Origin of the sequence: Nostoc sp. FACHB-280 (genome assembly GCF_014697615.1) — a bacterium.
In the GTDB taxonomy this organism is placed as follows: domain Bacteria; phylum Cyanobacteriota; class Cyanobacteriia; order Cyanobacteriales; family Nostocaceae; genus Nostoc_B.
In genome coordinates this window covers 1-57671 of the sequence record NZ_JACJSD010000035.1, presented here as the reverse complement: position 1 = coordinate 57671, position 57671 = coordinate 1, and the positions used below count along the sequence as shown (strand labels likewise).

47 protein-coding genes and 1 tRNA gene are annotated in these 57671 nt (G+C 40.7%); 21 read left to right on the top strand and 27 right to left on the bottom strand.

The window, feature by feature from the left end; all coding sequences use genetic code 11:
• Positions 1 to 117: 117 nt before the first annotated feature.
• Entirely contained in the window at positions 118 to 1944 is a 1827-nt protein-coding gene (locus H6G75_RS22685) for a DUF1565 domain-containing protein (RefSeq protein WP_190982235.1), read from the bottom strand.
• Positions 1945 to 2226: 282 nt separating this feature from the next.
• On the opposite strand from H6G75_RS22685, the gene H6G75_RS22680 reads away from it, so the two are divergent.
• Both H6G75_RS22680 and thiS read left to right on the top strand, forming a co-directional pair.
• A complete protein-coding gene (locus H6G75_RS22680) occupies positions 2227 to 3342 on the top strand; it encodes a thiamine phosphate synthase (RefSeq protein WP_190982234.1) in 1116 nt (371 codons plus the stop codon).
• A 70-nt stretch (positions 3343 to 3412) separates the two neighbouring features.
• Positions 3413 to 3625 (top strand): sulfur carrier protein ThiS, encoded by a 213-nt coding sequence (thiS, locus tag H6G75_RS22675; RefSeq protein WP_190982233.1) that lies wholly within the window; start codon positions 3413 to 3415, stop codon positions 3623 to 3625.
• Here thiS and H6G75_RS22670 read toward each other — a convergent pair.
• Positions 3622 to 4833 (bottom strand): glycosyltransferase family 4 protein, encoded by a 1212-nt coding sequence (locus tag H6G75_RS22670; RefSeq protein WP_190982232.1) that lies wholly within the window; start codon positions 4831 to 4833, stop codon positions 3622 to 3624. The genes thiS and H6G75_RS22670 overlap by 4 nt on opposite strands.
• A 1430-nt stretch (positions 4834 to 6263) precedes the next feature.
• Here H6G75_RS22670 and H6G75_RS22665 point away from each other — a divergent pair.
• Positions 6264 to 7241, top strand: coding sequence for a DUF1517 domain-containing protein (locus H6G75_RS22665; protein WP_190982231.1), 978 nt, complete (start codon positions 6264 to 6266; stop codon positions 7239 to 7241).
• Positions 7242 to 7326: 85 nt separating this feature from the next.
• On the opposite strand, the gene H6G75_RS22660 is transcribed toward H6G75_RS22665, so the two are convergent.
• Positions 7327 to 8973: a mechanosensitive ion channel gene (locus H6G75_RS22660; RefSeq protein ID WP_190982230.1), complete on the bottom strand. Its 1647-nt coding sequence runs from the start codon at positions 8971 to 8973 to the stop codon at positions 7327 to 7329.
• A 384-nt stretch (positions 8974 to 9357) separates the two neighbouring features.
• Between H6G75_RS22660 and H6G75_RS22655 the strand changes: the two genes are divergently transcribed.
• The 4 genes from H6G75_RS22655 (at position 9358) to H6G75_RS22640 (ending at position 11775) form a co-directional block, all read left to right on the top strand.
• The gene (locus H6G75_RS22655; RefSeq protein WP_190982229.1) at positions 9358 to 9810 is read left to right on the top strand and encodes an SRPBCC family protein; all 453 of its coding nucleotides are present in this window, start codon (positions 9358 to 9360) and stop codon (positions 9808 to 9810) included.
• 219 nt (positions 9811 to 10029) lie between these two features.
• Positions 10030 to 10275, top strand: coding sequence for a hypothetical protein (locus H6G75_RS22650; protein WP_190982228.1), 246 nt, complete (start codon positions 10030 to 10032; stop codon positions 10273 to 10275).
• On the top strand, positions 10256 to 10528 hold the full coding sequence (locus tag H6G75_RS22645; protein WP_190592538.1) for a hypothetical protein: 273 nt from the start codon (positions 10256 to 10258) through the stop codon (positions 10526 to 10528). Before H6G75_RS22650 ends, H6G75_RS22645 begins: the two co-directional genes overlap by 20 nt.
• 176 nt (positions 10529 to 10704) lie before the next feature.
• Positions 10705 to 11775, top strand: coding sequence for an LOG family protein (locus tag H6G75_RS22640; RefSeq protein WP_190982227.1), 1071 nt, complete (start codon positions 10705 to 10707; stop codon positions 11773 to 11775).
• A gap of 244 nt (positions 11776 to 12019) precedes the next feature.
• Here the strand turns inward: H6G75_RS22640 and H6G75_RS33115 are convergent, their stop codons facing one another.
• Positions 12020 to 14362: a diguanylate cyclase domain-containing protein gene (locus tag H6G75_RS33115; protein WP_313934895.1), complete on the bottom strand. Its 2343-nt coding sequence runs from the start codon at positions 14360 to 14362 to the stop codon at positions 12020 to 12022.
• Positions 14363 to 14960: 598 nt separating this feature from the next.
• On the bottom strand, positions 14961 to 16799 hold the full coding sequence (locus tag H6G75_RS22630; protein WP_190982226.1) for a HEAT repeat domain-containing protein: 1839 nt from the start codon (positions 16797 to 16799) through the stop codon (positions 14961 to 14963).
• Positions 16800 to 17320: 521 nt separating this feature from the next.
• Here H6G75_RS22630 and H6G75_RS22625 point away from each other — a divergent pair.
• Entirely contained in the window at positions 17321 to 18640 is a 1320-nt protein-coding gene (locus tag H6G75_RS22625; protein ID WP_190982225.1) for a D-alanyl-D-alanine carboxypeptidase, read from the top strand.
• A 226-nt stretch (positions 18641 to 18866) separates the two neighbouring features.
• On the opposite strand, the gene H6G75_RS22620 is transcribed toward H6G75_RS22625, so the two are convergent.
• From H6G75_RS22620 to H6G75_RS22595, 6 genes are all read right to left on the bottom strand, one after another.
• Complete coding sequence (locus H6G75_RS22620) at positions 18867 to 20480, bottom strand: DUF4157 domain-containing protein (protein WP_190982224.1); 1614 nt, start codon at positions 20478 to 20480, stop codon at positions 18867 to 18869.
• A gap of 130 nt (positions 20481 to 20610) precedes the next feature.
• Positions 20611 to 21117: a hypothetical protein gene (locus tag H6G75_RS22615; RefSeq protein WP_190982223.1), complete on the bottom strand. Its 507-nt coding sequence runs from the start codon at positions 21115 to 21117 to the stop codon at positions 20611 to 20613.
• 126 nt (positions 21118 to 21243) lie between these two features.
• On the bottom strand, positions 21244 to 22761 hold the full coding sequence (locus tag H6G75_RS22610; protein WP_190982222.1) for a hypothetical protein: 1518 nt from the start codon (positions 22759 to 22761) through the stop codon (positions 21244 to 21246).
• 123 nt (positions 22762 to 22884) lie between these two features.
• On the bottom strand, positions 22885 to 23451 hold the full coding sequence (locus H6G75_RS22605) for a Uma2 family endonuclease (protein WP_190982221.1): 567 nt from the start codon (positions 23449 to 23451) through the stop codon (positions 22885 to 22887).
• A 177-nt stretch (positions 23452 to 23628) separates the two neighbouring features.
• Complete coding sequence (locus H6G75_RS22600) at positions 23629 to 24627, bottom strand: SPFH domain-containing protein (RefSeq protein WP_190982220.1); 999 nt, start codon at positions 24625 to 24627, stop codon at positions 23629 to 23631.
• 45 nt (positions 24628 to 24672) lie between these two features.
• A complete protein-coding gene (locus H6G75_RS22595) occupies positions 24673 to 25113 on the bottom strand; it encodes an NfeD family protein (RefSeq protein WP_190982219.1) in 441 nt (146 codons plus the stop codon).
• A gap of 302 nt (positions 25114 to 25415) precedes the next feature.
• Between H6G75_RS22595 and H6G75_RS22590 the strand changes: the two genes are divergently transcribed.
• Complete coding sequence (locus tag H6G75_RS22590; RefSeq protein WP_190982218.1) at positions 25416 to 26447, top strand: zinc-binding dehydrogenase; 1032 nt, start codon at positions 25416 to 25418, stop codon at positions 26445 to 26447.
• 264 nt (positions 26448 to 26711) lie between these two features.
• Here H6G75_RS22590 and H6G75_RS22585 read toward each other — a convergent pair.
• The 3 genes from H6G75_RS22585 to pdhA form a co-directional block, all read right to left on the bottom strand.
• Positions 26712 to 26783 (bottom strand) — tRNA-Lys (locus H6G75_RS22585).
• Between the two features lie 62 nt (positions 26784 to 26845).
• Positions 26846 to 27715, bottom strand: coding sequence for an aldose epimerase (locus H6G75_RS22580; RefSeq protein ID WP_190982217.1), 870 nt, complete (start codon positions 27713 to 27715; stop codon positions 26846 to 26848).
• A 132-nt stretch (positions 27716 to 27847) separates the two neighbouring features.
• Positions 27848 to 28882, bottom strand: coding sequence for a pyruvate dehydrogenase (acetyl-transferring) E1 component subunit alpha (gene pdhA / locus H6G75_RS22575; RefSeq protein ID WP_190966685.1), 1035 nt, complete (start codon positions 28880 to 28882; stop codon positions 27848 to 27850).
• 774 nt (positions 28883 to 29656) lie between these two features.
• On the opposite strand from pdhA, the gene H6G75_RS22570 reads away from it, so the two are divergent.
• Together H6G75_RS22570 and H6G75_RS22565 are read left to right on the top strand one after the other, a co-directional pair.
• Complete coding sequence (locus H6G75_RS22570; protein ID WP_190982216.1) at positions 29657 to 31984, top strand: IMS domain-containing protein; 2328 nt, start codon at positions 29657 to 29659, stop codon at positions 31982 to 31984.
• Positions 31985 to 32363: 379 nt separating this feature from the next.
• Positions 32364 to 32684 (top strand): hypothetical protein, encoded by a 321-nt coding sequence (locus H6G75_RS22565; protein WP_190966683.1) that lies wholly within the window; start codon positions 32364 to 32366, stop codon positions 32682 to 32684.
• A gap of 59 nt (positions 32685 to 32743) precedes the next feature.
• Here H6G75_RS22565 and H6G75_RS22560 read toward each other — a convergent pair whose 3' ends face one another.
• Positions 32744 to 33076, bottom strand: coding sequence for a DUF2103 domain-containing protein (locus tag H6G75_RS22560; protein WP_190982215.1), 333 nt, complete (start codon positions 33074 to 33076; stop codon positions 32744 to 32746).
• A gap of 4 nt (positions 33077 to 33080) precedes the next feature.
• On the bottom strand, positions 33081 to 33407 hold the full coding sequence (gene clpS / locus H6G75_RS22555) for an ATP-dependent Clp protease adapter ClpS (protein ID WP_062289826.1): 327 nt from the start codon (positions 33405 to 33407) through the stop codon (positions 33081 to 33083).
• A 456-nt stretch (positions 33408 to 33863) separates the two neighbouring features.
• Here clpS and H6G75_RS22550 point away from each other — a divergent pair, with 456 nt between their 5' ends.
• The gene (locus H6G75_RS22550; RefSeq protein WP_190982214.1) at positions 33864 to 35372 is read left to right on the top strand and encodes a UbiD family decarboxylase; all 1509 of its coding nucleotides are present in this window, start codon (positions 33864 to 33866) and stop codon (positions 35370 to 35372) included.
• A 174-nt stretch (positions 35373 to 35546) separates the two neighbouring features.
• Here the strand turns inward: H6G75_RS22550 and H6G75_RS22545 are convergent, their stop codons facing one another.
• A complete protein-coding gene (locus tag H6G75_RS22545; protein ID WP_190982213.1) occupies positions 35547 to 36422 on the bottom strand; it encodes a DUF4231 domain-containing protein in 876 nt (291 codons plus the stop codon).
• A gap of 254 nt (positions 36423 to 36676) precedes the next feature.
• Here H6G75_RS22545 and H6G75_RS22540 point away from each other — a divergent pair, with 254 nt between their 5' ends.
• The 4 genes from H6G75_RS22540 (at position 36677) to H6G75_RS22525 (ending at position 39756) form a co-directional block, all read left to right on the top strand.
• Positions 36677 to 37222, top strand: a complete 546-nt coding sequence (locus H6G75_RS22540) for a hypothetical protein (RefSeq protein WP_190982212.1) — start codon at positions 36677 to 36679, stop codon at positions 37220 to 37222.
• A gap of 172 nt (positions 37223 to 37394) precedes the next feature.
• Positions 37395 to 37934 (top strand): SH3 domain-containing protein, encoded by a 540-nt coding sequence (locus H6G75_RS22535; RefSeq protein ID WP_190982211.1) that lies wholly within the window; start codon positions 37395 to 37397, stop codon positions 37932 to 37934.
• Between the two features lie 74 nt (positions 37935 to 38008).
• The gene (locus tag H6G75_RS22530) at positions 38009 to 38830 is read left to right on the top strand and encodes a DUF4058 family protein (RefSeq protein WP_190982210.1); all 822 of its coding nucleotides are present in this window, start codon (positions 38009 to 38011) and stop codon (positions 38828 to 38830) included.
• A 35-nt stretch (positions 38831 to 38865) separates the two neighbouring features.
• Positions 38866 to 39756, top strand: a complete 891-nt coding sequence (locus H6G75_RS22525) for a M23 family metallopeptidase (protein WP_190982209.1) — start codon at positions 38866 to 38868, stop codon at positions 39754 to 39756.
• 9 nt (positions 39757 to 39765) lie between these two features.
• Here the strand turns inward: H6G75_RS22525 and H6G75_RS22520 are convergent, their stop codons facing one another.
• The 4 genes from H6G75_RS22520 to H6G75_RS22505 form a co-directional block, all read right to left on the bottom strand.
• Positions 39766 to 40800 carry an isochorismatase gene (locus tag H6G75_RS22520; protein WP_190982208.1) on the bottom strand — a complete coding sequence of 345 codons (1035 nt, stop codon included), beginning with the start codon at positions 40798 to 40800 and terminating at the stop codon, positions 39766 to 39768.
• A gap of 119 nt (positions 40801 to 40919) precedes the next feature.
• Positions 40920 to 42935 carry a PAS domain S-box protein gene (locus tag H6G75_RS22515; protein ID WP_190982207.1) on the bottom strand — a complete coding sequence of 672 codons (2016 nt, stop codon included), beginning with the start codon at positions 42933 to 42935 and terminating at the stop codon, positions 40920 to 40922.
• A 226-nt stretch (positions 42936 to 43161) separates the two neighbouring features.
• Entirely contained in the window at positions 43162 to 44871 is a 1710-nt protein-coding gene (locus H6G75_RS22510) for a serine/threonine-protein kinase (RefSeq protein ID WP_190982206.1), read from the bottom strand.
• Positions 44872 to 44969: 98 nt separating this feature from the next.
• Positions 44970 to 45809: an alpha/beta fold hydrolase gene (locus tag H6G75_RS22505; RefSeq protein WP_199337983.1), complete on the bottom strand. Its 840-nt coding sequence runs from the start codon at positions 45807 to 45809 to the stop codon at positions 44970 to 44972.
• Between the two features lie 331 nt (positions 45810 to 46140).
• Here H6G75_RS22505 and H6G75_RS22500 point away from each other — a divergent pair, with 331 nt between their 5' ends.
• The 3 genes from H6G75_RS22500 (at position 46141) to H6G75_RS22490 (ending at position 47281) form a co-directional block, all read left to right on the top strand.
• Entirely contained in the window at positions 46141 to 46440 is a 300-nt protein-coding gene (locus H6G75_RS22500; protein ID WP_190982205.1) for an RNA-binding protein, read from the top strand.
• Positions 46441 to 46587: 147 nt separating this feature from the next.
• Positions 46588 to 46893, top strand: coding sequence for a P-II family nitrogen regulator (locus tag H6G75_RS22495; protein WP_190982204.1), 306 nt, complete (start codon positions 46588 to 46590; stop codon positions 46891 to 46893).
• Between the two features lie 124 nt (positions 46894 to 47017).
• Positions 47018 to 47281: a hypothetical protein gene (locus H6G75_RS22490; protein ID WP_190982203.1), complete on the top strand. Its 264-nt coding sequence runs from the start codon at positions 47018 to 47020 to the stop codon at positions 47279 to 47281.
• Positions 47282 to 47535: 254 nt separating this feature from the next.
• Here H6G75_RS22490 and infC read toward each other — a convergent pair whose 3' ends face one another.
• The 3 genes from infC to H6G75_RS22475 all read right to left on the bottom strand — a co-directional run bounded on the left by infC (position 47536) and on the right by H6G75_RS22475 (position 50742).
• Positions 47536 to 48003 carry a translation initiation factor IF-3 gene (infC, locus tag H6G75_RS22485; RefSeq protein WP_313934896.1) on the bottom strand — a complete coding sequence of 156 codons (468 nt, stop codon included), beginning with the start codon at positions 48001 to 48003 and terminating at the stop codon, positions 47536 to 47538.
• 195 nt (positions 48004 to 48198) lie between these two features.
• A complete protein-coding gene (locus H6G75_RS22480; RefSeq protein WP_190982202.1) occupies positions 48199 to 48624 on the bottom strand; it encodes a hypothetical protein in 426 nt (141 codons plus the stop codon).
• A 195-nt stretch (positions 48625 to 48819) separates the two neighbouring features.
• A complete protein-coding gene (locus H6G75_RS22475; protein ID WP_190982201.1) occupies positions 48820 to 50742 on the bottom strand; it encodes a serine/threonine-protein kinase in 1923 nt (640 codons plus the stop codon).
• 121 nt (positions 50743 to 50863) lie between these two features.
• On the opposite strand from H6G75_RS22475, the gene H6G75_RS22470 reads away from it, so the two are divergent.
• A complete protein-coding gene (locus H6G75_RS22470) occupies positions 50864 to 52681 on the top strand; it encodes an ABC transporter ATP-binding protein (protein WP_190982200.1) in 1818 nt (605 codons plus the stop codon).
• A gap of 192 nt (positions 52682 to 52873) precedes the next feature.
• On the opposite strand, the gene H6G75_RS33590 is transcribed toward H6G75_RS22470, so the two are convergent.
• Complete coding sequence (locus H6G75_RS33590; protein WP_277884103.1) at positions 52874 to 52996, bottom strand: hypothetical protein; 123 nt, start codon at positions 52994 to 52996, stop codon at positions 52874 to 52876.
• Between the two features lie 464 nt (positions 52997 to 53460).
• On the opposite strand from H6G75_RS33590, the gene bchH reads away from it, so the two are divergent.
• Positions 53461 to 57237, top strand: a complete 3777-nt coding sequence (gene bchH, locus H6G75_RS22465) for a magnesium chelatase subunit H (protein WP_190982199.1) — start codon at positions 53461 to 53463, stop codon at positions 57235 to 57237.
• Positions 57238 to 57260: 23 nt separating this feature from the next.
• Here the strand turns inward: bchH and H6G75_RS33110 are convergent, their stop codons facing one another.
• Together H6G75_RS33110 and H6G75_RS22455 are read right to left on the bottom strand one after the other, a co-directional pair.
• Positions 57261 to 57461 carry a type II toxin-antitoxin system death-on-curing family toxin gene (locus tag H6G75_RS33110; protein ID WP_397332546.1) on the bottom strand — a complete coding sequence of 67 codons (201 nt, stop codon included), beginning with the start codon at positions 57459 to 57461 and terminating at the stop codon, positions 57261 to 57263.
• Between the two features lie 109 nt (positions 57462 to 57570).
• A partial coding sequence (locus H6G75_RS22455; RefSeq protein WP_190982198.1) for a transposase occupies positions 57571 to 57671 on the bottom strand: 101 nt, incomplete at its 5' end.

The window sequence follows — 57671 nt, the reverse complement described above, 5'->3', positions numbered from 1 at the left end:
CTTCGCGTCTACGTTAAAAAAATACTTTTTCACAACTCAGATAGGATTGCTATAGAGCTTTTAAAACTGATGTTTTTTTACATAATTAGGGGCGAAAAACCATTCACCCCTAATGATTTAATTCAAAGGTTCAATAATAGTTCGTAAGCCGTTATTGGTGAGATTTTTTAACATTTCATCAGCGTTAGAACGATTACTAAATACGCCTGCTTGCATCACCCTACGCCCGTTCCAGATGGTAGAAAATGCACCTGGGGCTACAAATTTTACTAGCTCCTGTTCTTGTTCGTTGGCTACTTCAACGATGACGCGGTAACGTGTGTTACTTGTAGGCGGTAAATAACTTTGAGTGTATGTATTTGTATTAGTTTGGGGAAGTGGGACTTTTCGCAGATTGCTAGTATTCCCCAGGGGAACATTACCATCAGGAACGGGTAACAGGGCTGCGCTACCTGGAGAAATTGTTGTATTGGGGATTGGGGTTGGTTGGATGACAGAATCGGGAGCAGCAAATTCAATGGTGTTCGTGTCAATCTGCACGTAATTGAACTGTGAGGATGTTGGTTGTGGTACTGGTTTGGCTGTAGAAACTGGTGGGATGTTTGTTGCTGGTTGGGTTCCTACCAAGCTGCTGGGAACTGGGAAGCCACCAGGGGGAGGAGTAAGTTTTTGTTGGGGCGATTTGGGTTTGATGGGTTTGGTAGGTAATGTGGCGACTGGATTAGGTGTGGGTGGAGCTTTAGGAGTAGAAACAGTAATTTCTGGATTGCTGGGAATGGCTGAGATAACTGTGTTTGGCGTGGTTGGTTGGGGGTTATCTACAACAGCCGTAGCTGGAGCATTCAGATCAATTTTACCTGTAATTTTGTTGCTAGTTAAAGTATTGCCTGTGGCAGCGATCGCTTCTTTGACTGCACTAGCATTAATATCATAGCGAGTATTATTCCGAAATTCGTTACCACCAGCTTCTGTAGTATTACCTAAGTCTGGCATAGCTTGGGCGATCGCCACTAAACCATCTTCTTGACTATCGGCAATCACATTATTGCGGACAATGGGACGCGCCTTGCCTTGGACTAAAATTCCCGAACGATTGTTTTGTATTTGATTACCCATAACCACAGGCGCGGCATTTTGGGTAATATTTACGCCATAACCAGTTTCTTGAAAAATATTTTCTTGCACTTTTGCCTGAGAACTACCACTCAGGGTAATACCATTAGCTCCATTTCGATAAAAATAATTTTTACTAATTGTCGGTGCGCCATTACCACTCACCGCTACACCATCTTGAGTACTGCCGATAAATGTATTTTCAGACACTACAGGGTTACTTGATTCAATCCACAAACCATAACCACGAGGATTAGAATTAGTTACACTCACCCCTGTTAATTCAGCTTGATTTGCCCCCACAATCGTGACATTTTGTCCGCCATAACTGCGACTGAGATACAAGCCACCACCTTGAATTGTAATTCCACTACCTTTGTTAGCTGCATCACCTTGAATGGAAATCCCCGGTCGTAGTATTAAAGGAAACATTTCCCCAGTTTCTTCACTGTAATTACCTGGAGCCAGCATAATTACTGTCTTACCTTGAGCAACACGCAAAGCTTGAGTAATAGTTTTTAACGGTGTGCGATCGCTACCATTACCTGTCGTGTCATCCCCGATACTTGGGTTGACAAACAGTACATTAACCTGAGAAATTGGTCTTTCACCCAGGGGCATTCTATTTGGTACAGATGGCATCTGAGCAACAGCACTACTGTTGATTGCCAGCAAAGTTAAACTTGCCACTCCCATACCAAACATATACAGCAAAAGCGAGTAACCAAAAGCTATCGGTATAGCTAAATTTAAAGATGGATGCAGTTGATCAAGGGTTATCAGCTTGAGCGCCAGCCTATAATGTTGACCTGATACATTGGGGGAAACCATTTTTACCATACTCCTAAGAAATAACAATAAAGTCTTATACCCTTAGACAGTAATATGTCGATAATGTTACCCACAATATTGACCTATTGGCTATTTTAAAGACAAAGTAATTAATGAAGGAAATGTCAAAGATGAAAGGTCAAGGCTGAAAGATGAAATTATCCTACCCTTGGGGCAGCCACCCAAAGGAGAAAATTTCAGACTTCAGACTTCACACTTCAGACTTTTTGCTTCTTAATACCTTTTGCTTAGTAAATTAATGATGCTAAAAACATTGCATATATGAAAGAGGCTGACTATTATGAAAGCACTAATGGAGTTGTGGTAATGGTCGAGCCGTATAGCCAACAAGAGCAAATACAGCAAATTGTTTACCGCATATTAGATGCTAATTTAGACCGCACTCGTGAAGGTTTACGCATCATCGAGGAGTGGTGTCGTTTTGGGTTGAATAATGCTCAGTTAGCAGGAGAATGTAAATACCTGCGACAAGAGTTAGCAAAGTGGCATACAGCAGAAATACGGGCAGCACGAGATACAGTAGGTGATATCGGCACTGATTTATCTCATCCCCAAGAAGAACAACGCGCTAGTATTAAGTCGCTGTTGCAAGCTAACTTTTGCCGTGTTCAAGAAGCATTGCGGGTGTTGGAAGAATATGGCAAGCTATATAGCCCCAATATGGGCAAAGCTTTTAAGCAAATGCGTTATCGGGTTTATACCCTAGAAAGTAGTTTGATGGGTTATCAACGCCATCAGTTATTGTGGCGATCGCATTTATATTTAGTCACATCGCCATCAGACAATTTATTCGCCACGGTAGAATCTGCACTCAAAGGCGGATTGACTTTAGTCCAGTACCGCGATAAAAATTCCGATGATACTGTGCGGTTGGAACAAGCAACTATACTTAGGCAGCTATGTCATGCTTATGGCGCTTTGTTGATTATGAACGATCGCGTCGATTTAGCCTTAGCTGTAGATGCTGATGGTGTACATCTGGGACAACAAGATATGCCCATTGCTTTGGCGCGTCAATTATTGGGGCCACAGCGCATCATTGGTCGTTCTACTACTAATTCGGAAGAAATGCACAGGGCGATTAACGAAGGCGCAGATTATATCGGTGTCGGCCCCATTTACGAAACTCCCACCAAAGCAGGTAAAGCCGCAGCCGGCTTAGAATATGTCCGCTACGCCGCCCAAAATAGCCCTATCCCTTGGTTTGCCATTGGCGGCATTGATGCCAATAATATCAATGATGTCATTGATGCTGGTGCAGAAAGGGTAGCAGTAGTGCGATCGCTTATGCAAGCCGAACAGCCAACTTTAGTCACTCAATACTTGCTGTCTCAATTAAATCGCGTCCGACCACAACCAGAAATCATTCAGAATTGAGTGCTGAGTGCTAAGTAAATATAAAACTAACCCCTAGCCCCTAACCTCTAGCCCCTTGTTCAAAACAGTTATGTCCGAGCAAATTACCCTTCAGGTAAATGGAGAAACTCGCAGTTGTTCATCTCCATCGTTGTTACCCGATTTACTACAACAATTGGGTTTCAATCCGCGTTTAGTGGCGGTGGAGTATAACGGGGAAATTTTGCATCGCCAATTTTGGCCTCAAACGATTGTACAACCAGGCGATCGCTTGGAAGTTGTAACTATTGTTGGCGGTGGTTAATTTTCTTGATAAAGCATCCGGTGAAGAGTTTTGCGCCTCGCTAATTCTTTACCTTTGCGACCGAGTTGTTCGCGCAATTGCTGGTCTTGACACAAGCGTTTAAAGGCTTGAAAAACTTCATAGCCAGATTTTGGGTTAACTAAAATACCATTTTCTTCGTGACTCACTACCTCAATCACAGAACCTAAACGAGAAGCAATTATAGGCTTACCAAAGTAACTTGCTTCTAGATATGTCACCCCAAAACCATCAATAAATTTTGCTTTGCTATCATTCACTGTCAGCATCGCAAAGATATCACAAGCTCCATAGTAACCTGCTAACTCGCTTTCAGGTACGTGACCAGCAAAGTGTACCCGTTGGTCTACCCGCAAGCGTTGTGCGATCTTTTTCAATTCTGACTCACAAGCACCTTGACCACAAATTACATAGTGAACATCTATCCCAATAGTCAACAGTAAGGGGAGATTTTCAATCACTTGTTCAAAACTTTTCTGTTTTACTAGTCTTCCGACTGAAAGGATGACAATTGCGGTTTCGGGAATGTTGTAGCTTTGGCGTATCTTAAGCCGTAAATTATCAAGATGACTTTGGTTTGTCCCGATACTAAATTTTTCTGGTCTAACTATGGGATGAATGACATGGGTAGGAGTTTGCAACCGGAATGTGTTTCTGAGGTAATCTCTTGTAAAGGCGCTGTTACAAACAATGCCCGTGGCGCGGGATAATGTTAACTTAAAGAGCGATCGCCACAAGGGATTGCCTAATACAGAGCGAATATCATAACCGTGTAGATAAATAAAAAAACGAATAGGTAATAGATAGCTCAATAATAATAGTGAGGGAAACTCGTAACTGTGTCCCCATTCTATATAACGATAGTGATAGCGAAAATAAAGCTTAATTGCTAATACAAATGAACTAACTAAATTCATCCAAGACTGGAAAACATTTCCCCAAAATCCTCCAAGCAAATATTTAGAATTAGGCCAGCGATAGACGGGGAACTGTTGCGTCTCATCAAATTTTTTATCTCCCGCACAACTAGCCGCTAACACAATAATCCGTTCTGGATCTTGCACACAACGGTTATAGATATATTCACTAATTACCGCCTCTTGTGGCAAAAATAGACGCGATATCACTAAAATATCTGGACATGATGTTTTTTCTCTAATGTTTGGCGCTAGTTGAGAAATATGTTCCATGTTAATTTTTGTAATTTTATGTAAATAATAATTTTGTTTGTATGTTTAATATAAGTATAATGCTGCCCGTAAGTTAGCTCTGCTCACTAACAGTTAGCAATTGATAATCATCATCACTTTAGAATTTCGATATTCATCAAAATTCACCTCAGACTTGATATTTCATTAACATCAATTGATTACTTAATAGTAGTTATCATCACCAATAACTTACTGAAGTTACACAAGGTGAGTCCCACTAATTTAAGTTACTTTGGTAACAAATTTGCTTGACTAGTTCTAATTAATCTTGGTGCTATTTATACTATATCTACATATATCTAGAATCGCAATTTATTTTCATCTGACCAGTAGATAAATTAAAAACTATGTGTCTATTTTTTCCTCTAAGTATATTTTAGCCAAGGGAGATTGTAAAAAATGCAGCAGAATTTACTTGTAGCTAGAATGTGAAATTTTTGCATTCTGTAACCGAACTTTGACCGATTTGTCATGTATCCAAAGTGCAAACTTATCTGGCACTTAATGTTAAATAATTATAAAATTTGTCAAAGTTGTTTAAAAAAAGTTACTATTTGCGACAAATACAATACATAACCAATTTTAATTATCATTCTTTTATTCCAAGTGGTGGGAAACAAACATAATTCTCAATTCCTCTTGCTTAAGTGAATTTATTAACATCCTTTAAAAAATATTCTAAATCATTAAATATAGAGATTCACTAGTTATTTATATGAAGTGTTTGTTAAATATAGGAATCCGGTTGGATTTTTGAAATTATCTGTAAAGGCTGTGAGTTAGGTGTTGAGAGAGAGAAAGAGCATTTTTGGATTTACTGTATTTTTTCTCAAAACCAAATGCAAGTCCTATATATATTTTTGTAATAATTGATGCTATTTGGTGAATACATAAGCAATTTATTTTGATAATTGAAATTATTTTTGTCAGTTGGAAGTAGTTAAGAGTACTTTTTGGATGAATTGTATTCTTCAGCAATTAAATTTAGGTATGGTGTAGCCAGTCAGTAGGAAAGAAGCCTAACCAGAGAAGGTGGTCATTGGGCTTGTCGAAGTGCAGGCTTTGTTTGTATGGCATCCGACTTCAGCCTGAAGACTATGTGCTGAAAGTGGATGCACCCATCGTTAGCCTGATTTTAGAGCAATTATTAATTGATCCCAAAGTTACTATGCTCTAGCAGAAGTTCCAAGGTACGGTAATCTACTACAGAAATCCCCCCTGCGCCTGCTGTGTACCTAGGGTAAGTCGCGGTAAATTGAAGATGTAGCAACAGTTAATGATGTTACAGAAAGCTACTGCCAATACAATACTCGCTTACTAGTCGCGGGCTGGCATCAGCTACATACCGCAAAATCCTATCAACAATAGGATGCAATCATCAGCAATCAAATTTTTCAAGCGACTGTGTTATGCGTAAAAAACTACAACAAACCATCAAACCACTGTTAAAAACCTTCTTTGTCCTCAGCTTAGTATTAGCTTTAGCATTAGGTCATGCTGACGGAGCCTTAGCGGCTCGCAGTGGTGGTCGTATCGGGGGCGGTTCATTTCGAGTTCCTTCGAGCCGCACTTATACACCTCGTACCTACGCACCTCCTGGTGGTGGCGGATACTATGCTCCTTATCCTGGTGGTGGTTTTGGCTTTCCGTTCCTCTTACCGTTTTGGGGTATTGGCGGCGGATTTGGCGGTCTATTTACAATTTTAATTTTTATTGCGATCGCTAACTTCCTGGTTCAAAGTTTCCGCCGTTCTAACAGTGATGGAATTGATGAAGTTGGTTATAACAGCAACCCCAATGTTTCTGTAACTCGCTTGCAAGTTGGTTTGTTAGCCCAAGCCCGTGATTTGCAACCCGCACTCAACAAAATTGCTGAACTGGCTGATACTAACTCTCCCGAAGGTAGAGCCGCAGTTGTCCAAGAAACAAGTCTAGCTTTACTCCGCCATCCAGAATATTGGGTCTATGGTGGCGGTGGTACACAACAAGCTAAATTAAACTCTGCGGAAAGCCAATTCAATCGTTTAGCATTGGCAGAACGCAGCAAATTTAGTGAAGAAACTCTTTCTAACGTCAATAACCAACTCAAAGCTGCTTTAGCAAAAGAAGCTTTACCTGCTAGTGATGAACTCGACAACCCAACTCGCCTCATTACTGAAGGCCCTGGGGAATATATTATCGTTACCTTGTTAGCAGCAACTCTCGGTAAATTTGAAATTCCTGCTATCAACTCTGCTGACGACTTACGCCAAGCCTTGCGCCAAATGGGTAGTATTCCTGGTGAACAATTGTTAGCAATTGAAGTTTTATGGACTCCTCAAGCTGAAGGTGATACCTTAACTTCTGATGATTTGTTCGCAGAATATCCTGATTTGAAATTGATGTAAGCAGTAGTCAGAAGTCACAATTAAAAAAACCCGCTCAAGATGGTTAATCCATTCCTGCAAGCGGGTTTTTTCATAGGTTATGGTACTAGCCTTTATCCTTGAAAGAATCTAGCCACTCTTTAACTTGTTCGCGGGCGATATCGCGTCCACCCAAACCAAAAGCTAAAGCAATAGCAACAGCGATCGCACCAAGTAATAAACCAAATGCTAAATTAACAATATCGCTGGCAACCCCAATTTGTTGTAATGCCATTGCCGAAACTAGTGCAATAATAGAAATTCTGGCGACTTGGGCTAGAATTTTCGCTTGGCGATCGCCGGAACTGCTAATTAAATTAAAGGCGAGATTTGCCAGGAATAATCCGATAGCAAACACAATTAACCCGGATAAAATCCGCCCCAAAATAATTAAAATGCCAGTTACCAATGTTGTTAGAGCCGGAATATTTAAAATATTCACTGCTGCTACAGTGGCAAATAGCAGAATGCCGACTAAAGTAATAATGCCAGCAATTTCTGAAGGTGTGCGGAGTGGGGTTAATGGTTGTGTTTCAGCATAGACATCTTGTCTAGCAGGTGAGGGTAAACCCAGTACTGCAAAAATATTATTAAAGCCCAAACTAGTCAAAACACTAGTGACTAAATCGCCGACAAATCGCCCCACAAAAAAGGCGACAATTAAGATAGCTACGGCGGTGAAAATAGCAGGCAAACTATTTAAAATCTGTTGCAGCATAGTAATTGCTGGTACAGATATTGCCTCAATTTTCAAAGCATTCAGGGCGGCGATCGCTACAGGAATCAAAATTAAAACATAAACAATGGTGCCGATAATTGTCGATAAAGACTGTGCGCCCATTGCTGATGAAAGTCCAAACCGACTACCTAAATAATCGATGCCTGTTGTGGCTAATAAATTAGTTACAATTCGGCGGACAATATTCGCTAAAAACCAACCCAACACCGCAATTAAAATTGCTGCCAAAATGTTGGGCAGGATTGAAAGAATTTCGGTAATTAAGGCTTGTACTGGTAAAAGTGCCTGTCGGAGTCCGAGAGTATCAAGAACTGGTGCCAGAAACAGTAAGAAGATAAACCAATATAAAGCATTAGCGATCGTCTCACTTAAAGAAATGCGATCGAGGCTGATAGTATCTTCCGACGTTTCTTGATTTAGCCGCTCATCCAGTTTGAGTGCCTGCAATCCTCGCAACGTCACAAGTTTGATAATACTTGCTAACACCCAAGCAACCCCTAACAGAATGCCTGCACCCAAAACTTTTGGCAAAAAGCCTATTAGTTGGTCGAGGAAATTATTCAGGGGTCGAGAAGCGACTTCCAGTCCCAGCGCCTGTAAAGCAGCTACTACCGTGATGAGAATAATGCTCCATAAGACCAAACCAGAGATGAACTTCTCAACTTGAGGAACATCTCTGCGTCCTGTCACCCCCGCCGCAATGCGATTATCAATGTCTGTGCGATTCAGGATGCTTCTAGTTATTGCCGCTATCACCAAAGCAACCAGTATCCCTACCAACAAGATTGCTACAGCACCTAGCAATCTTGGTGTATATAGAATTACTTGTTGTCCAATTCCTTGCAGATCCGCAATTCCTTGGTTTAAGTTTGGTTGATCTAACGGCAGATTAGGTGATTGTCCTAACAATTCCTGCCCTTTTATCGACAAACCCATGTCTATCAACCGGGTTATCCCTGGCCAATTTGTGTTCATGGTTTCTTTGGTATTAAGTTTATGTGTTTGCCAAAAATACTTGTGAACTCAGTAGAGTAGATTTGAGGATGCCAAATTACACTCTAGTAAGTTTACGTGAATTTTGCGTATCAATTTACCAGTAAATATATCTAGGCAATTGATAGATAGGCTAATTTGTTACAAATAACAAAATATTGACGCACAAAATTCTTGAGACTGGGTGTAGGGTGTAAGGGTGTGGAGCTTCGTCGTGAGCGTCAGCCGAACGGTGTAAAAGTTTTAGATACTTACACCCCTATACCCTTACACCCTTTCTTCTCACTGCGTAAGTCTCGATTGAGCTTGTAGATCACAAGCCATTTTGAGTTAATCTAAGGGCAGCGACAGGATTGGTGAGTTGGCATGACCCAAGTTTTTGAACAATCAATTCAAATTAACGCCACAGCCGCAGTTGTAGAACGCTGTATTACCGATTTAGGGTTGATGCACCGTTGGCTGAATCCTGCATTGCGCTGCGAACCTATAGGTGAGGTTTGGAGTACGGATATAGGCAGTCAAAGTCGCTTTATTATTCAAGTTCCTGTGGTGAAACCAACTCTGAAAAGTGTGGTTGTAGAAAGACAACCAGGTTTAGTGGTTTGGGAATTTCAGGGATTTTTTCAAGGACGCGATCGCTGGGAATGTCAACCAGTAGCAAAGGGAACATGCTTACTCAATCGCTTCGAGTTTGTGATTCCTAATCCCATCGTGAGTTGGGGATTTAATAATTTTGCCGCAGCGTGGACAAAACAAGATATGCAAGCCCAATTACGCCGCCTTAAACGGGTTGCAGAAGAAGTACAAATCAGTCAATAATCAATCTCAGTATTTCAGTAGATACTGTCAGCACTTAAGTATCATTGCGATTGACCGTCTTTGTTTATTCTGAAAAATTTGCGTATTCTCTCAGCCGTCAATTACGCAAATGCGCTGATCCTTCAATTACCCATCTTCATAAATTCAGCAAGATCACGGTTACATTGAATTGGGGTTCTGATCAACACTGCCAATATCCAGTTTATTAGGGTGCAACTTATGACTAGCCCTGCGATGAAATTTATTAGAGTCAATCTGGAAATGGCGAAAGAAGTAGCCCATAAATGGGAGCAAGCTTCCTATAGTCAAACCAGTGCTTACTGTTTGGATATCTTAAGAGAACTAGGATTTCCTAGTACTGAACTACCTGTTAACTTGCAAACTCGTGAAGAACAGTTAAATTTCATCGCAGGCTTTGCTTCTTATGCGTTTGGGGAGGTACAAAATGTCCAAGGCGCTAGTTGAAGACTTGTTTAATGAGCCAGAATGGGCAGAAGAAACCGCTGTACCAGCAACAGATAGAGAATTATTACTGCTCACAGAAAGAATTTCCAGTTTTGAAATTCCTCTGCAAGTATTTTTGCAAGCTGTAGCGATCGCAGCTTACGATTGTGCATCTGCCTTCCGTTATGCTGATAATTATTTAATGACTCATCACAAGAATAAGCGAAAGAATCTGCGTGTTTTCAAGCCTTTGCGTAATTTTGAGAATAACTGAAATTATACATACCCAAATCTTGCCCCTCTAAGCGTCTCTTTAGAGGGGTTTTGTTTTGGACTTCCCGACTCCGACTCACCACTTTCTTTCCTCAGACATTTCAACAAATTCTAAAAAAATTGTAAATATCGCTCCAAAATTAGATAGAATGTATTGCCACTCTGCCATCTGTTCTCATGACCTCATCTGCGTCGTTCGACACATTAGAGTCTCTGCAAGCTGATATTGTTGACTTAATCGATCGCCTACCGACGTTAAAAAATCGGCAATATATCCAACAGACCCTTGCTACTATCATCCGTCTAGCCGATAGTGACATTGAGCGTCTGGATTGGAAAATATTATCGGCTGCTTTAGCGGATATGGAGCGAGGCTTCGAGTTATTTTATAACTACCGACACGTACGTAAAGTAACTATATTTGGTTCTGCCCGCCTATCGCCAGAAACGCCAGAATACAAAATGGCGTTAGAATTTGGTCGCGCTGTGACTCAACTAGGATTTATGGTGATGACAGGCGGCGGCGGTGGGATTATGCAAGCAGGTCATGAAGGCGCTGGGCGAGAAAATTCTTTTGGCTTAAATATTCAGTTACCTTTTGAACAGCAAGCAAATCCTATTATTGAAGGTGATCCTAAGTTAATTAACTTTAAGTATTTTTTCACCCGTAAGCTGTTCCTCCTCAAAGAAAGTGATGCGGTGGCGCTATTTCCTGGCGGATTCGGTACTCAAGATGAAGCTTTTGAGTGTATGACTTTAAGCCAAACGGGTAAATTTGGCCCTGTACCTTTAGTATTAATCGACCATCCTGGCGGTGATTATTGGCGGTCTTGGAGCGATTATATTGATCAACAACTGGTGCAGAAAGGTCTTGTCAGCCCAGAAGACCCTAATTTGTACACGGTGACAGATAACCTGGAAGTAGCCTGCAACGCCATTACGCGTTTTTACAAGGTTTATCATTCCAGCCGCTATGTTAGTAATCAGTTAGTGATTCGTTTAAGTTGTGATTTGTCAGACGCGGAAGTCGAACAATTGAATGCTGAATTCAGTGACATTCTAGTCAAAGGCAAAATTGAAAAAAGTCAAGCATTACCCCAAGAAGCCCAAGATGAAACTGCTGATTTACCTCGGTTAATTCTGCACTTCAATCAACGGGATTTAGGGCGGTTGTATCAGATGATTGCCACAATTAACCAAATGGGTAGTCCTTCTCAAGAGGAAATAGCACATCCTGAGAGAAAGTAGAAAGTGCTGAGTGCTGAGTGGGGGTAGACAAGGTAGAGGGGGTAGACAAGGTAGAGGGGGTAGAAAGATTGCTCCCTTGTCTCCCTTGTCCCCCTTGTCCCCCTTGTCTCCCCTCCCTTGTCTCCCTTCCCTTGTCCCCCTTGTCCCCTGCCCATAGTGCTGAGTGCTGAGTAGTAACCCAATATTTTCAAGAATAGCAGCAGAAGACTTTTACCTCTGTAACCTATAACCTGTAAGCTATAACCTACTGAGCATAAATTTGACTCACACAAAAGCGATCGCGTCCTTGGGCTTTAGCTTGGTAAAGGGCTTTATCTGCGGCATCAATTAAATCTAAAGGCAGCAAATCAGATGTGGGAATTACTGTAGCAATTCCAATACTTAAGGTGACATATTCTTTGACTACCGATGTCAGATGGGGAATATTGAACTGTTTAACAGTTTGATGAATTGCTTGGGCAACCTGAACCGCACCCTGTTCGTTAGTGTTGGGTAAAATAAGGGCAAATTCTTCACCCCCATAACGAGCTACTAAATCTGTATTGCGTTTAAGATTTTGTTGAAAAGCTTGGGCTACAAGGCGTAAACAATCATCTCCCGCCCGATGACCGTAGGTGTCATTATATTGTTTGAAATAGTCAACGTCACATAATAGTAAGGAAATACAACCTTGCTCTCTGATCAGATATTGCCAGACACTTTGCAGTTTACTCTCAAAACAGCGACGATTGGCAATTTGAGTTAATGGATCAACCATTGCGATGTTTTCTAGTTGCTGGTTAGCAAGTCGTAATTTGTGATAGAGTTCCGATTGCTGAATTGCGATCGCTAGTTGTGTTGCTAGTTGTTGCAGCAGTTCACTTTCCCACGGTTGCCACTGGCGAGGGGCGCTACAATGATGAGCAATTAACAAACCCCAAAGGCGATCGCTTTGTAAAATTGGCACAACTAGTTTAGCCTTGACTTGCAATTTTTCGAGTAACTGCACACAACAATCAGTCAATCCGGCTGTGTAAATATCTGAAGTCGCTTTGATTTGGCCTTGTTGGTAAGATTTTCCCTGTGTTTCTCCAAAATATTTGTCTGTAATTTGCATATTTAATATCGGTTGCCAACCTGCGGCTACAGATTCAGTCACTACTACACCACTCCAATCTGCCTGAAAACGGTAAATAATCACACGATCAGTTTGTAGAAATTGTCTAACTTCGGCGACTGTAGTGTTTAAAATTACCTCTAAATCTAAGGATTGGCGGATGTGTTGGGCGATTTTCGCAATCATTCGTTCTCGTTGGGCTTGCTGTTGTAGTGCGAGTTCAGCTTGTTTGTGGGCTGTAATGTTTGTAAATGATGCGACTACTGCGTAAGGCTTTGATTGGTGCGGATAAAACAAGGGCTGAGAATTGATGGAAACCCAGGTCAGACTGCCATCAGCTTTATAAATTCCTACGATCACGTTAAACTGGGGTCGCCCTGTACGTAATGTCACCAAAGCCGGACAATTTTCCCTCGGAAACGGTGAACCATCTTCATAAATCGCTCGCCATCGTGGATCGATAGCAGATATTCCCATCATTTGCTCAGATGTTAACCCCAAAATTCTTTCGGTACTTTCATTACAGGCTGTAATAGTGCCATCAGCTTGCTGTAATATAATGCCTTCTGCCATTGTGGTAATGACAGAGCGATAGTTTTGTTCACTATTTTTGAGTGAATTTTCTGCCTGTAAGCGATCGCTAATATCTTCAAAGATATATAGTCGCCCAAAGTATTGATCCTGGCTATCTCGAATTTGACTAGAAAAGCGACGAATTGTCCGTCCATCAACAAACAAAATTTTATCTTCTACTACCGCACGATTTTCCTCAGACTGTAACGGTTTACAGGATTCTATAAATGCAGGTAAATCGGCTATCAGTGGTATGCACTCAGGGATAATATCATTATTCTTCAACACACCAAGGCGCATTTGCGTTTCTAAATGCTCCAGCCCCCAAATTTTACAGAAGCGTTGATTAAAATACAAAATTTCGTCGGTGCGATTGTCAACTACCAAAAACCCTAGTACAGATGTGTCTGTCAACGAACTTAACAATGCTTCCCGCCAGCGTAACTCTGCGTCGACGCGTTGGCTTTTTTCCCAAGCTGCTTGCTGCTGATTTGCCAAAATAAGGGAATTCTCAATCACTGACTTACGCGTGCGTCTTATGTCGATCTCAATTGGATTGCTGGACTCGACAATTCCTTCAACCAGCATTGCCATTCGCCCTGGCTCGATTTTAATTCCAGAACAAAAACAGCGAACAGCAACAGGTTGCCCATCTGGGTAAAATGTCCAGTTTTCAGTGATGGTTTTTCCTTGCTGAAATTCTTGCAGATAGTTTTTCTGAGGCATCCAACTCAGTTCGGGAACATTACTGAAGTTGCGATTGAGCAATTCTTCCCGACTGGGAAGATTCCAAAGACGAAGTGATGCTTTGTTTGCCCACCACATCTGCATATTTTCTAAATCATAAATCCAAATTGGAGTTTGTAATCTCTCAAATGCCCTCAATTCTGCGACAGAGATATGTTTTGGCAATACCACTTGTCTTGATATATGGTTATTAAATACTTTGTAAGTCTAGTTTTATTATGTTTATCGATGACTAAATTAGGTATGAGAGTCTGTTTGAGGTTAACAGCAAAGCTTGAATAGATGCTGAAATTTATGAATATATTACATGATTTAGCTAATTAAGTAAATTGACTAAGTGTACTTATATGATAATGATTATAAAAACAAGATACATGAAATCAAAATTAATTTCAAGCTCATAATTTGATAGTTAGTCAAAACTTTAAATGCCAATTAACGAAGTTTGTAGACTCAAATTAATGTAATATTGTGTTGCAAAAAAACTAATTATTTGTCCCACAGGCGTACTTTAGCCTTAACTGTAGGGCTTTTGCAGGTGTTCTCATATAGTCTAAATAATGACTGAACAACTTATCTAAGAATTATTTCGCCAACAGAGTAGCACTGTATTAGCATCACAGTTATCCAAAAATGCTAATTAAAAGAATATCCCATTGTCTAGAGATAAGGGATACAAGAGACATAGCAGTCTTGTTGATTAAATAAATTGAATGATTTATTTTTTGTATTACACTATCGGCAATTCTTCATATTTCATGATTTTTAGTTACGAAATTTTATTTAATGCTTGTTGAACAATTTTACGAACCACAGAGTTTTCGTCTGCTAAACATAGATTTAATGCTTCCACAGCGCGGTAATTTCCTAAATTGCCTAATGCCAATGCTGCTGTACCACGCACATGATAATTTTCATCTTTGAGCATTGCAATTAAAGCATCTACAACCCTAGAATCATCCATTTTTTCTAAAGCTTGAACAGCAGCTAAACGTAAATCTGCATTTGCATCTTGCAAAATATTGATCAGAGGCTCAACGGCTTTAGTTTCTCTTCTTGCTCCAAGGAATGAGATACTCATTTGACGTAGCCAGTTATCTTCACTGGCTAGTACTAAAATTAATAAATCGACTATTTGCGGATTGACAATTTTAGCGATCGCTGAAATTATGTTCACTTGGATGCGACTTTCAGAATCTTGCAGCAACTGGGCTAAAATTGGGATTAAGTCAGGATATTGACGGGTAAAGAGAGTTTCGATAACTTCCTTAGTTGCTTGCTCAGAACGTAGCCAATCTCTGTTGATAGCTTGTAATAAACCTTCTCTATCTCTGAGAAATTCCACCAAAATATCTGTAGTTCTAGAATCATCCATGAGCCGTAAAGCATGAACCACAGCTAATTTGACGTGAGGGAAACTAGAAACATCTATGAGAAAACTACCATTGCTGCGAAACACTGCAATCAGAGGTTCTATAGCTCTGACATCGCCAAACTTTCCTAATGCTGAGGCGATCGCACGACAAGCAGTAGAATGATTTTGATAACTCAATACTTCAATTAACGGTTCAATCGCTTGAGTATCGCCAAATTCAGCCAGCGCCCATGCTGCGTCGGCTCGCACAAAAAAATCTGAGTCTTGCAAACACTGAATTAGCGGTTCAACGGCTCGACTATCTCCCAACTTTACCAATGATTTAATTGCATTCGTTCTGACTTTACTAGAGGGATGGCTTAAAGCTTGTAACAGTGGCTCAACTCCTCGAATATCGCCTAATTCACCTAACTTTTTTGCTGCCAGAGCATGGCCAGCATTGTCATAGAGTATATTTTGTAAACCAATTACTAACGGTTCCGCACCAACTAAATTAGCTAAACCCGAATTTACTAAATTATCTAACGTATTAGCTGCCATTGCTTGTAATATACCAGCATCAGGATTCAATGGTGCAGCTTGCAAAGCCTGAATTAACTCTTCTAGGGCATTCGGATGAGACAAATCAACTTCACTCGCAACTGTTGGCGGCTCAGGATTGTATGATTCATTCGTAGTTGATTTTTCTCTGCCCCGATAGTTATACTTACGGTGAATTTCTGCAACTTTTTGTTCGTCTGCCTCTGTGTCTCTTTCATCATCAAGATAATAAGCACCAGTTTCGTAACACTCTGCTGTCGCCAGCATTAAATCTGTTAAACTATCCCAGCGAATTTCTTCAATACCACCCTCTGGATCGATGAACCAAAGGGGAGCAGTTTCCTCTCCCACAACAACAGCGTATCTATAATCACCATTAAAATCTAATATTGGTAGCCACTGCGGATTCCAATCAAAGCCCCAACTTAAAAAGTCTGCGTACCATTTCAAAGCCTCTTGCAAAGAGAAAAAATTGTCAAACTTAGGAACTACATAGCCACAACTTAAACCTCGGCAACTATTATGCCACCCGTAAAGCTCGTATAATTCTTCTGGCAATCGATAAGGAAAATTTTCAACAATTGCGTCTATTTCTTGGCGAGTTAATCCAGGCGCTAAACTCAAGGCAAATTCAGGTTGATGACTCACTAACCAAGTCTCAATTCTATCCAGCGCATCTGTTAAAAGAGACATAAAAATTCCAATGATTGTATCTTTATAATTCCCAAATTCACAAGACTAAAAACTTGCATAAGATAAACTAATTAGGTAAATTTTCTCTAGAAAACTTTGCGACTAAATTGTTTAAGTCTTGCTACTATAAATATTTATTATTTGCTATCTATAGCAATCCTCAATGATTCACAAAGATTTCTCCCTGGTTGTCCTTGTCTACCTTATCTCTCTTGTTCATATATAAAATAGAACCGCGATCGCTTAGAAATTAAAGCACTCTAACTATGGTCAATAAGACTTACGCAATCAATCTCGCAAACTCTTATAACTTTGTGTCCTTTGCGTCCTTTGCGGTTCGTTTTATTATACTTTTGCGTAAGTCATAGTCAAGTCAAATAAATAACAAATAAAAATTTCTTCTACCGACTACCAGATTAGGAAGAGACCAGTTATGATTACCCAATGCTGATGAGCATAAAAAAGCCTGTATATTAGCACAGTAAATCACAAAGCACATCGTAGAATTTGGGGAGTAAGAAATGCTGGAATTATTAAGTTCGGGTTTGGTTTCTCTGTGGCTGGAAATGGCTGGGGTGGAAATTAAGCCTTCTGATGCTTTAGAAGCATTAGCTGGGCAAGCAAACCCTGGCTTGGTTCTGGCTTCTGATCCCAACCCCATCGGGGTAACTACTGTCCAGCAATACTTACAAGGACTAGTTAAATCTAAGTTAGTTGCCCAAAATTTAGCCGAAAGCCAAGGTGTTTGGTTACAGTCTGGGCCAATACTCATGGCTAATCATCAAGGAACAACACCATTACCGGCGGCTTCGTTAACCAAGATTGCCACTTCCTTAGTTTCTTTGAAAACTTGGGGGCCAGACCATCAATTTGAAACTTTGATTGGGACTACCGGGCCTGTAGTCAATGGTGTAGTGCAAGGTGATTTGGTCATTGCTGGTGGTGGCGACCCGATGTTTGTATGGGAAGAAGCGATCGCCCTGGGCAATACACTCAATAAAATGGGCATTAAGCAAGTAAAAGGGAACTTGGTGATTACAGGCAATTTCGCCATGAATTTCCAGCGTCACCCCCTACTGGCTGGTCAGATGGTGAAGCAAGCACTTAACTATAAAACTTGGACTCGTCCAGAAACTTATGTCTACTCCATCATGCCCAAAGGTACACCCAAACCGGAAGTTGTGATTACAGGTGCTGTCAAAGTTGCCCCTCAACCGCCACAACAAACTTTGCTAGTGCGGCACAAATCTTTGCCCTTGCGCCAATTGCTGAAAGAAATGAACGTTTACAGCAATAACGAAATGGCACAGATGCTGGCAGAATCAGTAGGCGGTGCAGGTGTAGTGCAATCAACAGCAGCTTATCTGGCGCGAGTACCTGAGTCAGAAATTCAATTAATCAATGGTTCTGGACTTGGCCCAGAAAATCGCATTTCTCCCAGGGCTGTTTGTGCGATGTTAATGGCGATTCAACAGCAAGCAGCAGCATATAACCTGAATTTAGCAGATTTGTTTCCGATGTCTGGGTTTGATCATCGCGGAACGGTACACAGCAGACATATGCCTGTCGGGACTGTGATGAAAACTGGTACCCTCCGCGATGTCAGTTCTTTAGCTGGAGTTGTGCCAACACGCGATCGCGGTTTAGTTTGGTTTGCTATCCTCAACCGTGGCCCCTTCGTCTCAAATTACCGCATAGAACAAGACAAGTTCTTGCAAAGTCTAGTCAAACAATTAGCAGTAGCTCCCGCAGTTCCTACAGCGATTACTCCCCACTCACCCGCTAACTCTTTACCAGAACTAGGCGCTACTAGTAGGAATGAAATTTTGTATAGAGGTTAGTAAGGTAGGTGACAGGTGACAGAGTTAAATGTCTTTTGTTGTCTGTTGATTTTTTGAAATACACATAGGATCTTTTCAAGACAGCTTAACACATCCATTGCAAGGTTTTTGGTGCGTTACGGCTTATGCCTAACACACCGAAAATAAATATAAATACGGTGCGTTCAATTTCATCAACGCACCCTACAAGATTTCTGGCTAATGTATATTGAATTTCTGGAGATGTCTAATGGGCATAAAGCTCCATAGATGATGCCACACCTTCTCCATGATTTGCTCGCACCCATACATATTCCCTATCTTTCTCTGCCCAATCTTTTGTTTTGTAATGCCATAAGGCTGTTCGTGCATCTTGGCGCGAAAGGATTGAGCGATCTGGCATAGGAACGCCGCCCTCTTTGCAATTATCGAAGCTTACCGTTTCCAAGTACATCTTGTCGATGCCTAACTTTGCGACCAATTCATCAAGATTGCTAGCATCATTGATGTTCTTCAGTTGCGTTATGTACATACATTCACTCTTAAATTCCTGTTTCGCTATTGCTAATCCTCGCTCTGCATCCTCTGGGATCTTAAAGTTTGCACGCATCTCATCTCTCTGAAGTGCATTCATACACTCAAATAATGCTGCATCTAAGGCTTCTAAATCATCCTTTACTCTGAATGGATCAACAACTATTACATTTTTCGCTGAATCATAGTTTGCTTGAGTTAAACAAAATCCAAAAACTATACTAGGCTGGTTTTTGAATTTAAGCTCTTTCATTGTTGTGGCATAAGTGAGTGCTTTTCCGCCAACTTCAGCTAACAGATCGACAAACTCATTAAAACTCAAAAACCCTATTACTTTTTCATATTTTTCATATACTTCAATTATTAGATTAATGTCTTCGTCATCATAGTTCACATTTTTCGTATAAGCTTCATTTTTAGTCAGCCATGTTTCTAAATATGCTCTGCCTCCTTTTTTGAAGAATTGTCCATATCCTTTGGCTACTTTACTCTTCGCCATATTGGTGTAAACTTCCTGTCGCTGCTCATCGGTCATTAAGTATCTTTGAATCGTATTTATTGCCGTTTTTTGTTGCACTTCTGCTTTGGCAGTACTCAATATGCTGTTGATATCACTCGTTTTCTGCAATGTTTTACCATTCTGCTGCACTACATGAGTCAATTCATGAGCCAACAATTCTTGTCCTCCTCTAGTTTCTGGCTGATATTCCCCTTGGCGAAAGAACACATCTTGTCCTGTAGTAAACGCTTTCGCCTGAATTGATTGATTTAATTGATCTGACTGAGCATCGGTGTGAATCTTGACACCACTAAAATCTGCTCCAAAGGCTGTCTCCATTGGTTCCCGGATACTTTCTGTCAGAGGTTGTCCACTACCCCTTGCCTGTTGAATAGATGTTTCTAAATCAGATGTTGCTGCCATACCACCTCCAACAGAAAGACGTTGCATTATGGGTTTAGCTCGCAGTTTGTCTTCTTCTTCTGGTTGTGACTGTGCCTGTACTGGTGGAGTTTCTGAAGAATTGATTCGCTGCACTACATCTTTTGCTAATTTGTCAGCTTCTTGCTCATATTTATCCCCTGGTTCACCAATGCTAAGTTTCATTTGGATTCTTGGTGGTGGCGGCGGTTGATAGCCAGGGGGAAAAATGGGAATATTGGCAAGGTTGTTACCTGGTGTTGTTGGTGATTTTGCTTGTAAATCTGCTGGTGTTTGTTCTGCTTCTTCGGTCTGGGGTTGAATGACAAAGCGACGAGGTGCAAATTGATTTGCTGGTGCATCATGATTTGTCGATGATTTACCTTTACTAGTTTGTCGCTTATACATTTTTCTTCTCCAGATATTTTTTGCCAACACAAAACCTACCGTATTATTGCGGTAGAAAGTTTGTAAAAATTTGGCACTATCTTACTGAAGAAAAATAGCGATCGCCAAAATCGATACTATTGTTCATATATCATTCGCTACTAACATCAGGATGGCAGTTAATCGAACCTGCAACTGTGGCGAAAATTGGTAAATATTCTAATTCTGCGGTTGACTCTATCATTGCAACTAATCCATAAACAAGTTGATGACATTGCCAACAAACTTGATATTGTGTAATGGGCAGTTCAACATCAGGTGGTTGAAACACAAAAATATCTAATCTTGCCGGATATTTATCAATTTTTGTTAGTGTTTGAGAAATTATTTCAAACTGTTCTGGCTGTAATTTTTGTAAGGGTAATTGCAGCAGTTCATCTGCAAGTTCTATAAAGTTTTGTTCGTGTTGTTCTGCTTCAGGAATAACAATTTTCTTGATAAAAATTTGGGGATTATATGTCGATTGTGCAGGATGAAAATATCCTTCTGTATGCTCATCTAAATGATGATTGGCAATTTTTTGCCAAGTTTGAGGAATTTCTAGTGATATCTCAAGTTTGTCACTAAAATGGCGTTCAAATATCAATGAGTTATTCATATAACTACTTATATAGCAATCACAAATGGTTTACAAATATCTATCTCCCTTGTCCCCCTGGTCTTCCTTGTCTCCCTTATCTCCCTTGTCTGTTTTGTTTGGATATCAAATAAGAAGGCTATCGGATTATTCTTGGTTGTTGTTAGAGAAGAAACTAGTGGCAGTTTCATAAAGAGATGATGCACCAGAAGCGATCGCACTTCCAGCTTTAGATGCACCAGAAGCGATCGCATTTCCGGCTATTGATGCACCAGAAGCGATCGCATTTCCGGCTTTAGATGCACCAGAGGCGATCGCACTTCCAGCTATTGATGCACCAGAAGCGATCGCACTTCCGGCTTTTTTCACACCTTGGTAAGCTAATCTGGTGGGAACTTCTACTGCTGTCCCTGCTAATCCCGCCGCACCAACCAACAAGCCACCAGCAACAGCAGTACCTTTATTGAGCGCCATCATTCTGCCTGCTTCGACTAATCGAGATTTTGTATAAGGACGAGTTGCATTTTCCATCATGGTGATATTTTTAGCATGACGACCATGACCTGCTTCGCCGACGATATCTTCAGTATTTAATAGCTGAGATGTGTGTGCTTGTTTAATTCTGGCGAGTGTAGAGAAATTTGCTAATCCTGAAGTTTCTAGATCATGTTCAAAAAATGTGCCTTTGAGATGTTCTCCTCCGGCTAAATCTACAATATCGCCTTTAGCAATGTGGTGAACTACCTCTGGTCTTTCTTCTTCTGGTAGCGATTCAATATTTTTGTGATATTGCTTGGCATTAGGCGCAGCCGATTGAAATGTTACCAGTCGTCTCACCAAAGTTGGATGAGTACCAACAAAATGTTGAGCTAATGCACCGCCTAAACTGTGGCCTGTAACATCTATTTTGCCTGATTTTGAAACGATATTACCGATGTAACCTGTGGGAACTTCCTTAAGTAAATTCTGAATACCACCATGTCCAGGAGAGTTAATATCTAAATCTTGCCATGCCGTTGCTAAATCACTAGTTCCGCGAAACGCCAACACGGGGTGTTTTCCGGCTGTGACTCCTTGTTTGGTCGGTAACAATAATCCATAATTCAATCCCTGACCCGCATTGACGACATTACCATCAGGAAACCATTGTTCTTGAAATCCTTGTTCTCTCAACCATTCTTTATCTTGATCTGTCAAAACGTCGTTATAAATCAAGCCATGACCAATTTTTTCTAAATCGATATCTTCGGGGTTAATTGGTGTTGTTCCATCTTGGACTTGAGTGGGGTCAATGTCTCGGTTGAGAATCTGATTTTGACTGCGCTGAATAGCCGTGACAACAGGCATATCAAGCCGTTGCATAGCTTCCTTAACTACACTTTCACTTTCTTGTTCAGATTTATCCCCTGGTTTACTAATTGCAAGTTTCATCTGAAGGCGTGGCGGTGGTGGAGGTTGATAACCAGGAGGAAAAACGGGGATATTGGCAAAGTTGTTTGGAGAAATTGATGTATTATTTATAAATGCCTGGGGCTGTAAATTGGGCGTTTGGGTGCTATCTTCTGCTTCGGTGGAGACAACAAAAGGACGGGGTGCGAATGGATTAACTATTGCATCGGAGTGATTTGTAGAAGTTTTAGCTGCTTTGGGTTGTCTGTGATACATTGTCATTCTCCAGATATTTCTGTGCAGCAGAACAACCACCGTCGGTTTGCGGTAAAATTGCTGTCAAAATTTGGCACTATCTTACTGAAGATAATTAGCGATCGCTCATATTGATACTCTTGTTTACATAGATTGCATCTTCAGCCAACTAAAAACCTGCTCTACTGACAGATTCAGGTTGATTTCCTGTAAGCTTGATAAGCGATCGCTACCTTGTAATAATTCTGGTTGTTGATTCGGCGAAAAAACAAGAATGGAGCGATCGTTTGGATCAATTAACCAACCTAACTGACAACCATGTTGTAGGCTGTAAAGAATATTACCAATTACTTTGTTAGAACTTTGTTCAGGAGAAATAATTTCTATTGTCCAGTCAGGACACAATAAAAAGTCATTAGGTGCTTCCCCATCCGTATCAAAGGGAATGCGTGACCATTTAAACACCGCCACATCAGGGACAATTGAACGTGTACCAAAACTACAACGCAACTCCGGGAAAGCGTAAGCAATTTTTTGATTTTCTGCAATATCATTAATGCTATTACATAACCTTAGTTGCAATCGACTATGCTTTCCTTTCGGCATTGGTTTTTGAATAATCTCACCGTTGATATATTCACTAGCTGGTTTGGTTTCTGGGAGCTTCAGAAACGCTTCTAGGGTGAGAGTTTGGCTAGTTGTGGCGCTCATAGCTCCTGAAAATTACGAGGTGTGATTTTAGTTTAGCAGGGTGAATTGGGTGGGCGATCGCACAAGGGTTTTGCGGACGTGCGATCACTTTTTTTCGTAAGTGCTTACCACCTTGTTTGGTAACATTATATGGTTAACTAGGTCATTGCGAACTGAATATTGACCAACGACCAATGACTATTGACCATTCACATCAGGTATTTCTCTACCCAACCAAGCGTTAGAATCTACCTTATTGTCAGAAACTATTGAGCGAATACCTTCAAAAGTTGCGGGAATGGTGCGGGGGTCAATAAACATAACTTTGCTGCTATCGCTTTTACCGATAGTCGCGCCCATATCGAGATACCCCAAGGCAAATAGAACTTCTAAAGCTTTACTCGCACTGGGTTGAGAATTGATTTTTTGGGCGATAATTTCGGCTGATTCTGCAATGGCTTGGGCTTTGAGAACTTGCTGCTGACGTTCAGCTTGGGCTTTGAGAACAATTGCTTTTTGTTCCGCTTCAGCTTGCAAAACTAATGATTTTTGCCGCGCTTCTGCATCGAGAATTTGGGCTTCTGCTTTACCTCTCGCACTATTTACTGCGGCTTCCCGTTCACCTTCAGAATTTAAAATTGCAGCCCGTCTGCGGCGTTCAGCAGACATTTGCAATTCCATAGATTCGCGTACTGCTTGGGAAGGAATAATATCGCGCAATTCTACCCGTGTGACTTTCACACCCCAAGGGTCTGTAGCAATATCTAAATCCCTTAATAAAATTTCATTAATTTGGGAACGGGCGGTAAAGGTTTCATCTAATTCTAGTTGTCCCATTTCTGAGCGAATTTGAGTTAGTACTAAGTTGGTCATTGCTGACTGAAGATTTTCAACTTTGTACCAAGCTTTTTCCATATCAACTATTCGCCAGTACACCACCGCATCTACTTCAATACCCACATTGTCACGGGTAATACATTTTTGTGGCGGAATATCTAAAACTTTTTCGCGGATGGTTTGTTGGTAAACGATTTTATCTAAAAAAGGCACAACAAAATTCAGTCCTGGTTCGAGCTTTTTGTTATAGCTCCCCAATCTTTCTACCAAAGCTTCATTACCTTGATTGACCACTTTGACAGAACCAGCCACCGCAGAACCACCAAGGGCTAAAAAAATCAATAACAAAAGCTGTTCCACTGTAAATCTCCTGGTTATTAATTAAATATCTTCAAATCTCAACTTTCACACTTCATCTGAATGCAACAAATTTTCTGGCATAACAATTAACGTAGTACCTTCTCTTCTGACTACGTAAACACGTTCATGGGGAGCAATATCAAGTTTGTCATCATCACATTTAGCCCGCCAAGAATTGCCTTCATATAGAACTCGTCCGGTTTTGCCTGCTGGAATTTCTGTTAAGGTTTCCGCTACAATGGCATCCTGAATTTTTGATTTGCGTCGTCGCGGTTGTAAATACCGCCGAGATAGTACTATCAAAATTGTGGAAAGCAATAGCCAAATTGCTACTTGCAGCCATAAACTCAAACCAAATTGGGAAACTAGCGCCACCACAAAGGCACTAATACCCATCATAAAGGCGACAAAAGCCGACGGTAAAAACAGTTCTAATAAACACAAACCTGAGCCAGCTAGGAGCCAAATTAAAGTAGAACTTGGCATAGCGCCATCCTAGACACTACATTGTTTACGAAAAAGATTTCTAAGATTAGATTCACTGAGAAATCGATGTTTTACAGAAAGCTAAATTTGCCTTGTGAAAATTAATTTTGATTAACTTCTTTGACAAGATGTAGCCAGAGGTACACAAAAACAGTCTATTCTAGCCAGCAAGGCTTTGACATCTAAATGTAATCGAAGTTCACCAAAGAAGTGCTGAGTTGAGTGGTAAGGCGATCGCACCTCTAAATTCTGAATACTTACCTGATAAAATCAGGTGGAGCTTTTAAATTAGGTCACAAGCCTTGTTAGCAGCATTACTTTATGGTCAGGAAGATTTACGGTTAGAGCAAGTAACTGACCCCACACCAGCAGCCGGCGAAGTCGTGATTCAAGTGGGTGCAGCAACAACTTGCGGTACAGATTTGAAAGTTTGGCGACGTGGTGGTCATGCCAAGATGTTGAAACCACCAACGCTATTTGGTCATGAAGCCGCAGGAACAATTGTGGCGGTGGGTGCAGGTGTAACTAATTGGCAAGTGGGCGATCGCGTTGTTGCCAATAACTCTGCACCCTGCATGGAATGTTTCTATTGTCAACGCCAAGAATATTCCTTATGTCCGAATTTGACTTGGAATAATGGCACATTTGCCGAATACTTGAAAATTCCTGCACCCATCGTCCAGCATAATTTATTGCACCTGCCCGATGAATTACCTTTTGAATTGGCGGCGATAACTGAACCTTTAGCTTGTGTATTGCATGGTGTCGCCCGTTCCCATATCAAACCCAAAGATAAAGTCGTGATTTTGGGAGATGGGGCGATCGGCTTAATGTTTGTGGCAGCATTGGCTGATACTGTTGAAGTATTACTCTGGGGAGGAAGTGACCAAAGGCTAGAAATTGGTCACAAGCTAGGTGCAGCACAAACATTTAACTATCATCAAATTCCAGATATTCCTGGTGTGGTGAAAGAACTGACTCAAGGCTGGGGCGCAGATGTGGTGATTGAAGCTACTGGTGTACCTAGTGTATGGGAAACTGCGATCGCTTGCGCTCGTCCTGGAGCAACAGTCAACTTATTCGGTGGCTGTCCACGAGATACGACAATTACCGTCAATACAGAACAATTACATTACAGCGAACTTACGCTCAAAGGCGTATTTCACAACACACCAGAATATGTGCGATCGGCACTTTCAATGATAGCGAGTCGAACACTACCTTTAGAATTACTCATCAGTGAAAAGCGACCTTTAAACGATTTAGAACAAGTCTTTCACGACATGAAAGCGCGTCAAGTCATTAAAGTCGCAATGGTTTGTAGCCAGGATTGATTTCTTCTATGATTGACCAAAAACCTATACCTTGATACCCTTTCACCTTCTCCTAAACCCTTGAGTTTTTATCTGAATATCATATCCAGGTAATGAGTGATGATTCGACCATCTGTGCGGAAACGCTAAAATCCTCTCCTGCACATGGTATTCCGCTCACCGAGTTAAGTAGAGTTACTACCTCTCTATGGTCTTAATGATATGTACTTCGACAACTAGATATAATACGATGTCTGCATTCTTCTGAAGCTGTATTATTATTTATGGGTCGCCCGGGATTCGAACCCGGAACTAATCGGTTAAAAGCCGAGTACTCTACCGTTGAGTTAGCGACCCTTTTGCTTTGTTTGCAACTTTCCAATCATAGCACAAACACCAGTGGATTTGTAAAGGGGTTTCTAGAAAAAACTTGCCGTCAATCTAACAGATGCTTGATAGTTGGCTCCTGGCTCTACCACAGTCAAATTTTCGCCTGTGTTCAGGGAGTTGCGCGGCGCACTCCAAGGTTCCAAACAATAAAAGTCTTTGCCCTTGAGCGTCCAAAATACCACGATGGGATATTCATCGCCGTAATCTAAAGTCAATTTTAATTTACGACTATTGTCGGTGACTGTAGCTGAATTAGCAGTTAGCTGCTTAAAGGCAACATCAATTTCATCCAAATTGAAATCAAAATTTCCACCAAAGAATTTTCTCTCCTTAGTTCTCTGGTCTTGATACTCACCAGCCGGAATCGCAAATTCTAGCTGGCTTTTATCTGGGGCTTGGAAGTAAGGATGAAACCCAGTGGAAAAGGGTATTGGTGTGGCAGAAGAGTTATGCAGATGTTGTTGAATTTCCAGAGTATTCCCATTGATTTTGTAACTGAAACTTAAATGAAAATCAAAGGGATATACCGCTTTTGTTTGCTCGTTGCTGACCAGATGAACTTTGACATAAGTTGTCTTGTCTTCCCAGACTTCCTCAAGTTCCCAAGGCAAATCACGGGCAAACCCATGCTGTTTGAGGGTATATTGCTGCCCATTGTGAGTATAAGTGTTATCAGGTAAGTTACCACAGATGGGAAATAATATGGGATTTCCACCCCTAATACTCAAATCAGGATGAGTAAAGCGTTCTGTATCCAAGTAGAAAATTTCTTGACCTTGGACTTGCCAGCTAGTAATAATCCCGCCACGTTCTGGGACAACTTCTATCTGATTACCAGTGGTTTCGTCAGCCAGAATATAAGTTTTGTATTGTCTTTGTTCAATGGTAATTTTAGGCACAAGATGAGTCCTTAGAGATTACAGGTTACAGGTTACAGGTGAGAGGCTAGAGGGTCTAAAAATAAATGTCTTATCTCTAGCCCTAGTCCCTAGCCTCTAGTCCCTAATTTCCTACTCCCTAGTCTCTGACAACTACTCGTCTTCTGCAAATATAAAGCGATACAATTCGCTAGGATCAGGTTCAGGACTGCTTTCAGCAAACTTCACAGCCTCGTCAATTAGGTCTTGAATCTTCTTGTCAACTGCCTTGAGTTCTTCCTCAGTTGCCAAATTCTGTTCCACCATATAAGCAGCCAGTTTCTTAATTGGGTCACGGGAGAACCAAAACTCTTTCTCAGCTTTGCTGCGTAACTCGTCTGGGTCGGCTAGGGAGTGACCACGGAAGCGATAGGTGAGGGCTTCGATTAATGTTGGCCCTTCTCCAGCACGGGCGCGGGCAACTGCTTCTTGGGCGACAGACCGGACTGCGAGTACGTCCATACCGTCTACTTCTACGCCCACCATGTTAAAGACACTGGCTTTTTTATAAATTTCTGGGTCGGAGGTGGCGCGGTCATGTGCCATCCCAATTGCCCATTTATTATTTTCCACCACAAAAATAATTGGCAGTTTCCATAAAGCTGCCATATTCAAGGTTTCAAAAAATTGACCGTTGTTAGCTGCACCATCACCAAAGAAGCAGGCGGTTACTTGGTCGGCTTTGGGGTCGCCTAAAACTTCACGGCGATATTTGCTTTGAAAAGCTGCACCAGCCGCCACAGGAATGCCTTCAGCCACGAAAGCGTAACCACCTAATAAGTTATGTTCCGCAGAGAACATGTGCATGGAACCGCCACGCCCTTTGCTGCAACCTGTAGCTTTACCGAATAATTCGGCCATGACCTCACGGGCTGGAACTCCCGCACTCAAGGCGTGAACGTGGTCGCGGTAGGTACTGCTAACGTAATCTTCTCCCGGACGCATTGCCTTGATAACGCCAGTCGAAACGGCTTCTTGACCGTTATATAGGTGGACAAAACCAAACATTTTGCCCCTATAGTACATTTCAGCGCATTTGTCTTCAAAAAAGCGTCCTAACACCATATCTTCGTACAGCATTAAGCCTTCGGCTTTGGTGATTTGGGCGCTGGCAGTATCAAATTTAGGTAACGTCCGTTCTTGAACCATTATTTTTTTAGTATCCCTGTTGTCAAACTGAAATTTACCATGTTAAATAGGCCGCTGTTTGGCCTGGTTGTGCTGAAGACAAAAACTAAAAATTTCGGCGCTAAGTAGGATAATTGGGATATAGAGGCAAAAAGTAGGTGAATTTTGGATTTTATCGTCGCTATCTGCGATTTTTACACCCTAACTGCCATAAATGACCTTGAATGTTGCCCTCTGGCGTTTTACAATCCCAACTGCTGTACAGATGCTATCAATCAGGATAGCTTGGTTTCTGCATATCTATTAACAATTTCCCACAAATAAACGCCGCAATTGAATTTAGCTTGCTAGATAGTTGTAACTCAAGGTCTAAGTATGGTAGCATTTTGTTCCTTGTAATTATCACGCATCTACCGTTACAAGTATTGCTACTATCACTCCAGAGCCAGGGCAAACACGTAAGTATAATGTCAAGCAGATAAACTTATTTATTTAGGTATGTCGATTATGATGAACGATCGCCAGAGAGTTTTGCAGTGTCTAATGGCTGATAGCAGTTATACACAAGGAAATACTAAGAATTAAAACAAAGTTTCCCTCTTATCTAGGCGAAGTCAAATTAATAGTACTAAAATGTGTCTCAAAATTTTAGAGGGAACAAAATTAATTGTTGCAATATACACTTATAGTGTAAGTCCGGCGCGGTGTTATTCACCGTAATATTGTGGCACGGTTTTACATACCTGGAATGCTCTAGGTGGATTATTGTTGATCTCGGTGCAGGGGAAGTAGGCTGTGCGAATTCCGCTAGATTACTACCGAATTTTAGGACTACCGTTGGCGGCAAGTGAAGAACAATTGCGGCAAGCATATAGCGATCGCATTGTACAACTGCCACGACGGGAGTATTCTCAAGCAGCAATTTCTTCTCGTAAACAAATTATAGAAACAGCTTACGTGGTTTTATCAAATCCAAAAGAACGTAGCAGTTACGATCAGCTTTATCTGTCCCATGCTTATGATCCTGATGGCACAGCTACTGCCACAGTCACCGCAGGCAACCGCACAGAAACTAGTCATGATCTTGATGGCCAAGGCCTGAGTATTGACGTTCCCCAACAGGAATTAGTAGGGGCGTTATTAATTTTGCAAGAGTTGGGGGAATACGAACAAGTCCTCAAACTTGGTAAAACATACCTGGCTAACCATAATGGTGTCGCCTCGGCCAAAATTGGCAATTATCCCATCGAGGAAGACTTTCTCGAAAGCAGCGAACATCCTGATATTGTCTTGACTGTGGCTTTGGCTTGTCTAGAATTAGGGCGGGAACAGTGGCAACAAGGTTATTACGAAAATGCCGCAGTTTCCTTAGAGTCTGGGTTAGAAATGCTGGTGAGTGAAGGTATATTTACCAGCGTCCAGGCAGAAATTCAAGCTGACCTTTATAAACTACGTCCTTATCGGATTTTAGAATTACTACAGTTATCTTTAGATAAAACAGTAGAACGCCGCCAAGGCTTAGAATTATTGCAAAGTATCCTAGAAGATCGTGGTGGTATTGATGGCACTCTCAACGATCAATCGGGTTTAAGCATAGATGATTTTCTGCGATTTATTCAGCAAATTCGCCACTACTTAACAGTTACAGAACAGCATAAGTTATTTGAAGCTGAAAGTAAGCGCCCATCGGCAGTAGCTACTTACCTCGCCGTTTATGCTTTGATTGCTAGAGGATTTGCCCAACGCCAACCCGCTTTAATTCGTCAAGCTAGGCAAATGCTACTGCATTTGGGTAAGCGTCAAGATGTGCATCTAGAACAGTCACTTTGTGCTTTGCTGCTGGGACAAACTGAAGAAGCCACCCGTGTTTTGGAAATGAGTCAGGAATACGAAGCTTTAGCTTTTATTCGGGAAAAATCCCAGGACTCTCCTGATTTGTTACCGGGTTTGTGTTTGTATGGCGAACAGTGGTTACAAAATGAAGTGTTTCCCCATTTTCGGGATTTATCAAGACAGCCAGCCGCACTTAAAGATTACTTTGCCAACCCCCAAGTGCAAGCGTATTTAGAAGCATTACCCACAGATGCCGAAACTACCAACGAGTGGGGTTTCATTAATCGTCAACCTGTTAACGCACCGCCACCAAATCACCGTCAACCAAACACGCCTGGGGGTTCTCGTCCAAATCAAGCTAAAATGCCAGATTTGGATTTACCAGAAACTCCCAACCATAGACAACCTGAATATTCTCAGGTACCGCTACCGAGAACGAATACCCCACCTGCACCAGCTATGGCTAGTCGCACCCCAACGCCGGAAATTCCCGTTGCGTCTTTTACTTCCCCAGACCGGACAAACAACACAGCAGGTAATCATCTCAATGGTAAAAGTGCTGCGCCCCATCCAACACCAAAGCGCCGACGACGGAAGCCGACAAATCCACCTGTTAACCGAGAACATAGGTTAGATAATAACCGCGATCGCCGCCCTCGCCAACGCCGCCCTGTCAGCAGTTTAGACCGCAAAACCAGGTTAGTCTGGACGGTATTCGCTTCCTTAGCTGGGATCTTAGTTTTCTGGTTAATAATTTCCACAACCTTTGGTTGGTTGAAAGATATTTTTTCCCCCTCTCCAGGTTTACCAGAAAACCCCTTAGCAATAAAACTTAATCAACCACCCATAGAAATTCCTGATCCCTATAGTGAATTAATGCCACCTGACGGCCCCCTCACCGATGCAATAGCCGAAGAAGTAATTCAGACTTGGCTTTCTACCAAAGCTTTAGCATTAGGGCCAAACCATGATGTTAACAGTTTAAATAACATTTTAACTGGTGCATCTTTGTCTCAATGGCGGTTAGTTGCCCAGCAAGATAAACTAGATAACCGCTATCGCAAATACGACCACAGCATCAAAATAGAATTTGTCAGTAAAAATGACCTAGACCCCAATCGCGCCGCCGTTTTAGCAACTGTTAAAGAAGCAACACAGTTTTATGAAAATGGTCTGAAGAAAAAGTCTTCTAACGAAAGTTTGCGGGTTCGTTATGATTTAATTCGGCGCGATGGTATGTGGCGGATTCAAAGTATGTATGTGGTGAATCAAATTACGATGAATTTTTGAAGTGTGAAGTATGAAAGGGAGAAAATTGGATTTGTGATCATTGTGTCTTTTAGATCCCCGACTTCTTAAAGAAGTCGGGGATCTTATTTATCACGAATGATTTTGAACGCTAGTTATAGCAGTAGTCAACTTGCTTAAGACATCGATAAATAATAAGACTTAGACACCACAAAGCTTTTAACCCTGTCACCTGTCACCTATTACCTGTCCCCTACTATAAAGTTAAATAAATCTAAAAATAACTTGATATTACAGCTATGTTATTTGCAGTTTGTAACATTAATGGCATGACTTATTGCAGTTTGTAAATATTTTTTGTAACTGCAAGGAATATTCCTTTAGACTGAAACTCAATTGCAAAATATTGGGATCGAGGCCAATGCAGTCGATGAATTTCTTGTGTCATGATTTTGTAGTTGCGGTCTCCTTTGGTGCTTGTATTCTTGGTTTAGTATTACTTTGGGACGGTAAGCAACCAAAAGATGACATAGAAGAAACAGAAAAGATTTTGTTTAGAATGAGTTTTTCTTACTGGCTGGTATATTGTGTTGCTTTTGCCTTAGAAAAAGTCATTTTACCCGATTGGGAATCTGTCGTGATGTCTTTAAAAATCACTACAGCTTTGTCATATTTCTTAACATTTTCTTGTATTCTGAGTTTACCGCTACATAAATTCGCAGTGCATCGAGTGGAAGAATAACTTAGATGAAGTATGAAGTGTGAAATGAAATCAACTAGACAAGAACGGACTAGTAACTGTTAAGTTGATTTATGTTTCATGGCGATCGCGATCGCTGTTTGTAGTTCATCCTGAACTAAACTAGTTAGGATGAACACCTCTTGCACTGTCTTACCTTGTCTGGCGATAACTTTGTAACCCCCGCGAATTGGGACAGATATGCGTAATTGCATTTTGGGGCTATGACCTTTTACCCGGCCAATTACGCCTGGGGTAACGGTGTAAATGCCTTCTTGCAAGCAGAGATTTTCTAAAATGGGGATAAGACCAGGAAGATGGGTAGAGTGATTCCAAACAAGTCTGCCATCTTTGCGGTTATTTGCTTTTTGCGAGTTTGTGGTAGATTTATCCATGATCTTAAGCCGCTTCTAGAGGAGCCATTGTTAAACCGGCTCGGCGCAGTTGTTGATGATACAATTCTGCTGGTTCTTGCGGCCCTACCCAAACGATCGCTTGTCCTTCATAATGTACCTGATTCGTTAAATCCCAAGCGCGATCGCTAGTCATATTCGGGATATACTTCATCAAGCACTCAGCAACGTGTTGAAAAGTATTGAAGTCATCGTTCAACACAATCACCTTGTAATTGGGATATTGTTTGCGAATAGTTTGACTAGACCGTTCAGGAGCAATAGTTGGTGCTGTACCCATCCCGTAAACAGCTGCTGAAAGTCTTGTAAGCATAAAACAGTCGGCTACCTGGATTTTACAAAACTACATTATAAGTAAATAGTTTAGTCCATAGAAAGTCTGAAGTTTGAAGTCTGAAGTGTGAAACGTTGTTCTTTCGGCTTTTGACCACTGACCAAAAATAGGTAAACCTAGCAGGAAGCACATCACAGACAACCTGCTAGGAGGAAAAAATCTATTCTCGCCATGTTTGAAGGGTAGAGCTTATTTAAAATCAATAATGCCTATCCTTAGTTAGAATAACCACATTGCTTGTCCAACAGGGTTAAGAAAAGTCAATCAATTAGTTAACGCTTTGAAAAAGAGAACAGTCTTCGGCAAGATAATAGAGCGAACAACAAAGACAAGGCAGACAAGGGAGAGAGATGTTTATCAATCATTTAGGATTGCTATAGCTCATAATATTAAACAGACGCTTCATACTTCTTAACTATTTGCTTTATTAAAACAATGGCGAGAGATTTGCGGGGATTCATCAAAATTTTAGAAGAAAGAGGACAATTACGGCGAATTTCTGCCTTGGTTGACCCAGAATTAGAAATTGCAGAGATTTCTAACCGAATGCTGCAAAAAGGCGGGCCGGGGTTGTTGTTTGAGAACGTCAAAGGCGCTTCTTTCCCCGTGGCGGTGAACTTGCTGGGGACTGTAGAAAGAATCTGCTGGGCGATGAATATGCAGCATCCTCAAGAGTTGGAAACCTTGGGTAAAAAGCTGAGTATGCTACAGCAGCCAAAACCGCCCAAGAAGATTTCCCAGGCGATAGATTTTGGGAAAGTGCTGTTTGATGTTCTCAAAGCCAAACCAGGGAGAGACTTTTTTCCCGCTTGTCAGCAAGTAGTTATTCAAGGCAATGATTTAGATTTAAACACTTTACCCTTGATTCGTCCTTATTGTGGAGATGCTGGCAAGATTATCACACTGGGGTTAGTCATTACCAAAGATTGTGAGACGGGTACACCAAATGTGGGTGTATATCGCTTGCAATTGCAATCGAAAAATACTATGACTGTTCACTGGTTATCAGTGCGGGGTGGGGCGAGACACTTGCGAAAAGCGGCAGAACGTGGGAAAAAATTAGAAGTAGCGATCGCCCTTGGTGTAGATCCATTAATTATCATGGCAGCTGCTACACCCATCCCGGTAGATTTATCAGAATGGTTATTTGCGGGTTTGTATGGTGGTTCTGGTGTGCAGTTGGCAAAGTGTAAAACAGTCGATTTAGAAGTTCCGGCTGATTCTGAATTTGTTTTAGAAGGAACAATTACCCCAGGAGAAGTTTTACCAGACGGGCCTTTTGGCGACCACATGGGTTATTACGGCGGCGTGGAAGACTCGCCCTTAATTCGTTTTGGGTGTATGACGCACCGCAAAGACCCGATATATTTAACCACATTTAGCGGTCGTCCACCCAAAGAAGAAGCGATGATGGCGATCGCACTCAATCGTATATATACCCCAATTCTGCGCCAACAAGTCACAGAAATTGTCGATTTCTTCTTACCAATGGAAGCTTTGAGTTACAAAGCTGCGATTATTTCCATTGATAAAGCCTATCCCGGACAAGCACGCCGCGCCGCCTTAGCCTTTTGGAGTGCGTTACCGCAATTTACTTACACCAAATTTGTGATTGTCGTCGATAAAGATATCAATATCCGCGACCCCAGACAAGTAGTTTGGGCTATCAGTTCTAAAGTTGACCCCAGCCGAGACGTGTTTATTCTGCCAAATACACCCTTTGACACCTTAGACTTTGCCAGTGAAAAAATTGGTTTAGGTAGCAGGATGGGAATTGATGCAACCACCAAAATTCCCCCCGAAACCGAACATGAATGGGGCGCACCACTAGAATCTGATCCTGATGTCGCCGCAATGGTAGAACGAAGATGGGCAGAATATGGTTTAGCAGACTTGCAGTTAGGCGAAGTTGACCCCAACTTATTTGGTTATGACATGAAATAAGACAAGTAGGTGGACACAATTATTTATAAGACGCATTTCGACTCTGCTCAATGCTCAATAAGCTGACTGTCCAATAGGCTAATGCAGATTCCAAATATTAAACAAAGGGTGTGTTGTCGCATAGTGCAACACACCCTTTTTTCTATTGAATTATTGTGGACTAGACCTAATGAATTAACTATCTTCCCGTGATTCAGAATTATTTGTATTAGTTTGTTCTGTCTCCTTCTTATCTTGTTGGCTATCACTGGCTTGTTGTACTTGTTGAAGATGAATATTATTCACCTGTACAATAAATTGTTCAATTGCTTGGCTGGCTTTTTGTTGCTGCTGACTGCTATCAGAGGCATCATAACAGCGATAAGCTGGGGTTACACCCAAAATAAATTTTTCTTGTTCAGCCTCTAATAATTCTAAAGTTGTGTTAGCTGCAACCCAATTTTTTTGAAAAGGAAATGAGGTGACAATACTAGCAACTATGGAAGCAACTGCTGGACAAATTACGGGCAGCCATTTTAGCCACGCTTGACCAACTTCGAGTTTATCCACCAATACTAAAATTGGGGTCACACCTGATAAAATAACCGTAGATATTTGCAGAACATAGTAAAGATTTCTCGAAAGATTCCGAGCTTTTTTATAATCATCAATTAAATCCTGGCAATACTGTAAAGCTTTTTCTCTGGCAGGAACAATTGGATTATTTTCCAACAACAAGTTATTGTTGCCTAGCATATAACTATAAATTTCGGCTTTTTTTGTCAAATAATTGCGGTTGGCAACATTTTGTGAATCTTGAAATAACTGCCTGTTAAATAAAAATAAGAAAGTCAAAATTGTTAAAGCGATCGCTCCAACAATAACCAAATTTTCGTTATTGGCGTAAACAGTTAGTACAATACCACAACAGACAAAAGCAGCAGCCAACAAATATTCTAAGAGTTTTAAGATAAATAAACTTTTCCTGTTGGCTGTGAGAGATAAATCTAAATTGCGGGAACTTTCTCTTGATGGTTGCTGTTCAAAGCTAGAAATGTCGGAAGTAATCATGATTGTGTATGCGCTGGATTAGTCTGTAAAATCAAATACTGTTATATCAGCTAGAGAAATCCTCGTACAGCCGAAAATACTTGTAAATTTTGACTTTCAGAGAAAACCTTTCTCTAGACTGGATACAAACAAAGTGCTTAAAAACACTTTCTGCATCAGAATTTAGTATGTTATAACACAGCAATTATCCCTGCTGACAAACAGTACAATTGCACTTGTCAAATCTTGCTGAGAGATGTAGTTGAAATATTCAAATGAAAAAAATTATCTTAATTACCGCATTAACTAGCTTATTTTCGCTGGCGTTAACAGCTAACCAAGGCTTGATTTCGGCACAGTCGCCACAAATAGCACAAACGCAAGGCGCAATTATCCCTGTGGAGAAAGTTGGACTGGGAAAAATTCGTCCGGGAATTTCGGAACAACAAGTACGCCGCATTCTAGGAAAACCCATCCGCACTAAAACCGAATTTAGCCCAGGCGTTGGCGACAATATTCGCACCCTGGAATATCCTAATATTTCTTTATATTTAGTTCCCTATGTAAACAAGCCGAAAAACTTATTCTTTGTTTATTACTTTGTTACCCGTAGTTCTAAATTTCTCACGCCCACGGGTGTAAAAGTTGGTGATACCCAATCTCAAGTAATCAAAGCCTATGGAAAGCCCTATATATCTAAGGAAGGCAACGTCACTTTTTTAGTATATGGGGTTGGTAGTCCAGATAGCGCCGCCGCATTGACATTCCGTATAGAAGCTGGCAAAGTCACAGAAATTCAGTATAGTGAACAGCTACTCTAACTTTTACCTGTGGAGATGTAGCTATTTTATTTGAGATATGAATAAGAAACTTCAGAGAGACAAGGTAGACAAGGGAGACAAGGGAGATAGATGTTTGTGAAACATTTAGGATTGCGATAGGGGTTTAATTGCTATAAATAAGGCAGATTTTTGAGCAAGTATTCAAGTCAGTATGAATAAAAATATCAATCACTCTCTGACAAAGCTAGTAATTACATTAGGACTCACCAGTATAAGTATATTTGTCAACACTGGTATATCCGAGCAAATTGTTTTCGCAAAATCACTTAATGTTAAAAAATGTGATATTTATGCTTATGTGACTGATCCAGATCCGCAAGGCTTAAATGTGCGGAGTGGTATAAGTCTGCGTCACAAAATTTTAGGACAAGTACCAATTAACGAAACAGTCCAGATTGTTGCAGCTACTAAAAATTGGGTACAAATTACAAATGCTAGTGCTGGTTTTACAGGTAAAGGTTGGGTATCTGTAGGAAAATTGGGTTTATCTACCCGTGGTTATGGTATTAATGGCGTGAATATTTACGCTAATGCTAATCAACAAAGCCGAAAAATTGGCAAAATCCCGCCTGAGACGACGGTGAAATTATTAGGCTGTCAAGGAGATTGGGCGCAAGTAGAATATCAAGATATCAAGGGTTGGTTAACTAAAGAAGATCAGTGTGGTGCAGCCTTAACCACTTGTTCGTGATATTGTCGGGAGTGGAGCAGTTACCATAAAAATTAGTACTCATCGTCTAATAAAATTGAGCTTGAGGTAAATAAATGCCTTCTCCATTCCCAGGAATGAACCCCTATTTAGAGCATCCGCGTATATGGCCTAGTGTACATCACTTATTAATTAGTGAAATTGCCAGATTTTTATCTCCGCAACTGCGTCCTAAATATCGAGTTGTTGTAGAAGTCAGGATGTATGAATCTAGTATGGAGAACGCATCACTAGTTGGCATACCAGATGTATCAATTCAAGGCTCGTCAGGGGTAATTAATCGTAATAATAGTAATGTTAATCTTGCAGTTGCAGAACCAGTTACCAAGCCCATAAAAGTTAAAATTCCTACACCAGAAATTATCAGAGAAGGTTATTTAGAAGTAAGAGAAGTTGGTACAGAAAATGTAGTGACTATCATAGAAATTTTATCGCCAACTAACAAACGTCGTGGTAAAGGTAGGCAAATCTATGAGGAAAAACGGCAAGAAATACTAGGAAGTCAAACTCATCTACTAGAAATAGATTTACTCCGAAATGGTGAAAAGATGCCATTTTTTGATACTGACATTGAAAGTCATTACCGAATTTTAATTTGTCGTGGCGATCGCCGCCCTTATGCTGATTTATATGCCTTTAATATCCAAGATGTCATTCCGTCTTTTTCCTTACCTCTACGTGCAGGAGATAACGAACCAATTCTTAATTTGCAGACATTATTAAACGAGGTGTATGAAATATCAGCTTACGATTTAGTCATAGATTACAACCAAGCGCCCTTCCCACCATTGTCAGAAGCAGATGCAGCCTGGGCAAATGAAATGTTACAAACCAAAGGATTACGCACAATAGCCCACAGTCCAGAAATCCCCAATTAAAATTTAAAGTTAGGGTTTCTCTGAAATTAAGACTCATGACATTTTCTGCTCGTTTGCTTTTGCTTTGTAGCTTAGTTAGTACGTTGGGACTAGCATCAGCACTGCCAAACTTAGAAATAGCTAATGCACAAACCGCCAACTGTCCTACTCCGGCTTTAAATCGCTTTCAACGTCATAAAGTGGCGCGTGGCGAAACTTTAGAAAGCATCGCCCAAAGCTACAATCTCGCGCCTGAAACACTGATTGTCATGAACCCAAATGTGAACAATGGCCGTGTGAGTGTGGGTAGTGAACTGCAAATACCACCTTATAACGGAATTGTAGTGGAAGTTCCGACTGGACAAAGTTGGCGAGAGGTAGCAGCAAAATATAAAGTTCGTCCTGATGCGCTGTTTGAAATTAATGGTTGTCAAGCAAATCCAAAAATTGTCTTTGTTCCTGGGTTAAATTGGTTGCCAAATCCACCGCAGACAACATCTCTCATCCCAACAAATTCTAATACATCACCTCGTGCATCTATTAGTGGCTATCCTTTAGAGCAAGCTACAACTGTGGGGTTAGGTTATGGTTGGCAAATTAATCCCCGCAACAAGGAAGTGTTTTTTCACAGTGGTGTAGATTTGTTAGCGGCTGTGGGTACTCCGGTAGAAGCGATCGCACCTGGTACTGTAGTATTTGCTCAAGAGCAAGGTAGTTATGGTCAATTGGTGATTATTAACCACAGTGGTGGATTGCAAAGCCGCTATGCTCATCTTGCTAGTATCAAGGTTAAGGTCAATCAGCAAGTTAAAACAGGTGATGTATTAGGTACGGTGGGAACGACTGGCGAACCGACAACTCAACAACCACACCTTCATTTTGAAATGCGTTCTAGTTCATCCCAAGGATGGGTGGCGCAAGATCCCAAAAGTTATTTGAAGAAGTGAATATCTGAATTAGATGAAATTGGCAATCAATTCAGTTGTTTTCACAATGTGCATTCCAGCCTCAGCAAATCTCGCAAAAGCTGCGTCTGCTTGTTCGGTATAGTCTACAACACCAGGAACAACAACCGGAGAAGAAGAATCTTCTAAGAGATAAACTTTTTTAGCCAGGGTAGCATCTACCTGTTTAATTTCTGTTAATAAATCATCAATTGTCCAAGCCACACAATGGCTTTTGGCTTGACCACCAATAATTACAACATCAAATTCTAAAAGTTGCTTGATTAGTTTAGTATTTTTGTGGGCAAGGGGAGATTGATCAAAGCCAATCAAAACTTCTGGACGTAATATAGAATAGTTTTCTGTTAAAGCATTTTCACCTTTGAGTTCAAATTGAGTTTGACTTTGCCGCGCCATACAATGAAAAAATATTGCTTCTTCTACAGCCGAAACTAAAGCATGACCAATGCCGCCTAAAATAGAATGGTAAGGCCAAATAATTAAGGGATATTTACCATCTTGGCTGAGTTGTTTAACGTAGTGATAGGCTTGTTTTTCTAATAATTTATAGTTGCCGTGAGTGATGCTATGGGCGACTGCGGGGTTAACTTGCCAAACACCTTGTTCAATATCTGCGGGAGTGATATTAGTTGCGGCTGGTATGGGGTGTTGCCCTTGAGAATTCACCCAAAAAATCGGGTGAAAAATTTGCATTGCTGTGTGTGTATCGAGGGTAGGAATAATTGTGGTAATTGTGCCTAAATTACGATAAATAAACTCACATAATCTTTGATTATCTTCTACGGCTGCATTACCAGATTTACCACCGACAAATAATTCAAATCCGGGAATACAAAAAGTATTTTGGACATCAATTAATAGTAGGCAAATGCGAGTTTTATCGTCAGATGATGGCGGAATATTATATTGCTTTGCCCAAGTTTCGGCGGCGGCTGCACATTCTTGGTAGGGTACACGCCAAACTTCGCCGACTTTATCGGGGTGGAAGTGCGGGGGAATAGGTAGTGTATGTGGGATTGTATTCATAGTAGAGCTTGTGGTAGTTGCTGCGATCGCATTTCTGCTGCTGTGATAGCCGAATCTTGTCAGAAAGTCAACGCTTTTAATGAACCAAGCAAGATATGAATAAAATCTCTGGTAGAGAATTAAGAGACTGCTATTGGCAAGGTGAAATAAAACGTACTACCTTCACCAAGAACGCTGCTTGCCCAAATACTACCACCATGTTGTTTCACAATACTTTGACAAATTGCCAAACCGAGGCCTGTTCCGCCTTTAGCACGCGCATCCGAGACATCAACTTGTTCAAAACGTTCAAATATTGTGTCTAGTTTATCGGCGGGAATACCTCTACCTTGGTCTTGGACTTGAAATAGTACCCAGTCGGCTTGGGGTTGTGTTGATAAAGTAATGACTGAGTTGCAGGGAGAAAATTTGATGGCGTTACTCAATAAATTCGTCAGGGTTTGGATAATCAAATCAGGATCAGCCCAGATGCAAGCAGTAGTGGGTTGAACAGTAATTGTAACGGCTGCTGCTAAGGCGATAGGCTGTACTTCACCGACGGCGCGTTGCATTAAATCAGCCGCATTGCAGACTTGTTTGATGAGTTGGACTCGCCCAGAAGATAAACGCTCCAAGTCTAAAATATCATTGACCAAACGCACCAGGCGATCGCTATTTGTTGCAGCCTGCTGAATCATCCGTTTGGCTTTTTCTGGTTTATCATCATAAATCCCTGTATTCAACAGCCCTAAAAATCCTTGAATAGCTGTGAGTGGAGTCCGCAGTTCATGACTCACAATCGAAATAAACTCATTTTTTATTTGTTCAATGGCTTGCTGTTCAGTCACATCTTGAATTTGGAGAACATAGTAGAGTGGTTGATTTTGGAAATCTTGTACCAACGATAAACTCGTTAGCCCCCAAGCAATACGTCCGCCATAACACAAGTAACGTAACTGCGCTTGAAAACTACGATTTTCATTACTTAAAACTTGCTCTATACCTTGTCTTAACTGATGTGCATCTTCTGGGTGAATTGAGTCAAACACACTCAAACTAAAAAACTCAAGCTCAGTGTAGCCCAGCATTTCACCTAACATCGGATTAATTTGCAGCCAGCGTTGATCTAATCCCAACAGTGCCATCCCAATGGGAGCATTATAAAACGCCAGACGAAATCGCTCTTCACTTTCACGCAAAGCTAACTCGGCTTGTTTGAGGTCAGTAATATCTAATAACACACCATACCAAGCAATTTCACCATTTTCGCGGCGTTCTGGGCGGGAGTTAGCACGTACCCATTTCATCTTGCCAGAGGGCGTAATAATCCGCCATTCGTGAGCAAACGGTTCTAGAGTTTTGAGACTTTGAATAGTTAGCTGATTATAAAGCAGCAAATCATCAGGATGCACTTGCTGATATGTCAGTAAAGCATCTGCTAAAACTGTTTGGGGTGCTAATTCTTGAATTTCTGCCACCCCGGAACTGATATATTCATAACGCATTTCATGGGTATTGGGATAATAAGCCAAGATATAAATCTGTGCCGGTGAAGCAGCCGCAATTTTTTGAAACCTTGCTTCACTTTTGACTAAGGCTGCTTCTGCACATTTACGCTCATCAATTTCTTGTTGTAATTTTTGGTTAACTGTTACTAATTGGGCAGTTCTTTTTTGAACACGCTGTTCTAGTTCCTCTTGTAGTCGCCTGAGTTGATTTTCTACTTCTAAGCGTTCGGCAATTTGCGCTTGTAATGCCTTGTTTGCTTCACTTAATTGCATCGGACTAGGTAGAGCCAGTGCTTTTGGTACTAACGGTACAAGTTCTATGGCGGTAAATAATGAAACCAAAGCTGTTGCTGCTTTGATAATACCTGATAGCCAATAGGTAGGATGCCACAATGTCCAAATTTCGGCGATGTGGGTTGTACCGCAAAAAATAATAAAAGCCGCAAATAACAAGAATATCCAATAAAAAGGTAAATCTGGACGCTTACGAACAAAGTAGAACAAAGTCAAAGGAATTGAATAGTAAGCTAGGGCAATGATGGCATCAGAAATAATATGCAGCCAGACTAATCCAGGTTGCCATAAGTAACAGTGACCATGAGGAATAAATGAACCATTGCTAAATAAATGTATTATCAAGTCGTGCATATCACACAAACCTAATACCTTTTTTAATTTTAGATTTTGAAATCATTTACTAGATATAGCAATCCTAAATCATTCGTGAACCAAAAGATCCCCGACTTATTAAAGAAGTCGGGGATCTGAGCCTCTCGATTTTCACAAATCAAATAAGATTGCTATGTACAAACATCTTTCTACCTTATCTCCCTTGTCTCTTTTGTTCATTTCTCAAATAGGACTGTTATATAACCTACCACTTATTGGCTGCTCTACTTCTAATCAATATAGGTTGGGGAATAGTGGTAAATTTATCAACTGCCCCCAAGGAATAATCATCTAATTTAAAATCTGCGAAGGGCTGATTGATTAATCTATCTCTGAGAGCTTCATCAACAATTACACCTTTAGATTTCTTGCGTACACCAATAATTATGATACTGCTTTGGTAATCAGTCATATCTTGATTAGATGGACATTTACCGCGCTGAAATTGACCAAGATTTAATAAGCGATAACCTTTGACACTGGATGTATTTTTAAATAATTTTTGAGATAATAATTGAACTTGCTTGGCACGTTCGAGAGCAAGACGTTGGGCAACGGCTAAATTACCTTCGCAAGTGGCTGTACCCACAGAAATTATTTCTGTAGGGTATTCCATAATTTTCTGTATAGCTTCTTGTTCAAGATTTAACTTTAAAAAATCAACACTTACAACTTGGTCATTGTATTTAATTTGGAAACTGCTATTTAACAGCCATTTATATTCTGTTGACAAAATAGCAATGCTAAATTCTGCGGTTTTACCTTGACTATCTCTGCCTTCTCGATAGCCAAAAAACTCGATTTTACCTTTTGTTTCAGAGGCTTGGGTTTGGGTGATGAGTCCAGAAATTTTAGGCGATCGCATCCCCAATGCCATCACACCAGTTAAACTCAAAGACACCATTAATGCTGCTAAAAATGCAATTAAAGGCAGTTTATCTCCTATTTCTGTTTTAGCAACTGTAGGAGAAAAATGTTTCTCTTGCAGATTACTAGTTAAATTCAACTTCACATACTGTTGTTCAATTTCTCCCAACTGCTGCAATATCTCTTGAGCATTCTTAGGTCTATCTGTAATATTCGTTGCCATTAACCAGTCAACTAAATCTAACAACCCCGGTGAGACGTGAGAGGCAAAATTTCGCCATTGCAGCAAATTTTTCCGCCCATCATACATATCTAAAGGATGCCGCCCGGTTAATAAAAATGCAAAGGTGCGTCCCAAGGCAAAAAAATCTGATTGCGGTAAAGCTTGACCTTGCATTTGTTCTAAAGCACCATAGCCCGATGAAATAATTGATGTCATTTCACCGCTATGATTAAATTGAGCCAGATATTGCTTGCTGACTTCTTTGGCTGTGCCGAAATCAACTAAAACTAATTGCCCATTAGACCGCAGTTGAATATGAGATGGTTTAATATCTTGATGCAGATATTGTTTGCTATGTACCAAGTTTAAAAGTTCGGCTAATTGTTGCAACCATGCAATAGCTTGGGTTTGAGAAATAGGACGATATTGCTGTTGATTCATCCACTGTTCTAAATCGCAGCCGTCGATTTTTTCCATCGCCGTACAGTGTAATATCAAACCATCACGCGTTTGATATTGAAAGTAACCATCAACTTTGGGAATTCCGGGATGATGCAACTGTCCCAATACCGCAGCCTCTTGTTGAAAAATCTTGACTGCTGCTGCATCATTTGACAGATCCTCTTGCAGTACTTTGAGGATTTTTGGCGTATCGTTTGTGTAGGCTTCATAGACTTTGCCAAAGCCAGTTTTGTCACTCAACAAGCGAATGACACGGTAACGCCCCGGTAATTCTAACGGAGAACCACAACTTTGACAGAAGCGGTGTTTATCGTTATCTTGATTGTTCGGTTTGGGACAAACTGGATTTATACAAAGGCTCATGGGAAGTCAAAAGTCAGAAGTCAGAGGTCAAAAGTCAAAAGTCAAAAGTCCAGAAATTTTGACAAATGACTCATGACAAATGACTAATGACAAATTACTCATTTACACTCTGCTAAAAAAGCAGCCACAGTCCGGTTAAATGAGTCAGGTTCAGTCAGAAAAGGCCAATGATTTCCGGGAACTTGACACAGGCGTAAGTTTTTCAGATTGGTTTTGTAGGGTTTTAATTGCCATTCTTGGCGGTTGAGACCTTTATCTGACTTGACAAATAAAGCGGGTGTATCGATGGGGTTGATAAAGCCCGGTACGCGCATCACATCTTCAAAAATGCCATCACGGGCGGCTATGGTGAACTTGCTACCCCAACTCCCATCAGGTTTTTGTTCGATTCCTCCTTGGAATACCTGCTGTTGTAGTTCGTTCCAACCTTGATATTGGTTTAATTGTCGGGCGATTTGTTCGGCTTCTGCATAACTAGCAAATGGCCCCATCCCTTTGAGAAAGGATAAAAAGCGGTACAAGAAGGGAAAGGTCGCTTTTAAGAATTCGGGCATTTTCCAGATGAAAATCGGGTCAACCAAAACCATACTCCGCACTCGCTGGGGATTTTGTCTAGCCCAGATTACAGCTAATTTACCAGTCCAGGAGTGACTTACTACATGGGCGGAAGACCATCCTAATTTATCCATGAGGGCTTCGAGGTCAGCGATCGCACTTTCAAAGCTATAATCTTTTTCTGGCTTGCTGCTTTCACCATGACCCCGCATATCTGGCGCAACTATGTGGTAATTTGCCCCTAAATATGCGCCCAAGCTAGACCACACAAGTGCATGGTCGCCTAAACCATGTAATAACAGCAAAGGTTCTTGACCTTGATTCCACTCTAAATAAGAAAGTTGAATATCCGATTTAACTAGGGTTTGCCGTCTAGGGATCATCGTCAATCTAGCTTTGGAGAGATAGCTTTGCGATTATATAGTACTGCGAAAAGCTGTACCTACCAAAGATCAGCCTGAATAGTTACGTAAACTTAGCCGTTCCCAGCACCAAATTTTATCACCTATACGGAGTCATCCATTGTTTACATAACTTTATATAACACTTTTAGTAACCCACCCCCGATAATTGCTTGCTATGTCATACTAAGAAGTGAGAGTTAATTCGGCGACCGCGTTTGTTTTTATTATTGACAGGCTTTTTCCTTTTGGTATTTACAGACTTTTCTCCGAAACCTAAATCTCTACACATTTATGATTTCGGAGACAATCTATGTCAGTTTATGTAGGCAATCTTTCTTATGAAGTTACAGAAGATAGTCTGAGTGCTGTTTTTGCAGAATATGGCTCAGTCAAGCGTATCCAGTTACCTACAGACCGTGAAACAGGTCGGATGCGCGGTTTTGGTTTTGTGGAAATGGGTACAGATGCTGAAGAAACAGCAGCTATTGAAGCCCTTGATGGCGCTGAATGGATGGGACGCGACCTGAAAGTAAATAAAGCTAAACCAAAAGAAGATAGAGGTTCATTTGGTGGTAATCGTGGGGGCTATGGCGGACGGAACCGCTACTAAAGCTTTATCAAATTAGCTCTTTCAGCTAACCCATTAATCCAGCATCCGAATTGCATTTATTACCGGCTTAGGCAGAAATGCTTGAGCCTTTTTAATATAAAATCTGGACTGGACAATCAGCTAAAATCTAATTTCTGGAGTTTTCGGATGTCAAACTCAACCCCTCCCGTTGAACCTGCTGTTTTAGTCACCATAATTGGCGAAACTGTACTCAAAGACAGAATTGTTAAGCTGCTAAAAAACCACAATGTCAGCGGCTATACTATCACTCCAGTTCAGGGTGAAGGCGGTCACGGAAGACGCTTGGGAGACTTAGCCGGGTACAACACTAATATTGAAATCAAGACCATAGTTTCATTAGAAACATCAGATGCAATCCTGTGTGCGCTCAAAGAAGAGCAAGGTAAGCACGCTTTGATTGCTTTTCGCCACAATATAGAAGGCTTTTATTGATTAAATTTTTCTCAAGGAAAGTGATAAGTAATTCACGACCTTGATATGACTAGCTTGAATATTAGATAACTAATTGTTATGCTCAGTACCATTACACAATCAATAGTTGCCAGGTGTATCAAGTATGGAAACAACTGAAAATTTAATTCCTGAATTTGAAAAATTATTTAGACAAAAATTACAACTAAATAATTGTAAGCTCAGAAAAAAAAGACAAGAGAATAATTACGAAATAATTACTCCGGCTAAAGACATTTTCTTGATGTACTGGAGTAAATTCCCAGAAATTAAGTTGGTATATCAGGCGGTAGGAATACGTACACAGCAAACAGTAGTTTACGAGCGAGCAATTCGCGCTCATATTGATTTTTGTCTGAATAGCATCTAAGCAAGTATGACTATGCGTACTGAATCAGTAAACTAAACACAAGACAATTCAGCATTCTTTCAGGATTTATATAGTCCTGATAGCAACTTTTAATAGTATCCCAATCAATGAATTTTGATAGGTCGCGGGTGTTAAGATACCCGAATTTTTGAAAAATTCGGGTATTCATAGCAGACTAATAGTTACCTGTGCAGCACTGCAATACTATGAGAAACTACTTTGGTTTCTGACTTTACCTATACACTGAAGATATTTTAAGCAGGCATAATCTGAACAATCAGTGCGCGTTTATCAAGCGACTGGACTTTACCAGCTTGACCCAAATCATTGACAATGCGGTCTAGCATATCCCCAGCTTGTTGACGATATTGATTTTCTCGACCTCTTAAACGAATAGCAAATTTTACTGAATCGCCTTTACTTAACCACTGAAGTGCTTGATTAATACGCAAATTATAATCACCCGCACCAACATTCGGACGAAAACGAACTTCTTTTACAGTAGGTCTAGCACTTGAACCTTGGCGTTTCTTCTTTTGATACTGAAGTTTGCCATAATTGAGAATCTTGGCTACTGGAGTATCTTCGTTTTGGGAGACTATCACTAAGTCAAGCTCAACACTTTCGGCTAACCTGAGAGCCTCAGAAGTGGCTATCAAACCACGATTGTTATTTTCATGGTCAATCAAGAAGACTTGAGGTGACTTGATTTGCGAGTTAATTAGCTGCTTTTGGACTACGATAATTTTTTCCTCTCAATTATTCAACGCTTTGCTTTGCAAGTATTACTAAGGTAACACAAGTACTATCTATGCTTCTTCAACCATCTGGCATAAAATACTGAGTGTTTATTACCTAACTGCAACTGCCAAAGATACTATCATTATTTTATACATTTATGCTCCTATAATCCTAGTTTATTGTGGCAATTTATCTGTGCTGAGTTCTCCAGTCACATCTGCTGTCCCTGAATCTTTGACATCGCTGCTTAATACTTCTTTAGTAAAGTATTTTAAAGTCGAAGCTAAAGCTAATTGAGCAGCTACTTTATACGCCAGTTCTTGAGAAATTTCTGGTTGTTGATGTAATAATAACTCAACAAAGCTTTCAAAATCACGCATTACGGAATATCTGTGTAATGCTGCTTTTTTATCTATAAGATTAAATTTTTCATCAATTTTATCTTTAGCTTCTTTTTCGGCTTCCTCAACGGAATTAGCAAATCCACTGTTATGACACAGTTCGCCATGAATCTTGTAGTAATAAGCTTTGCGGCTTAATGCTTCTTCTGCAATGATTATTGAATGGAATTTATATTCAATTCGGTAATTACTTGGTTCCATAAATAAATATATAATTTTACATAATTAACGAAAACTTATTTTAGAGCTATAGGATAAGCCTGTTGTTAATAAACACAAATTTGATGCAAATATTTAAATCCCACCTTCCAGATTAACATGAGATTTAATAAATTTACAGAATATATTATTCAACTTGATTTAATGATTTACTGTTGAGTTTTAGTAACAAATATTTCATCGCTGAATTCGCCAAATTTTGATGCTTTTATCACTACTACCACTAACTAAGGTTTGGGAATCAGGACTAAAAACTACAGAATAAACAGTCGTTGTATGCCCGGTCAGTGTTTTAATTAATTTACCATCATTTATATTCCAAAGTTTAATTGTTGTATCACCGCTACCACTAGCTAAAGTTTTCCCATCTGTACTGATGGCAACAGCAAAAACTGCGGCATTATGACCTGTTAGTGTCTGAATTAATTCACCTGTTGTTAAATTCCAAATTTTAATGGTTTTATCATTACTACTACTGACTAAAGTTTGTCCATCTCTACTAATAGCGAGAGAAATCACAGCATCATCATGAGCAGGAATTGTCCGAATTAGTTCACCAGTTGCTAAATCCCAAATTTTAATCGTTTTATCATTACTACCACTAACTAATGTTTTGCCATCAGGGCTAATTGCTAATGACATTACAGAACTAGTATGGCTAGGAAGAGTCTTAATTAACTGACCATTTTTTAAGTTCCACAGCTTGATAGTTTTATCACCGCTACCACTGGCTAAAGTTTGTCCATCGGGGGTAATGGCTATTGACCAAACTGCCCCTTGATGACCTTTAAGGGTGTGAATTAATTGCCCAGTCGCAAAGTTCCAAATTTTAATTGTCTGGTCATTACTACTACTAGCTACAATTTGTTCATCTGGACTAATTGCTATAGCAATTACACCACTATTATGAGCAGATATTTCTCGAATTAAACTGTTATCTGCTAATTTCCAAAATTTGATGGTTTTATCACTACTTCCACTCACTAAAGTTTTACCATCTTGAGTAATTGCGAGGGTTTTAACGTAGTTGTTGTGAGCGTTAAGAGTTTTATCTAGTTGCAGATGCTCGATTTTATTATGATGTAGAAATGACAGTTTTGGTAATTGAGATAAACCATAACTCAACACTCCGCCAAGAAATAGGAGAGTGGCAAAAGTGATGATTCTAGGAAATCTAGAAGTCTGAGTAGTTTTGGGTATGGTTGCCTGTTCTAGTTGGATTAACTGCTGTAGAATAATTTCAGCAGTTTGTGGCCTATCTACGGCTTTCCTTGCCATCAAGTTATCTAATAAATCGGCAAATTTTGGTGACACATTGGCAGATGAACGCCAGTTTAAGACATCTTCACGGGCGTTGTAAAATTTCAGTGGATATTGTGCTGTGAGTAAATAAACAAAAGTCCTGCCAATGGCGAAAAAATCTGATTGAGGTACAGCTTGACCACTAGCTTGTTCTGGCGCAGTATACCCGGCTGAAAATACGGCTGTAATGCGATTACCTTCGCCTAATTTTGCTAAATAAGTATGGGTAGCATCTCTCGCAGTGCCGAAATCAATTAACACTAATTGACCATTATTTCGCAGCATGATATTGGCTGGTTTGATATCACGATGAAACCAACCCTGGCTATGGACTATATTTAAGATTTCTGCTAGTTGTTTTAACCAAGCGATCGCCTGTTTTTCAGAAATGGGTTGATAGCTTTGTTGTTGTAACCATTCTTCTAAATTCACACCATCAATTTTCTCCATTACTAAACAATGGAGCTTGTATTCATTGCTGGTTTGATATTGAAAGTAACCGTCAACTTGGGGGATTCCGGGATGATTTAATTGGCTTAAAACATTTGCTTCTTTTTGAAAAAGTTCCACTGCTTTCGAGTGGTCGTTGAGGTGTTCTTTTAAGACTTTGAGAATTTTTGGCGTATTTCTGGTGTAGACTTCATAGATTTTGCCAAAGCTAGTTTTATCACTTAACAGGCGCATGACCCGATAGCGGTCTTCTAAAAGTATTTGGGAACCACAACTTTGACAAAAGCGGTGATGATCATTATCCGGGTTTTCTGGATTAGAACAAAAGGGGTTGATGCACAGGCTCATATCAAGCTACAGGCAGAATGTATCAGTAGTATACGTTGTGTTGAGTTAAGAGTCATTTGTCATAAGTGAATCTATCTGACTTATCACCCCAACTCAGTGTTTTTACGCTATAAGAATAGTAATGGGGACTAAAAAAGTAAGAAACACTCTGCGACAATCTCTGTCTGTCTTTCGCTACAGTGGACGGGCGATAAATTTAGTGTGGACTACCAGCCGTGGTTTGACGTTGAGTTTGGCGACCTTAACTTTAGTAGCTGGACTTTTACCAGCTGCGATCGCCTACATCGGTAAACTGATTGTAGATGCTGTGTTATTAGCGGCGCAAGGTAATGCTGTCGGTGGATATCACCCTTTATGGTATGTTGGCTTAGAAGCGATCGCAGTTATTTTATTAGCAGGTAGTCAACGCGGGTTGCTGGTTTGTCAATCTTTACTGCGAGTTTTACTTGGTCAACGGGTAAATGTTCTCATCTTAGAAAAAGCCCTGACTTTAGAACTGCATCAGTTTGAAGACTCGGAATTTTACGACAAACTCACCAATGCGAGGCGCGAAGCCTCAGTACGTCCTCTTTCTCTCGTCAACCGCACCTTTGGCTTAGTTCAAAACGCCCTTTCTCTCGTTACCTACGGCGTTTTGCTAGTGAAGTTTTCCATTTGGGCTGTCATAGTTTTAATCGTAGCAGCCATGCCTGCGTTCATTGCCGAAACTAGATTTGCAGGTGAAGCCTTCCGCTTATTTAGTTGGCGTGCGCCAGAAACTCGTCAACAACACTACATCGAAAATCTCTTAGCACGGGAAGACTTTGCAACCGAAATCAAACTCTACCAGCTAGGAGAAATGCTGTTAGCACGTTACCGCGAAGTTTTTCATCAACTTTTTGGCGAAGACAAAGACTTAACTCTGCGTCGGGGACTGTGGGGATATCTTTTAAGTTTAGTCAGTACCATTGCTTTTTACATCGCCTACGCATGGATAGTTTTAGAAGCAGTGGCGGGAAAAATTTCGTTGGGAGATATGACAATGTATCTCACCGTGTTTCGTCAAGGACAGTCTACTTTTTCTAACGCCCTGACTTCCATTGGTGGGATGTACGAAGATAATTTATATTTATCCAATCTCTACGACTTCTTAGAAGAAAAAGTTACTCAACCTTGGGGTTACGCTACCAAAGGTTTATCTCCTCAAGATGGGGTTCGCTTTGAAAATGTATCTTTTACTTATCCTGGAAGCAATAAACCAGCTTTAAAAAATATCTCCCTACATTTAAAACCAGGAGAAAAACTCGCAATTGTTGGTGAAAATGGTTCCGGTAAAACTACTTTAATTAAACTCCTGACTCGACTTTACACACCCGATTCCGGGAGGATTTTATTAGATGGTTTAGACTTACAAGAATGGGATGTTGATATTTTACGGCGGCGCATTGGTGTGATTTTTCAAAACTTTGTGCGTTATCAATTTACAGTGGGTGAAAATATTGGCGTTGGTGACGTTAAAAATCTCGAAGATAAACATCGTTGGCAAATTGCCGCCCAAAAAGGATTAGCCAATTCTTTTATTGAAAAATTACCCCAAAGCTTTCAAACTCAACTCGGACGCTGGTTTAAAGGTGGACAAGAATTATCTGGCGGACAGTGGCAAAAAATTGCTCTTGCTCGTGCCTTTATGCGTACCCAAGCAGATATTTTAGTTTTAGATGAACCTACATCAGCTATTGATGCTCAAGCTGAATTTGAAATTTTTAATCATTTTCGTACCTTGACGGAAAATCAAATGGTGTTTTTGATTTCTCACCGCTTTTCTACTGTCAGAATGGCTGACAAAATTGTGGTGATTGAACATGGCGAAGTCAAAGAACAAGGTACTCATGAAGAGTTACTGAAATCTGGGGGAATCTACGCCAAGTTATTTCTGTTGCAAGCAGCCGGATATCAGTAGAATAGTAACTATTTAAATATTAAAAATTGATTTAGAAAATTTGTTTTATAGCTAAATTAATAATTCAGTGTAAATTATCCAGCAGTGAGAATGAAAGTGCTGTGTTTCGTGTCAGTACATCTTGATATAAGGTAGTAAACTTGATTATCAAAAGATTAAATCAGGTTAATGGTTAGTTATTATTTTTTACATTCACTGGTTGCATGAAATGATTTGATGATAAGTAGTCAACATAATTTCCTCTAGAATTTCAAGCGATCGCCCAGATGGATATTCAAGCGATCGCTCTTCATTCCAATCAAAAAACTTAGACAAAATTATTAAAATTTTTGAATTAATTTAACAGAAAATTGTAATTTTACATATAAAATTAATATTAAATTTTTAGCAATAAATCTAGTTAGATACACATCTAATTATCATTGAAAATTTCGGGTTTAATATGTTTCAATTGTCGGATTAAAGAATAAAATCAATATCTTTCCGGTAGTCTTTACTTTATAATCTTTGCGCTACACATAAAAAAGCCCCCCGGTAGTTAGCCGAGGGATTCTGCAAGTCGGTAATTGTCGCACAAAGACATTCGCGGATATCACCATACCAACTTAGACTTGAGGAAATCTGCCAAAATGCCAGATTGTGTTTGGGTGGAAAATAGTAATTACCTTGACTATAAAGACCAACTCTCGGTTACTTGGTGAACTAAAGACAGATGTTTCACAATCAACCCGCAACCACGATTAGAATTTAAGTAAAGAAATATTGCATAGCTTACGGGCATGAAACGGATCGTCTTAATTGCTGGGTTTGAATCATTCAACGCTGACTTATACAGAAAAGCTGCTGCTGTAGCTGAATCTCGCTGTCCTGATTTAGACATTCGCGTTTTTAGCGATCGCGATATTACCAGTAAGCGTGCGGAAGTAGAAACAGCACTGCGTGACGCTGACGTATTTTTTGGCAGCTTACTATTTGATTATGACCAAGTTTTGTGGCTGCGCGATCGCCTCGCCCAAGTTCCCATCCGGCTTGTATTTGAGTCAGCCTTGGAATTGATGAGTTTAACCAAACTGGGAGACTTTGCCATTGGTGACAAACCCAAAGGAATGCCCAAACCAGTAAAATTCATCCTCGACAAATTCAGCAATGGACGCGAAGAAGACAAACTCGCAGGTTACATCAGCTTCTTAAAAATCGGCCCCAAACTCTTAAAATTCGTCCCAGTCCAGAAAGTCCAAGATTTACGCAACTGGTTAATTATCTATGGTTACTGGAATGCAGGCGGCCCCGAAAACGTCGCTGCATTATTCTGGACACTTGCAGAAAAATACCTCGGCTTAAAAATTGGCGACATTCCCCCACCAGTCGAAACCCCCAATATGGGATTACTGCATCCCGACTACCAAGGGTTTTTTGAAACGCCAAAAGCATACTTGGAATGGTATCAGAAGAAGGGAACAGGGTTGGGGGAACACTTCGACAAGCTCAGTGCATCGCAGGGAACAGGAAAGAAAAATATCCACTCCCCACTCCCGGTTGGTGAGCGGAGCCGAACCACCACTCCCAACTCCCCAATTGTGGGAATATTACTTTACCGCAAACACGTCATCACCAAACAACCATACATACCCCAACTCATTCGCCGCTTTGAGGAAGCTGGTTTAATTCCCTTACCTATCTTCATCAACGGTGTAGAGGGACACGTAGCAGTACGTGACTGGATGACAACCGACTACGAACAGCAACAACGCCAACTAAATAACATTGAAACTCCCTCTCTTTCCCCAGAAGCAGTTAAAGTTGATGCTATTGTTTCCACCATTGGCTTTCCCTTAGTCGGTGGCCCTGCTGGTTCAATGGAAGCAGGCCGCCAAGTAGAAGTAGCAAAGCGCATCCTGACTGCGAAAAATGTGCCTTACATTGTCGCCGCACCATTATTAATTCAAGATATCCATTCTTGGACACGCCAAGGTGTCGGCGGCTTACAAAGTGTAGTTTTATATGCCTTACCAGAACTCGACGGGGCAATTGATACCGTTCCCCTCGGCGGTTTAGTAGGCGAAGATATTTATCTCGTACCTGAACGAGTACAGCGATTAATTGGTAGAGTCAAAAGCTGGATTGCTTTACGCCAAACAACAGCATCGGAACGTAAGATAGCCATTATTTTATATGGTTTCCCTCCTGGTTACGGTGCAACGGGTACGGCTGCATTATTGAATGTTCCCCGCAGTTTAATTAAATTTCTTCACGCCCTCCAAGACCAAGGTTATGACGTAGGCGACATCCCAGAAGATGGGGAAGAATTAATTCGTCAAGTGAAAGAAGCTGATGAGAGGCTAGAGTCTAATTCTTCCCTAGCCCCTAGTCCCCAGCCCCTAGCCTCTATTCCTAATACTGTTAATGCCCGTCAATTAGAAAAATGGCTAGGATATCTCCGCACATCTCGTGTTGAAAAACAATGGAAATCTTTAACAGGAAGCGGGATTAAAACTTATGGGGATGAACTGCACATTGGTGGTGTGCAGTTAGGAAATGTGTGGATAGGTGTACAACCACCGCTAGGCATTCAAGGCGACCCGATGCGGTTAATGTTTGAACGTGATTTAACTCCGCATCCACAATACGCAGCTTTTTATAAATGGTTGCAAAATGAGTTGCAAGCTGATGCTGTGGTTCACTTTGGAATGCACGGTACAGTGGAATGGTTGCCAGGTTCGCCTTTAGGAAATACTGGTTATTCTTGGTCGGATATTTTGTTAGGTGATTTGCCTAATCTATATATATATGCGGCGAATAATCCTTCGGAGTCAATTTTGGCAAAGCGTCGCGGTTATGGGGTGTTAATTTCGCACAATGTCCCCCCTTATAGTCGTGCAGGTTTGTATAAAGAGTTAGTGGCGTTACGCGATTTAATTGCGGAGTATCGAGAAGACCCGAAAAAGAATTATGTGCTGAAGGAAGGGATTTGTAAAAAGATTGTTGATACGGGTTTGGATGTTGATTGTCCGTTTGAGGATGCGAAAAAGTTGGGCATTCCTTTTACTCCAGAAAATATCAGAATGTTTAGTGGTCATGCTTTTGATGATTATCTGGTGAAGTTGTACGAATATTTGCAGGTTTTGGAAAATCGTTTGTTTTCTTCTGGGTTGCATACGTTAGGTGAAGCGCCGAATGAGGAGGAGATGGCGGCGTATTTAGAGGCTTATTTTAACGAACCGCCAAGTCGCCAAGAACGCCAAGATGAGGAGAGGGAAATTAGAGATTTACTAGAAAGAACTACGGATGAGTTAACAAATCTGTTGCGCGGGTTGAATGGGGAGTATATTCCGCCTGCACCTGGTGGTGATTTGTTGCGTGATGGTGCTGGGGTTTTGCCGACGGGAAGGAATATTCATGCGTTAGATCCTTATAGAATGCCTTCACCTGCGGCGTATGAAAGGGGTAGGGAAATTGCCCAGAAAATTATCGCCCAGCATTTAGAAGAACACGGGAAGTATCCTGAGACGGTGGCGGTTTTATTGTGGGGTTTAGATGCAATTAAAACCAAGGGTGAATCGTTAGGAATTTTGCTGGAATTAGTTGGTGCGGAACCTGTGAAGGAAGGTACTGGCCGAATTGTCCGTTATGAGTTGAAACCTTTGGCTGAGGTGGGACATCCGCGCATTGATGTGTTGGGTAATTTGTCGGGAATTTTCCGCGATAGTTTTGTCAACATCATCGAATTATTGGATGATTTGTTTTTACGCGCGGCTGAGGCGGATGAGTCGAAAGAAGAAAATTTTATTAGGAAACACGCTTTAGCTTTAAAGGCGCAAGGTGTAGAAAATGCCTCAGCGAGATTATTTTCTAACCCTGCGGGTGATTTTGGTTCTTTGGTAAATGATAGGGTGGTGGATGGTAATTGGGAATCTGGGGATGAGTTAGGTAATACTTGGCAAAGCCGCAATGTGTTTAGTTATGGGAGACAAGATAAAGGCCAGGCTAGACCAGAGGTGTTGAATCAGTTGTTGAAAACGAGCGATCGCATTGTCCAAGAAATCGATTCGGTAGAATATGGTTTAACCGATATTCAAGAATATTACGCCAACACCGGTGGTTTGAAAAAAGCAGCTGAAAAACAAGGCGGTAAAAAGGTAACTACTAGCTTCGTGGAAAGTTTCTCCAAAGACACCACCCCCCGCAACCTAGAAGATTTGCTACGGATGGAATATCGCACAAAATTGCTCAATCCCAAATGGGCGCAAGCAATGGCAAATCAAGGTTCTGGCGGTGCGTTTGAAATTTCGCAACGGATGACAGCCTTAATTGGTTGGGGTGGTACTGCCGATTTTAAAGATGATTGGGTATATGACCAAGCCGCAGATACCTACGCTTTAGACCCAGAAATGGCGGAAAAATTACGCCAAGCTAACCCCGAAGCTTTCCGCAATATTATTAGCAGAATGTTAGAAGCGCATGGGCGCGGTTTCTGGCAAGCTGATCAAGATAAATTAGATAAGTTACGTCAGTTGTATGAATTAACCGATGAAGAACTAGAAGGTGTGACTGTTTAAAACAATATCAATCTATGAAGAGGCTAAATAAGTTCTGTAATATAATTTTTCAAGATTTCAATTAGCTCTTCCTTACTCATAATATTTTCAGCGACTTGCATTGTTAATTCATAAGCTTGTTCTGGTGACATATTCAATTCATAATCATTTATGTTCAAAAATGTCACCATCACGTCAAAAGCAGTCCGCTTATTACCATCTACAAAAGCATGGTTATTAGTAATATGAAATAAGTATGCTGCTGCTTATTCAACAATTGTAGGATGTAAAAATTCACCTGCAAAAGTAGCTTGGGGTTGATAAATAGGGTTCTTCAGTACATAGTATGCCAAACTAATAATTAAAATACCAGTTCAATAAACATCTAACTCGAAAGTTATCAAAGTTTCTAAAGCCATAGCTAGAACGTTTAATCAACTTGAGTTTGTTATTAA

Bases quoted from the DNA above. Each gene is read 5' to 3' on its own strand.
- pdhA (WP_190966685.1), bottom strand. From the start codon at position 28,882: ATGGTTCAAGAACGGACGTTACCTAAATTTGATACTGCCAGCGCCCAA.
- thiS (WP_190982233.1), top strand. From the start codon at position 3,413: ATGTCCGAGCAAATTACCCTTCAGGTAAATGGAGAAACTCGCAGTTGT.
- H6G75_RS22650 (WP_190982228.1), top strand. From the start codon at position 10,030: ATGACTAGCCCTGCGATGAAATTTATTAGAGTCAATCTGGAAATGGCG.
- H6G75_RS22660 (WP_190982230.1), bottom strand. From the start codon at position 8,973: ATGAACACAAATTGGCCAGGGATAACCCGGTTGATAGACATGGGTTTG.
- H6G75_RS22535 (WP_190982211.1), top strand. From the start codon at position 37,395: ATGAATAAAAATATCAATCACTCTCTGACAAAGCTAGTAATTACATTA.
- H6G75_RS22495 (WP_190982204.1), top strand. From the start codon at position 46,588: ATGTCAAACTCAACCCCTCCCGTTGAACCTGCTGTTTTAGTCACCATA.
- H6G75_RS22560 (WP_190982215.1), bottom strand. From the start codon at position 33,076: ATGGATAAATCTACCACAAACTCGCAAAAAGCAAATAACCGCAAAGAT.
- H6G75_RS22505 (WP_199337983.1), bottom strand. From the start codon at position 45,809: ATGATCCCTAGACGGCAAACCCTAGTTAAATCGGATATTCAACTTTCT.
- H6G75_RS22665 (WP_190982231.1), top strand. From the start codon at position 6,264: ATGCGTAAAAAACTACAACAAACCATCAAACCACTGTTAAAAACCTTC.
- H6G75_RS22625 (WP_190982225.1), top strand. From the start codon at position 17,321: ATGCTGGAATTATTAAGTTCGGGTTTGGTTTCTCTGTGGCTGGAAATG.
- H6G75_RS22490 (WP_190982203.1), top strand. From the start codon at position 47,018: ATGGAAACAACTGAAAATTTAATTCCTGAATTTGAAAAATTATTTAGA.
- H6G75_RS22470 (WP_190982200.1), top strand. From the start codon at position 50,864: ATGGGGACTAAAAAAGTAAGAAACACTCTGCGACAATCTCTGTCTGTC.
- H6G75_RS22545 (WP_190982213.1), bottom strand. From the start codon at position 36,422: ATGATTACTTCCGACATTTCTAGCTTTGAACAGCAACCATCAAGAGAA.
- H6G75_RS22670 (WP_190982232.1), bottom strand. From the start codon at position 4,833: ATGGAACATATTTCTCAACTAGCGCCAAACATTAGAGAAAAAACATCA.
- clpS (WP_062289826.1), bottom strand. From the start codon at position 33,407: ATGCTTACAAGACTTTCAGCAGCTGTTTACGGGATGGGTACAGCACCA.
- H6G75_RS22475 (WP_190982201.1), bottom strand. From the start codon at position 50,742: ATGAGCCTGTGCATCAACCCCTTTTGTTCTAATCCAGAAAACCCGGAT.
- H6G75_RS22630 (WP_190982226.1), bottom strand. From the start codon at position 16,799: ATGTCTCTTTTAACAGATGCGCTGGATAGAATTGAGACTTGGTTAGTG.
- H6G75_RS22550 (WP_190982214.1), top strand. From the start codon at position 33,864: ATGGCGAGAGATTTGCGGGGATTCATCAAAATTTTAGAAGAAAGAGGA.
- H6G75_RS22595 (WP_190982219.1), bottom strand. From the start codon at position 25,113: ATGCCAAGTTCTACTTTAATTTGGCTCCTAGCTGGCTCAGGTTTGTGT.
- H6G75_RS22640 (WP_190982227.1), top strand. From the start codon at position 10,705: ATGACCTCATCTGCGTCGTTCGACACATTAGAGTCTCTGCAAGCTGAT.
- H6G75_RS22615 (WP_190982223.1), bottom strand. From the start codon at position 21,117: ATGAATAACTCATTGATATTTGAACGCCATTTTAGTGACAAACTTGAG.
- H6G75_RS22655 (WP_190982229.1), top strand. From the start codon at position 9,358: ATGACCCAAGTTTTTGAACAATCAATTCAAATTAACGCCACAGCCGCA.
- H6G75_RS22520 (WP_190982208.1), bottom strand. From the start codon at position 40,800: ATGAATACAATCCCACATACACTACCTATTCCCCCGCACTTCCACCCC.
- H6G75_RS22610 (WP_190982222.1), bottom strand. From the start codon at position 22,761: ATGTATCACAGACAACCCAAAGCAGCTAAAACTTCTACAAATCACTCC.
- H6G75_RS22680 (WP_190982234.1), top strand. From the start codon at position 2,227: ATGAAAGAGGCTGACTATTATGAAAGCACTAATGGAGTTGTGGTAATG.
- H6G75_RS22530 (WP_190982210.1), top strand. From the start codon at position 38,009: ATGCCTTCTCCATTCCCAGGAATGAACCCCTATTTAGAGCATCCGCGT.
- H6G75_RS22645 (WP_190592538.1), top strand. From the start codon at position 10,256: ATGTCCAAGGCGCTAGTTGAAGACTTGTTTAATGAGCCAGAATGGGCA.
- H6G75_RS22510 (WP_190982206.1), bottom strand. From the start codon at position 44,871: ATGAGCCTTTGTATAAATCCAGTTTGTCCCAAACCGAACAATCAAGAT.
- H6G75_RS22500 (WP_190982205.1), top strand. From the start codon at position 46,141: ATGTCAGTTTATGTAGGCAATCTTTCTTATGAAGTTACAGAAGATAGT.
- H6G75_RS22605 (WP_190982221.1), bottom strand. From the start codon at position 23,451: ATGAGCGCCACAACTAGCCAAACTCTCACCCTAGAAGCGTTTCTGAAG.
- H6G75_RS22515 (WP_190982207.1), bottom strand. From the start codon at position 42,935: ATGCACGACTTGATAATACATTTATTTAGCAATGGTTCATTTATTCCT.
- H6G75_RS22540 (WP_190982212.1), top strand. From the start codon at position 36,677: ATGAAAAAAATTATCTTAATTACCGCATTAACTAGCTTATTTTCGCTG.
- H6G75_RS22525 (WP_190982209.1), top strand. From the start codon at position 38,866: ATGACATTTTCTGCTCGTTTGCTTTTGCTTTGTAGCTTAGTTAGTACG.
- bchH (WP_190982199.1), top strand. From the start codon at position 53,461: ATGAAACGGATCGTCTTAATTGCTGGGTTTGAATCATTCAACGCTGAC.
- H6G75_RS22620 (WP_190982224.1), bottom strand. From the start codon at position 20,480: ATGTATAAGCGACAAACTAGTAAAGGTAAATCATCGACAAATCATGAT.
- H6G75_RS22480 (WP_190982202.1), bottom strand. From the start codon at position 48,624: ATGGAACCAAGTAATTACCGAATTGAATATAAATTCCATTCAATAATC.
- H6G75_RS22565 (WP_190966683.1), top strand. From the start codon at position 32,364: ATGCAGTCGATGAATTTCTTGTGTCATGATTTTGTAGTTGCGGTCTCC.
- H6G75_RS22685 (WP_190982235.1), bottom strand. From the start codon at position 1,944: ATGGTTTCCCCCAATGTATCAGGTCAACATTATAGGCTGGCGCTCAAG.